General features: G+C 70.8%; 45 protein-coding genes (2 of these 45 only partly in view). 21 read left to right on the forward strand and 24 right to left on the reverse strand.

Annotated features, from left to right (window positions below):
• On the reverse strand, nt 1-148 hold the 5' portion of the coding sequence (locus ACGF3J_RS22185; protein WP_161332288.1) for an SRPBCC family protein. 323 nt of this gene lie to the left of the window's left edge; the window shows 148 of its 471 coding nt (coding positions 1-148); its start codon is at nt 146-148; its stop codon lies beyond the left edge, outside the window.
• Nucleotides 149-289: 141 nt separating this feature from the next.
• Here ACGF3J_RS22185 and ACGF3J_RS22190 point away from each other — a divergent pair, with 141 nt between their 5' ends.
• Together ACGF3J_RS22190 and ACGF3J_RS22195 are read left to right on the forward strand one after the other, a co-directional pair.
• A complete protein-coding gene (locus ACGF3J_RS22190; protein WP_161332289.1) occupies nt 290-1,735 on the forward strand; it encodes a glyceraldehyde-3-phosphate dehydrogenase in 1,446 nt (481 codons plus the stop codon).
• A gap of 146 nt (nt 1,736-1,881) precedes the next feature.
• Nucleotides 1,882-4,143 carry a hypothetical protein gene (locus ACGF3J_RS22195; RefSeq protein WP_393854514.1) on the forward strand — a complete coding sequence of 754 codons (2,262 nt, stop codon included), beginning with the start codon at nt 1,882-1,884 and terminating at the stop codon, nt 4,141-4,143.
• A gap of 64 nt (nt 4,144-4,207) precedes the next feature.
• Here the strand turns inward: ACGF3J_RS22195 and ACGF3J_RS22200 are convergent, their stop codons facing one another.
• The 4 genes from ACGF3J_RS22200 to ACGF3J_RS22215 all read right to left on the reverse strand — a co-directional run bounded on the left by ACGF3J_RS22200 (nt 4,208) and on the right by ACGF3J_RS22215 (nt 12,562).
• Nucleotides 4,208-7,597 (reverse strand): CARDB domain-containing protein, encoded by a 3,390-nt coding sequence (locus ACGF3J_RS22200; RefSeq protein WP_393854515.1) that lies wholly within the window; start codon nt 7,595-7,597, stop codon nt 4,208-4,210.
• A gap of 371 nt (nt 7,598-7,968) precedes the next feature.
• Entirely contained in the window at nt 7,969-9,414 is a 1,446-nt protein-coding gene (gene argG, locus ACGF3J_RS22205) for an argininosuccinate synthase (RefSeq protein ID WP_125490728.1), read from the reverse strand.
• Between the two features lie 57 nt (nt 9,415-9,471).
• Nucleotides 9,472-10,911, reverse strand: a complete 1,440-nt coding sequence (locus ACGF3J_RS22210; protein ID WP_161332680.1) for an NAD-dependent succinate-semialdehyde dehydrogenase — start codon at nt 10,909-10,911, stop codon at nt 9,472-9,474.
• A gap of 382 nt (nt 10,912-11,293) precedes the next feature.
• Nucleotides 11,294-12,562 (reverse strand): aspartate aminotransferase family protein, encoded by a 1,269-nt coding sequence (locus tag ACGF3J_RS22215; RefSeq protein ID WP_393854516.1) that lies wholly within the window; start codon nt 12,560-12,562, stop codon nt 11,294-11,296.
• Nucleotides 12,563-12,785: 223 nt separating this feature from the next.
• On the opposite strand from ACGF3J_RS22215, the gene ACGF3J_RS22220 reads away from it, so the two are divergent.
• A complete protein-coding gene (locus ACGF3J_RS22220; RefSeq protein WP_161325964.1) occupies nt 12,786-14,402 on the forward strand; it encodes a PucR family transcriptional regulator in 1,617 nt (538 codons plus the stop codon).
• A 10-nt stretch (nt 14,403-14,412) separates the two neighbouring features.
• Here the strand turns inward: ACGF3J_RS22220 and ACGF3J_RS22225 are convergent, their stop codons facing one another.
• The 4 genes from ACGF3J_RS22225 to ACGF3J_RS22240 are packed head-to-tail and all read right to left on the reverse strand — an operon-like array spanning nt 14,413 to nt 19,808.
• Complete coding sequence (locus ACGF3J_RS22225) at nt 14,413-16,794, reverse strand: glycoside hydrolase family 3 N-terminal domain-containing protein (RefSeq protein ID WP_393854517.1); 2,382 nt, start codon at nt 16,792-16,794, stop codon at nt 14,413-14,415.
• Entirely contained in the window at nt 16,791-17,609 is an 819-nt protein-coding gene (locus ACGF3J_RS22230; RefSeq protein ID WP_161330184.1) for a carbohydrate ABC transporter permease, read from the reverse strand. Before ACGF3J_RS22230 ends, ACGF3J_RS22225 begins: the two co-directional genes overlap by 4 nt.
• Complete coding sequence (locus ACGF3J_RS22235) at nt 17,606-18,493, reverse strand: carbohydrate ABC transporter permease (protein ID WP_161330183.1); 888 nt, start codon at nt 18,491-18,493, stop codon at nt 17,606-17,608. The genes ACGF3J_RS22230 and ACGF3J_RS22235 overlap by 4 nt, the downstream gene beginning before the upstream one ends.
• Before the next feature lie 10 nt (nt 18,494-18,503).
• Nucleotides 18,504-19,808, reverse strand: a complete 1,305-nt coding sequence (locus tag ACGF3J_RS22240; RefSeq protein ID WP_161330182.1) for an ABC transporter substrate-binding protein — start codon at nt 19,806-19,808, stop codon at nt 18,504-18,506.
• Nucleotides 19,809-20,000: 192 nt separating this feature from the next.
• Here ACGF3J_RS22240 and ACGF3J_RS22245 point away from each other — a divergent pair, with 192 nt between their 5' ends.
• Complete coding sequence (locus ACGF3J_RS22245; protein WP_161330181.1) at nt 20,001-20,705, forward strand: response regulator transcription factor; 705 nt, start codon at nt 20,001-20,003, stop codon at nt 20,703-20,705.
• A gap of 3 nt (nt 20,706-20,708) precedes the next feature.
• Nucleotides 20,709-22,109 carry a cell wall metabolism sensor histidine kinase WalK gene (locus ACGF3J_RS22250; RefSeq protein ID WP_161330180.1) on the forward strand — a complete coding sequence of 467 codons (1,401 nt, stop codon included), beginning with the start codon at nt 20,709-20,711 and terminating at the stop codon, nt 22,107-22,109.
• Nucleotides 22,110-22,124: 15 nt separating this feature from the next.
• Here the strand turns inward: ACGF3J_RS22250 and ACGF3J_RS22255 are convergent, their stop codons facing one another.
• Both ACGF3J_RS22255 and ACGF3J_RS22260 read right to left on the reverse strand, forming a co-directional pair.
• Nucleotides 22,125-23,378 (reverse strand): DUF1501 domain-containing protein, encoded by a 1,254-nt coding sequence (locus tag ACGF3J_RS22255; RefSeq protein WP_161330179.1) that lies wholly within the window; start codon nt 23,376-23,378, stop codon nt 22,125-22,127.
• Between the two features lie 51 nt (nt 23,379-23,429).
• On the reverse strand, nt 23,430-24,755 hold the full coding sequence (locus tag ACGF3J_RS22260) for a DUF1800 family protein (protein ID WP_161330178.1): 1,326 nt from the start codon (nt 24,753-24,755) through the stop codon (nt 23,430-23,432).
• A gap of 205 nt (nt 24,756-24,960) precedes the next feature.
• Here ACGF3J_RS22260 and ACGF3J_RS22265 point away from each other — a divergent pair, with 205 nt between their 5' ends.
• From ACGF3J_RS22265 to ACGF3J_RS22285, 5 genes are all read left to right on the forward strand, one after another.
• Nucleotides 24,961-26,541, forward strand: a complete 1,581-nt coding sequence (locus ACGF3J_RS22265; protein WP_237552644.1) for a PHB depolymerase family esterase — start codon at nt 24,961-24,963, stop codon at nt 26,539-26,541.
• Nucleotides 26,542-26,637: 96 nt separating this feature from the next.
• Nucleotides 26,638-27,495, forward strand: coding sequence for a TetR/AcrR family transcriptional regulator (locus ACGF3J_RS22270; protein WP_161330177.1), 858 nt, complete (start codon nt 26,638-26,640; stop codon nt 27,493-27,495).
• Nucleotides 27,496-27,534: 39 nt separating this feature from the next.
• Entirely contained in the window at nt 27,535-28,428 is an 894-nt protein-coding gene (locus ACGF3J_RS22275; RefSeq protein WP_161330176.1) for a 3-keto-5-aminohexanoate cleavage protein, read from the forward strand.
• Between the two features lie 28 nt (nt 28,429-28,456).
• Nucleotides 28,457-29,431: a 3-hydroxyacyl-CoA dehydrogenase NAD-binding domain-containing protein gene (locus ACGF3J_RS22280; RefSeq protein ID WP_161330175.1), complete on the forward strand. Its 975-nt coding sequence runs from the start codon at nt 28,457-28,459 to the stop codon at nt 29,429-29,431.
• Nucleotides 29,428-29,907, forward strand: coding sequence for a thioesterase family protein (locus ACGF3J_RS22285; protein WP_161330174.1), 480 nt, complete (start codon nt 29,428-29,430; stop codon nt 29,905-29,907). Before ACGF3J_RS22280 ends, ACGF3J_RS22285 begins: the two co-directional genes overlap by 4 nt.
• A 37-nt stretch (nt 29,908-29,944) precedes the next feature.
• On the opposite strand, the gene abc-f is transcribed toward ACGF3J_RS22285, so the two are convergent.
• The 7 genes from abc-f to ACGF3J_RS22320 form a co-directional block, all read right to left on the reverse strand.
• Nucleotides 29,945-31,597, reverse strand: coding sequence for a ribosomal protection-like ABC-F family protein (gene abc-f, locus ACGF3J_RS22290; protein WP_161330173.1), 1,653 nt, complete (start codon nt 31,595-31,597; stop codon nt 29,945-29,947).
• Nucleotides 31,598-31,747: 150 nt separating this feature from the next.
• Nucleotides 31,748-32,461, reverse strand: a complete 714-nt coding sequence (locus ACGF3J_RS22295) for a S1 family peptidase (RefSeq protein ID WP_161330172.1) — start codon at nt 32,459-32,461, stop codon at nt 31,748-31,750.
• Between the two features lie 208 nt (nt 32,462-32,669).
• Complete coding sequence (locus ACGF3J_RS22300; RefSeq protein WP_346346179.1) at nt 32,670-33,143, reverse strand: lamin tail domain-containing protein; 474 nt, start codon at nt 33,141-33,143, stop codon at nt 32,670-32,672.
• Nucleotides 33,144-33,678: 535 nt separating this feature from the next.
• Nucleotides 33,679-34,671 carry a nitronate monooxygenase family protein gene (locus ACGF3J_RS22305; RefSeq protein ID WP_161330170.1) on the reverse strand — a complete coding sequence of 331 codons (993 nt, stop codon included), beginning with the start codon at nt 34,669-34,671 and terminating at the stop codon, nt 33,679-33,681.
• 8 nt (nt 34,672-34,679) lie between these two features.
• Entirely contained in the window at nt 34,680-35,822 is a 1,143-nt protein-coding gene (locus tag ACGF3J_RS22310; RefSeq protein ID WP_161330169.1) for an acyl-CoA dehydrogenase family protein, read from the reverse strand.
• 36 nt (nt 35,823-35,858) lie between these two features.
• On the reverse strand, nt 35,859-36,479 hold the full coding sequence (locus ACGF3J_RS22315) for a TetR/AcrR family transcriptional regulator (protein WP_237552643.1): 621 nt from the start codon (nt 36,477-36,479) through the stop codon (nt 35,859-35,861).
• A gap of 35 nt (nt 36,480-36,514) precedes the next feature.
• On the reverse strand, nt 36,515-38,335 hold the full coding sequence (locus ACGF3J_RS22320; protein WP_161330168.1) for a long-chain fatty acid--CoA ligase: 1,821 nt from the start codon (nt 38,333-38,335) through the stop codon (nt 36,515-36,517).
• A gap of 284 nt (nt 38,336-38,619) precedes the next feature.
• Here ACGF3J_RS22320 and ACGF3J_RS22325 point away from each other — a divergent pair, with 284 nt between their 5' ends.
• Together ACGF3J_RS22325 and ACGF3J_RS22330 are read left to right on the forward strand one after the other, a co-directional pair.
• Nucleotides 38,620-39,828 (forward strand): acetyl-CoA C-acetyltransferase, encoded by a 1,209-nt coding sequence (locus ACGF3J_RS22325; RefSeq protein WP_161330167.1) that lies wholly within the window; start codon nt 38,620-38,622, stop codon nt 39,826-39,828.
• A 71-nt stretch (nt 39,829-39,899) separates the two neighbouring features.
• Nucleotides 39,900-42,065, forward strand: coding sequence for a 3-hydroxyacyl-CoA dehydrogenase NAD-binding domain-containing protein (locus ACGF3J_RS22330; RefSeq protein WP_161330166.1), 2,166 nt, complete (start codon nt 39,900-39,902; stop codon nt 42,063-42,065).
• Here ACGF3J_RS22330 and ACGF3J_RS22335 read toward each other — a convergent pair.
• Entirely contained in the window at nt 42,056-42,742 is a 687-nt protein-coding gene (locus tag ACGF3J_RS22335; protein WP_346346177.1) for a TetR/AcrR family transcriptional regulator, read from the reverse strand. The two genes, ACGF3J_RS22330 and ACGF3J_RS22335, sit on opposite strands and share 10 nt — an antisense overlap.
• Before the next feature lie 138 nt (nt 42,743-42,880).
• Between ACGF3J_RS22335 and ACGF3J_RS22340 the strand changes: the two genes are divergently transcribed.
• The 7 genes from ACGF3J_RS22340 (at nt 42,881) to ACGF3J_RS22370 (ending at nt 51,603) form a co-directional block, all read left to right on the forward strand.
• The gene (locus ACGF3J_RS22340) at nt 42,881-44,110 is read left to right on the forward strand and encodes an oxygenase MpaB family protein (protein ID WP_161330165.1); all 1,230 of its coding nucleotides are present in this window, start codon (nt 42,881-42,883) and stop codon (nt 44,108-44,110) included.
• A 65-nt stretch (nt 44,111-44,175) separates the two neighbouring features.
• Nucleotides 44,176-45,399 (forward strand): oxygenase MpaB family protein, encoded by a 1,224-nt coding sequence (locus tag ACGF3J_RS22345; protein ID WP_393854518.1) that lies wholly within the window; start codon nt 44,176-44,178, stop codon nt 45,397-45,399.
• Nucleotides 45,400-45,697: 298 nt separating this feature from the next.
• Nucleotides 45,698-47,908, forward strand: a complete 2,211-nt coding sequence (locus tag ACGF3J_RS22350) for a molybdopterin cofactor-binding domain-containing protein (protein ID WP_161330187.1) — start codon at nt 45,698-45,700, stop codon at nt 47,906-47,908.
• Nucleotides 47,909-47,935: 27 nt separating this feature from the next.
• The gene (locus ACGF3J_RS22355; protein WP_161330163.1) at nt 47,936-48,412 is read left to right on the forward strand and encodes a (2Fe-2S)-binding protein; all 477 of its coding nucleotides are present in this window, start codon (nt 47,936-47,938) and stop codon (nt 48,410-48,412) included.
• Between the two features lie 24 nt (nt 48,413-48,436).
• Nucleotides 48,437-49,456, forward strand: a complete 1,020-nt coding sequence (locus ACGF3J_RS22360; RefSeq protein WP_161330162.1) for a porin PorA family protein — start codon at nt 48,437-48,439, stop codon at nt 49,454-49,456.
• Between the two features lie 720 nt (nt 49,457-50,176).
• Nucleotides 50,177-51,358 (forward strand): low temperature requirement protein A, encoded by a 1,182-nt coding sequence (locus ACGF3J_RS22365; RefSeq protein ID WP_161330161.1) that lies wholly within the window; start codon nt 50,177-50,179, stop codon nt 51,356-51,358.
• Nucleotides 51,359-51,393: 35 nt separating this feature from the next.
• Nucleotides 51,394-51,603 (forward strand): hypothetical protein, encoded by a 210-nt coding sequence (locus ACGF3J_RS22370; RefSeq protein WP_202558474.1) that lies wholly within the window; start codon nt 51,394-51,396, stop codon nt 51,601-51,603.
• Between the two features lie 108 nt (nt 51,604-51,711).
• On the opposite strand, the gene ACGF3J_RS22375 is transcribed toward ACGF3J_RS22370, so the two are convergent.
• Nucleotides 51,712-51,981, reverse strand: a complete 270-nt coding sequence (locus tag ACGF3J_RS22375) for a hypothetical protein (RefSeq protein WP_346346176.1) — start codon at nt 51,979-51,981, stop codon at nt 51,712-51,714.
• Nucleotides 51,982-52,125: 144 nt separating this feature from the next.
• The gene (locus tag ACGF3J_RS22380) at nt 52,126-52,338 is read right to left on the reverse strand and encodes a hypothetical protein (RefSeq protein WP_237552642.1); all 213 of its coding nucleotides are present in this window, start codon (nt 52,336-52,338) and stop codon (nt 52,126-52,128) included.
• Here ACGF3J_RS22380 and ACGF3J_RS22385 point away from each other — a divergent pair.
• Nucleotides 52,337-52,588: a hypothetical protein gene (locus ACGF3J_RS22385; RefSeq protein WP_237552641.1), complete on the forward strand. Its 252-nt coding sequence runs from the start codon at nt 52,337-52,339 to the stop codon at nt 52,586-52,588. The two genes, ACGF3J_RS22380 and ACGF3J_RS22385, sit on opposite strands and share 2 nt — an antisense overlap.
• 336 nt (nt 52,589-52,924) lie before the next feature.
• Here the strand turns inward: ACGF3J_RS22385 and ACGF3J_RS22390 are convergent, their stop codons facing one another.
• The 3 genes from ACGF3J_RS22390 to ACGF3J_RS22400 form a co-directional block, all read right to left on the reverse strand.
• A complete protein-coding gene (locus ACGF3J_RS22390) occupies nt 52,925-54,475 on the reverse strand; it encodes a PTS ascorbate transporter subunit IIC (RefSeq protein WP_161330159.1) in 1,551 nt (516 codons plus the stop codon).
• Between the two features lie 16 nt (nt 54,476-54,491).
• The gene (locus ACGF3J_RS22395; protein ID WP_161330158.1) at nt 54,492-55,292 is read right to left on the reverse strand and encodes a PTS sugar transporter subunit IIA; all 801 of its coding nucleotides are present in this window, start codon (nt 55,290-55,292) and stop codon (nt 54,492-54,494) included.
• Between the two features lie 712 nt (nt 55,293-56,004).
• Nucleotides 56,005-56,544 carry a sigma factor-like helix-turn-helix DNA-binding protein gene (locus tag ACGF3J_RS22400; protein WP_237552640.1) on the reverse strand — a complete coding sequence of 180 codons (540 nt, stop codon included), beginning with the start codon at nt 56,542-56,544 and terminating at the stop codon, nt 56,005-56,007.
• Between the two features lie 435 nt (nt 56,545-56,979).
• Here ACGF3J_RS22400 and ACGF3J_RS22405 point away from each other — a divergent pair, with 435 nt between their 5' ends.
• Nucleotides 56,980-57,671: the 5' portion of an SDR family oxidoreductase gene (locus ACGF3J_RS22405; RefSeq protein ID WP_161330156.1), read on the forward strand. Its footprint extends 55 nt past the window's final position; 692 of the gene's 747 nt are visible here — the first part of the coding sequence; its start codon is at nt 56,980-56,982; the stop codon falls past the right edge of the window.

Below are 57,671 nucleotides of genomic sequence, written 5' to 3' on the forward strand. Positions count from 1 at the left end.
CGCCGCCCGTGCGGGCCTCGAACGTGTGCACCCGGGCGGTCATGCCGTCCGGGACCCGCCAGGCGGCGACGGCCGCCGGGTCGAGCAGCGCGCGGTACACGGCGGAGCGCGGGGCGTTCACATGACGGGAGACGCGGGTCGAGTGCATGGGCACCACCCTTCCCCCGCCCGTCCCCCCGGGCAAGCACCACGGAAAGCGCACTCATCTGATCGCAAGGGGGCCCACTTGATCGATCAACGGAGTGGTCGGGTTAGCATATGAGCGCCGCCTAGCTCGAAAGATAGAGACGTGACTGTCAACGACGACTCGTTCACCAACTGGAAGAACCGCGAAGAGATCGCGGAATCGATGATCCCGATGATCGGGAAGCTGCACCGGGAGCAGGACGTCACGATCCTGCTGCACAGCCGTTCCCTGGTGAACAAGTCGGTGGTCAGCATCCTCAAGACCCACCGCTTCGCCCGCCAGATCGCCGGCGCGGAACTGTCGGTCACCGAGACGATGCCCTTCCTCCGGGCACTCACCACCCTCGACCTCGGTCCCTCGCAGATCGACATCGGCATGCTCGCCGCCACCTACAAGGGCGACGACCGCGGACTCACCATCGAGGAGTTCACCGCCGACGCCGTCGCCGGGGCCACCGGCGCCAACAAGATCGACCGCCGCGAGCCGCGCGACGTCGTCCTGTACGGCTTCGGCCGCATCGGCCGGCTCGTCGCCCGCCTGCTGATCGAGAAGGCCGGCTCGGGCAACGGCCTGCGGCTGCGCGCCATCGTCGTCCGCGGGGGTGGCGACCAGGACCTCGTGAAGCGGGCCTCGCTGCTGCGCCGTGACTCCGTGCACGGGCAGTTCCAGGGCACCATCACCGTCGACGAGGAGAGCAGCACGATCCTCGCCAACGGCAACGCGATCAAGGTGATCCACGCCGACGACCCCTCGCAGGTCGACTACACGGCGTACGGCATCAAGAACGCCATCCTCATCGACAACACGGGCAAGTGGCGTGACCGCGAGGGCCTGTCGAAGCACCTGCGCCCCGGCATCGACAAGGTCGTCCTGACCGCCCCGGGCAAGGGCGACGTCCCCAACATCGTGCACGGCGTCAACCACGACACCATCAAGCCGGACGAGCGGATCCTGTCCTGCGCGTCCTGCACCACCAACGCGATCGTGCCGCCGCTCAAGGCGATGGCCGACGAGTACGGTGTGCAGCGGGGCCACGTGGAGACCGTCCACTCGTTCACCAACGACCAGAACCTGCTGGACAACTACCACAAGTCGGACCGCCGCGGCCGCAGCGCGCCGCTGAACATGGTCATCACGGAGACCGGTGCCGCCTCCGCCGTCGCCAAGGCGCTCCCCGACCTCAAGGCGCGGATCACCGGCAGCTCGGTCCGCGTGCCCGTGCCGGACGTGTCCATCGCGATCCTGAACCTCCAGCTCGCCCGCGAGACCACCCGCGAGGAGGTGCTCGACCACCTCCGCGAGGTGTCGCTGACCTCGCCGCTCAAGCGCCAGATCGACTTCATCAGCGCGCCCGACGCGGTCTCCAGCGACTTCATCGGCTCGCGCCACGCCTCGATCGTCGACGCCGGAGCGCTCAAGGTCGAGGGCGACAACGCGATCCTCTACCTCTGGTACGACAACGAGTTCGGCTACTCCTGCCAGGTCGTCCGCGTCGTGCAGCACGTCTCCGGGGTGGAGTACCCGACGTACCCGGCCCCGGCGGTCTGATCCGGAGTACGCGCGAGGGGGCGGCGGGACACGGTTCCCGCCGCCCCCTCGGGCATCAGCCGGCCGCGGCCCGGGCATGCGTGTGATGGCGTTCCCGCCCGGACGCCCCGCGTGGCACGACGGCCGGCTGAAACGAGAATGGCTCCATGGACGCACTGGTACGGCGCTCCCCCTGGGTCGGGGTGCTGACCTGGTGCGTGGCGGTGCTGAGCCTGACCGTCCTGGCCGCGGCGGCCGTCATCCGCAGCACGGTGCTCGACCCGGGCTTCTACGGCCAGGTGCTGGAGGACGAGCGGGCCTACCAGCGGTTCTACGACGAGGTACTGGTGGACCCGGGCAGTACGCCGTTCACCAGCGAGCTGCTGGACCGGCTCCCGGTGCCGCAGTCGACCGTCACCTCGAACCTCAAGGTCGTGATCCCGCCGGAGACCCTGCGGACCATGGGGGACCGTCAGATCGCCGAGGTGGTCCACTACCTGGAGGGCGACCGCGACCGACTGCGGATCACGGTCGACCTGGAGCCCGTGGTCGCGAACGTCGAACGGCTCAGCCAGGCCTACTTCGGTGATGCGGTCGCCGCGCTCCAGGAGCGGTCGGAACCCGACTTCCAGGCCTTCGTACAGCGCATGTCCGAACTGGCGGCGCGGGTGGTGGCCGGTGAGGCACCGCTGGAGGGACTGCCGTCACTGCCGCTCTCGCACAGCCAGGCGGTCGCGGCCACGGACGCGCTGATGCCCCTGCTGCCCAGCACCGAGCGCGCGGGCCTGCGGCCCAGCGTACAGACGGCCCTGGACCGCGGGGACCTCGCCTCGGCACTGGCCGCGATCGCGCCGGTCGTCCTGACGGACCAGGTCCGGGACGCCGCCACCGAACTGCTGAGGGAGGCGAGGCAGGGCACCTGGGTCGTCTCGGTCGACGTCGACCCCGCCGCCGAGGCGCTGGCTCCGGTGGACCGCGCCCGGTCGGTGACCCGGCTCTTCCAGGAGGTGGTGGAACCGGCGGCGGCCGTGCTCGGCGCCGCCGCGCTCACCCTGTTGTGGCTCTCCACGCCCGGGCCCGCCAGGCGCCGGCTGATGCCGCTGGGCTGGGCACCGGCGGCCGCCGCGGCGCTGCTGGCGCTGACCGTGCTGGGACTGCGGCTCACCCTGCGCGACACGCTGTTCGGCCGGCCGCCGTCGTGGCCACCGGCGGCCTCGGGCCTGCTCGCCGACGTCCAGGCCACCGCGCTCGACCGGCTCCTGACCACCGCCGTGGTCGTCGCCGTGATCCTGCTCGCCGCCGGCGCCCTGCTGATCCTCGTGGGCTGGGTCTGGGAGACCCGGCCCAGCGTGCCGGTCCTCACCGACCCGCGGCACGGTCCGACGCTGACCTTCGCCGTGACCGCCTGCGCGCTCGTCGGGACGATGGTGGCGCCGGTGGCGATCACCGGCTCCTCGCCGCGCATCTGCCAGGGCAGCGCCGAGCTGTGCGACGCCCGCTACGACGAGATCGCCCAGCTCGCCTCGCACAACGCGATGGCCACGACCGCGGACCGGTTCATCGGCCCGCTGCAGGACCCGGACATCGTCGGCCAGCTGGGCGCCGGGGTGCGCGTCCTGCTGCTGGACACCCACGAGTGGGAGCGGCCCGAGGAGGTCGCGGACCGGCTGAGCACCTCGGACTTCTCCCCCGACCTGCGCCGGCGGCTGACCGGGATCCTGGGGCGGGTGAACCCGCCGCACCCGGGTCTGTGGCTGTGCCACTCGGTGTGCGGTGCCGGGGCGCTGGAACTGGTCCCCACGCTGGGCCAGATCGGTGACTGGCTGCGGGACAACCCGACCGAGGTGGTCACCCTGATCCTCCAGGACGGCCTGGATCCGGTGACGACCCAGGACGCCCTGCTCCAGGCCGGGCTCGCCGATCTGCTGTACCGGCCGGACCCGGACCCGGACCGCCCCTGGCCGAAGCTCAAGGACATGATCGACAGCGGCAGGCGGCTGGTCGTGTTCGCGGAGCAGGCGGACGGCCCCGCGCCCTGGTACCGGAACCTCTACCGGTACGGCATGGAGACGCCCTTCGCCTTCCGCAGCCCGGACGAGATGTCCTGCGTGCCGAACCGGGGCGGCTCGGACAAGCGGCTCTTCCTGCTCAACCACTTCGTCACGGCCGGCGGCGGGCTGCGGCTGGACGCCGGGACCGTCAACTCCCGGGAGCGGGTGCTGGAGCGGGCGCACAACTGCGAGCGGCAGCGCGGCAGACCCGTCAACTTCATCGCCGTGGACTACGCGACGATCGGCGACGCGCTGGGCGCGGTCGAGGAGCTGAACGCAGAGCGGCTGGAGGACGACGCCCGCGACCCGGTCGAACGGTCGCCGGACCGGCTGCGCGCGGGGGTCCCGCCGGTGCGGGACGGCGCGCCGGTTCGGTGACGGCACGGAGCCCGGCGACGCGGTGGTGCTCCGCGTCGCCGGGCGGGTGCCGCCGGACCGGGGTCTACCTGTTGATCTTGAACTGGGAGCCCGGCTCTATCTGTACGTCCTCCTCCGCCGAGTTGGTGATCGTGACGTCCGTGAGGGTCGCGCTGCCGCGGGCGCCGCCCATCGCGAGGATGCCGGAGCCGTTGTTGGACTTGTCGATGCGGACGTTGGTGATCTTCACGTCCGGCATCGCACCGCCTCCCGTCTTGAACTGGATGCCGTCGTAGGTCGAATCGAGGATCTCGGTGTCCCGGATGGTCACGCCCGGGATGTCCTGGCCCTGCGCGAACAGGGTGATGGCGCCGAACTCCTGGTCCTCGTTCCAGAACGCGCCGCCCGTGCGGTGCAGGGCGTTGCCCGCGATGAGGGTCTGTCCGGAGAAGGGCAGCGGGTCATGGTCGGTGGCGAGCATGATGCCGGGGTAGTTCATGGTGTCGGAGATGACGTTGTTCTCGATGGTGTTGCCGTAACCGCCGTACACCGCGATGCCGTTGGCCCGCCAGGGCAGCTGGATGGTGTTGTTGCGGAAGTGGTTGTCGTGGCCGACGTCCACGGAGGTGTCCTTCACGTACTTGCTGGCCCACACGGCGAGCGCGTCGTCGCCGGTGTTGCGGAAGGACGAGTTGTAGACGGTGGAGTTGCGGGTGCCGTTGGCGAAGTTGATGCCGTCGGCGTAGGTGTTGCGGATGCGTACGCCGGTGAACTCCAGGCCGTCGCCGGGGCCCCACAGCTCGGGGATGTTCGAGTAGTCGCGGCCGGCCCAGACACCGACGTTGGCGTGCTCGATCCAGACGTTGGTGATCTTGGTGTCCTTGCCGAAGCGGCCGTTGAGTCCGACGCCGCCCTCGTGGTTGCCGTCGCCGCCGCGGATGGTGCCCGAGCCGAAGATGGCGATGTCCGAGATCTTGGTGTTGTCGTCGATGTCGAAGCCGAAGTTGCCCTCGTGCGGGTGGTTGATGCCGCCCGCCTCGTGCGGCGGGGTCAGCGTGTAGAGCTGGGAGTGCCACATGCCGGCGCCCAGGATGGTGACGTCGCGGATGCCGACCTGGTTGAACTGGCCGCGGTTCTGCGGGTCGTCGGTGAGGATCTTCTGTTCCTGGCGCCACTGTCCGGCCGGGATCCAGACGCACTCGATCTGGCCGTTCTGGTCGGCGGTGACGGCGCGCTGGATGGCGTCGGTGTCGTCGAGGCCGTCGCCGGGGACGGCTCCGTACTGGGTGATGGAGGTGCAGTTCGCCGGCTTGGCCGCGGGGGCCGCGACCTGCTCCAGATCGATCAGGTCGATGACGTAGAAGGCGGCGGTGTCGCCCGCGTCGCGCTGCAGGCGGAACTCGGTGCCCTGCGGGAAGGTCCTGTTCAGCAGGGCGTGGGACTCGTCGAACAGGCGCCGCGCGTCGCCGCCGGGCCGGTTGGTGAGCCCCTCGGGGTCGTCGGTGCTGCCGTACAGCCAGCTGTGCTTGGACGAGAGGTTCAGCTTCTGCACGAACTGGCCGTTCGCGTAGAGGCTGATGGTGGCGTCCGCTCCCCCGCCGCCCGGGGCGTCGGGGATGGAGTTGCGCACCACGATGGAGTTGGTGGGCGTGGTGGAGGTGAACTCGACGTGGTCGCCGGTGGAGTCGAGCCGGACGGACTCGCGGCCCGAGGACTCGGTGCCGAAGTTGGTGTGCCCGAAGGTCCGCTTGGCGTCGGAGGTGAGCAGTGTGCCGTCGTACCGGCCGTCCTCCGCCTCGTACTCGGTGTACGGCACGGCGGCGCCGCGTCCGACGACGAGGGACTTGGCGAGCACGTTGTTGTTCTCGTTGGTCTCGTCGACGACGCCGGTGGCGTCGGCGGAGGCGGTGAGCGTGACGCCGCCGCCGGTCGCCTTCCAGGTGCCGCTGACGGGCACGTTCACCGTGGCTCCGGCGGCCACCTGGCCGGTGGTGCCGTTCAGGGTGGTGGAGCCGGCCTGGATCCGGGTCACCGAACCGGCCGCGGCGGCGCTGGTGCCGCGGTTGTGCACGGCGACGGTGAAGGAGACGTCGGCGCCCACGGCCGGGTTGGCCGGGTTCGTGGTGATGGACCGCACCTCGAGGTCCGGGCCGGGTGCCTGGCCGACGACCAGCCGGTCGGTGGCGGTGCGGCTGTTGTTGGTGTCGTCGAGTTCGGCGACGGTGTCGCGGGGGTCGGCGACCGCGGCGACCGCGTAGCTGCCCGCCGCATGGGTGCCGGTGGAGACGGCGACGTCGGCGGACTGGCCGGGGTCGAGCGCGGGGACGGAGGCGCTGCCGGCGGCCGTGCCCTCCACGGTGACCTCGGTGGTCGTCGCGGCCGAGCGCGCGGTGCCGGCGTTGCGGACCGTGGCGTTCACGGTGACCTCGTCGCGCTCGGAGGGCGCGGCGGGCGACCAGTCGAGGCCGGTGACCGTGAGGTCGGGCGCGGGCGCGGCGGTGCCGAGGACCTGGAACTCGGCGACCTGGCCGCCGGGCGCCCCGGTGTTGGAGAAGAACCTGAGCCGCACGTCGGCCATCCGGCCGCTGACCGGGATGCTCACGGTGTTGGCCTGGCCGGGGCTGAAGGCGTAGTCGGCGCGGTCGCGCAGCGAGGTGAACCCGCTCGCGCCCGCGGCCCGGCCGAGGACCTGGATGCTCTGGGTCCGCGCGGCCCACACCGGGTCGGGGTTGAGTTTGACCACCACGCCGCTGACGTCCGCGTCGGCGCCGAGCTTGACGGTGAGGTCGGCCGGGTGTCCCGCGGCTTCCCAGTACGTCGAGGTGGAGTCGTCGGTGGCGTTGGCCGCGACGTAGGACTGCGTCGACGAGGTGGCCTCGACCGGCTTGTTGCGGGCGAGGTTGGTGCCGGTGGGCGGCGGGCCCGGGTCGGTCTCGTCGCCGTAGACCTCCAGTTCGGACAGTTGCGCGGCGTTCCAGCCGGTGTTGCCGGTGATGTCGACGCGGATGTAGCGGGCGTCGGCGGAGGTGCCGAGGTCGACGGCGACGGTGTTGGCGCGTTCGGGGCTGAACGCCCGTGCGTCCGCGGCGGCGAGGGTGCGGAAGGTGGAGCCGTCGGTGCTGCCCCGTACGGAGAGGCTCTGGCTGCGGCTCTCCCAGCCGGCGGGCAGTTTGAGCACCACCCGGTCGACGTCGCGGGCGGTGCCGAGGTCGACCTGGAGCCATTGGGGGAAGGAACCGGCCGGGCCCTCCCAGTAGGTCGCCTGGGTGCCGTCGGTGGCGTTCCCCGCGGGGTAGGCGCCGTGCGAGCCGCCCGCCTTGGCCGGGCGGCCGAGGGCCAGGTTGACGTCGGCGGCGGCCTTCGCCGGGGCTGCCTGCGCGGTGGCGGCCAGGGGCAGCGGCAGCAGCCCGACCGTCATCAGCCCGGCTACGGCGGCGCCGGGCAGCGACCGTCGGCCGAGAGATCTCCATCTCATGGGGGTCCTCTGTTCCGTGGGGAGGCGGTGAGCGCGACAGTCCGGCAGGGAGGGAGAGCACCGATCCTGCGCGCCAATTGAGCAGGACAGTCGATTCTTTGCGGAAAGTGCGTCATCAGGTTTCTAGCGCGTCACCAGTTTGTCAACGGTCGTGTTCAAGGCGGGAGTTGGCACGCAATTGACTTGCCCAGCTTGCGTCGTGCTTGCGTACGGGTTGAGCTGCGCGGGGATGAATCAGCTGGCATGGATGGGCGGTTCGAAGCTTGTCGGCCACGCAAGTCGCGCACGGAGGCGAGAAACAGAAAGGCCGGCTCGACGCCGTGAGGCGTCGAGCCGGCCCTTGCCGTTGCGAGGTCCCCGGAGGGGACGGATCAGTCCGTGCCGGACTCCATGGCGGCGCGGTCGAGCAGTTCGTCCTCGGCGGAGACCTGGCCGCGCGAGGCGATGGCCTCGGCGCCGCCCTCGGGCATGGCGCCGATCAGCCCGGTCGCGGCGGCCTGGGCCGCGCCGATGGTCGGGGTGGCGGTACCGATCAGCCCGAGGCCGGCGTACTGCTCCAGCTTGGCGCGCGAGTCGGCGATGTCGAGGTTGCGCATGGTGAGCTGACCGATCCGGTCGACCGGGCCGAACGCGGAGTCCTCGGTGCGCTCCATCGAGAGCTTGTCGGGGTGGTAGCTGAAGGCCGGGCCCGTGGTGTCGAGGATGGAGTAGTCCTCACCCCGGCGCAGCCGCAGCGTGACCTCGCCGGTGACCGCCGAGCCGACCCAGCGCTGCAGGGACTCCCGGATCATCAGCGACTGCGGGTCGAGCCAGCGGCCCTCGTACATCAGCCGGCCCAGGCGCCGCCCCTCGGCGTGGTACTGGGCGAGGGTGTCCTCGTTGTGGATGGCGTTGACCAGACGCTCGTACGCGGCGTGCAGCAGGGCCATGCCGGGGGCCTCGTAGATGCCCCGGCTCTTGGCCTCGATGATCCGGTTCTCGATCTGGTCGGACATGCCCATGCCGTGCCGGCCGCCGATGGCGTTGGCCTCCATCACCAGGTCGACCGGGGAGGCGAACTCCTTGCCGTTGACCGTGACCGGGCGGCCCTGGTCGAAGCCGATCGTCACGTCCTCGGCCGCGATCTCGACGGACGGGTCCCAGAACCGCACGCCCATGATGGGCTCCACGGTCTCCACGCCGGTGTCGAGGTGCTCCAGCGTCTTGGCCTCGTGGGTGGCGCCCCAGATGTTGGCGTCGGTGGAGTACGCCTTCTCGGTGGAGTCCCGGTACGGGAGGTCGTGGGCGACGAGCCACTCCGACATCTCCTTGCGGCCGCCCAGCTCGGTCACGAAGTCCGCGTCCAGCCACGGCTTGTAGATCCGCAGCTGGGGGTTGGCGAGCAGGCCGTACCGGTAGAACCGCTCGATGTCGTTGCCCTTGAACGTGGAGCCGTCGCCCCAGATCTGGACGTCGTCCTCGAGCATCGCCCGCACCAGGAGCGTGCCGGTGACGGCGCGGCCGAGCGGCGTGGTGTTGAAGTAGGCGCGCCCGCCGGAGCGGATGTGGAACGCCCCGCAGGTGAGCGCGGCCAGGCCCTCCTCCACCAGCGCCGCGCGGCAGTCGACCAGGCGCGCGATCTCGGCGCCGTAGGTCTTCGCACGGTCGGGCACCGAGGCGATGTCGGGCTCGTCGTACTGGCCGATGTCGGCGGTGTACGTGCAGGGCACGGCGCCCTTGTCACGCATCCACGCGACCGCGACCGAGGTGTCGAGGCCGCCCGAGAAGGCGATACCGACGCGCTCGCCGGTGGGAAGGGAGGTGAGGACCTTGGACATAGGAAGAGTATGCATGATGACGCATGACCATGCAAAGTCTCTCGCTCGATCTCCCCCTCAGCGGGTCGGCAGCGCCACGTACTGGTACTCCAGGAACTCGTCGATGCCGACCCTGCCGCCCTCCCGGCCGAGGCCCGACTGCTTGACGCCGCCGAAGGGGGCGGCCGGGTTGGAGACCAGGCCGGTGTTGAGGCCGACCATGCCGGTCTCCAGGCGTTCGCTGACCCGCAGCCCGCGGTCCAGGCCCTCGGTGTAGAGGTAGCCGACCAGGCCCCAGGGGGTGTCGTTGGCGCGGCGCACCACCTCGTCCTCGTCGTCGAAGGTGAGGATCGCCGCGACGGGGCCGAAGATCTCCGTGTCCATGAGCGCGCTGTCCGGGGAGACGTCCGTGAGCACGGTGGGCGGGTAGAAGCAGCCGGGGCCCTCGGGTGTCCGGCCGCCGACCAGCACCCGGGCGCCGCGCTCCACCGCGTCGGCGACCAGTTCCTCGACCTTGGCGCGTCCGGCGGCGTCGATGAGGGGGCCCACGTCGACGCCGTCCCGGGTGCCCGGGCCCACCACCAGCGCCTCCATCCGCCGGGCCAGCCGCCGCGAGAACTCCTCGGCCACCGGGCGGTGCACGAAGAAGCGGTTCGCGGCGGTGCACGCCTCGCCCATGTTGCGCATCTTGGCGATCATCGCGCCGTCCACGGCGGCGTCCAGGTCCGCGTCGTCGAAGACGATGAACGGCGCGTTGCCGCCCAGCTCCATCGAGGTCCTGACGACCGTGTCCGCGCACTGGGCGAGGAGCAGCCGTCCGACGGCGGTCGAGCCGGTGAAGGACAGCTTGCGGATCCGGCCGCCGCGCAGCAGCGGTTCGCAGACCTCTCCCGCCCTGGAGGTGGGGACGACGTTCAGCACCCCGTCCGGCACTCCGGCCTCCTTGAGAATGGCGGCCAGGGCCAGACTGGAGAGCGGGGTCTGCGGGGCCGGCTTGTGCACCATCGTGCAGCCGGCCGCGATCGCCGGGGCGATCTTGCGGGCGCCCATGGCGAGCGGGAAGTTCCACGGGGTGATCAGCAGACAGGGCCCGACCGGGCGCCGGGAGAGCAGCATGCGGTTGCGCCCGTCGGGAAGGAGGCCGTGGCCGCCGTCGATCCGGACCGCCTCCTCGGAGAACCAGCGGAAGAACTCGGCGGCGTAGGCGACCTCGCCCCGGGCCTCGGCCAGCGGCTTGCCCATCTCGGAGGTCATCAGCCGGGCGAGTTCGTCCGTGCGCTCCAGGACGATCTCGTGGGCCCGGCGCAGGATCTCGCTGCGCGCCCGCGGTGCCGTCCGGGCCCACGCCTCCTGCGCCCGGACGGCGGCGTCCTCGGCGAGCCGGGCATCCTTGGGTCCGGCGTCGGCCACGTGGCGGACGGTCTCGCCGGTCGCGGGGTCGTCCACGGGCAGGACTGCGCCGTCCGCCGCGTCCGTCCACGCGCCGCCGATGAAGAGCTGGGTCGGTGTGTCGGTCATGGGGTCCCTCCTGGTCGCCCGGCCCGGAGGCCGGGCTCGGTCTGCGTGTGCTCGGTCCGCCCGCCCGCCTCGCGCGGGCGGCGGCCGTCGGGTCACTGATCGGCCGCTCCCGGTGGGTCGGCCTCGGCAGGCGGACCCGGTCCGCCGCGCCCCACGTGCCGGCCTCGACGGCCGGACCCGGCCGGCGCGGGCACCGGAGCGGGTCCGCCCGCCCTCCCCGCGCGGGCGACGGCCGTCGGGTCACCGGTCGGCCGCTCCCGGTGCCCCGGCCTCGGCAGGCGGACCCGGTCCGCCGCGCCCCACGTGCCAGCCCCGACGGCCGGACCCGGTCGGCCCGGGCACCGGAGCGCCTGCCCGCCTCACGACGACGGCGGCCGTCCGGTCACCGGTCCGCCGCCCCCGACGTGCCCGCCTCGACGGCGGCGGACCAGGCCCGCAGGCCCTCGTCGACCGCCGTCTCGTCGATCACCAGCGCGGGGATCATCCGGACCACCTGGTTCCAGGCTCCGCAGAGCAGCAACAGCAGGCCCTCGTCGACCGCGGCCCGCTGGACCCGGGCGGCCGTCCCGGGGTCCGGGTCCCCGCTCTCGGTGACGAACTCGCTGGCCAGCATCAGCCCCATGCCCCGCACGTCCCCGATGGCGGGTGTCCGCGCCGCCACCTCCTCCAGACCGCGGCGCAGGCGCGCGCCCATCGCCTCCGTGTTCTCCACCAGTTTCTCGTCGCGGACGACGTCGAGGGTGGCGCAGGCCGCCGCGCAGGCCACCGCGTTGGCGCCGTACGTGCCGCCCTGCGAGCCCGCCCACGCCTTGGCCATCAGTTCCTCGGAGGCCGCGATCGCGGACAGGGGGAAGCCGCTGGCCAGGCCCTTGGCAGTGATCAGGATGTCGGGGGTGACGCCGAAGTGCTCGTGGCCCCAGAAGCGGCCGGTGCGGCCCACGCCGGTCTGCACCTCGTCCAGGATCAGGAGGAAGCCGTGGCGGTCGGCGCGCTCGCGCAGGCCCTCCATGAAGGCGCGGGTCGCGGGGACGTAGCCGCCCTCGCCCAGGACCGGCTCGACGATGACGGCGGCGGTGTCGGCGGGCGAGGTGATCGTCTGGAGGGTGTAGTCCAGCTCCTGGAGGGCGAAGCGGGTGGCGGTCTCCTCGTCCCAGCCGTAGCGGAAGGCGGTCGGGAAGGGGGTGACGACCACGCCGCTCATCAGCGGCGAGAAGCCGGACCGGAAGCGGGTGCCCGAGGTGGTCATGGACGCGGCGGCGACGGTGCGGCCGTGGAATCCGCCGTGGCAGACCAGCACGTTGGGGCGGCCGGTGGCCTGGCGGGCCAGGCGCAGCGCCGCCTCCACCGCCTCGCTGCCGGAGTTGGTGAAGAACAGGCTGTCCAGACCGGTCGGCAGGACCTCGCCGAGCTTGTCGACGAGGCGCCGCAGCGGCTGGTGCATGACGGTCGTGTACTGGCCGTGGACCAGGGTGCCCACCTGCTCCTGGGCGGCGGCCACCACCCTGGGGTGGCAGTGTCCGGTGCTGGTGACGCCGATGCCGGCGGTGAAGTCCAGATAGCGGCGGCCGTCCTCGCCATGGATGTGGACGCCCTCGCCCCGGACGGCCACCACGGGCGTTGCCTGGCGAAGGTGCGGCGACAGTGCGGTCATGCTCGTCTCCCGGCGTGATCGTCGGTCTGCTGCGGTGCCCCGAGCCTTCCCGCCGGGGCGGGCCCGCCAACGCGTGATCTGTCCGGCTCGGGCCCGGTATCCGGACGATGTGTCAACCGTGCGGCGCCGCGCGCGCCGCCGGACCGCGCCCGCGCGACCCTCTGAGCGCTCTTGCGCAGGTCAAGGAGGCTTGTCAGAGTGACCAGGGGCACAGGGAGGCACCGTGAGCGAGAACCGGCACCCGGGTCCGGAGGGCCGCCCGCCCACGGTGGCGGACGTGCTGGCCCTGCCGGTGCTGGCCGGGGGCGAGCCGCGGGTGGTCACCGGCGCCGACCGCGTGGACCGCCCGGTCCGGTGGGTCCACGTCACCGAGCTGACGGACCCGGCGTCGTTCCTCAAGGGCGGCGAACTGGTCCTCACCACGGGCATGCCCCTGCCCGAGGACCCGGCGGGGGTACGCCGCTACGTCGACGAACTCGCCGACGTCGGTGCAGCCGCCCTGGTCATCGAGCTGGTACGCCGCTACCACCGGCCGCCCGACGCACTGGTCCAGGCGTGCCGGGCGCGCGGGCTGCCCCTCGTCACGCTCGCGCGGGACGTCAACTTCCTGGAGGTCACGCAGGTCGTCCACGCGCTGATCCTCGGCGGCCAGGCGGACGCGATGCGCAGGACGCAGCGGGTCCACGAGGCGTTCACCGCGCTCACCCTGCGCGGCGCCGGTCCGCAGGACGTGGTGCGCGCGGCGGCGGAGATGAGCGGACGCACGGTCGTGCTGGAGAACCTGGTCCACCGGGCCCTGGTCTGCGAGCCCTCGGGCAGTACGGCGCAGGCCGCGCTCAGCGGATGGGAGCGGCGCTCCCGGACCACACCGGCGACCGACCGCACGGGCCTGGCGGGTCCCGAGGGGTGGCTCGTGGCCCCGGTGGAGTACCGGGGCGAGGGCTGGGGGCGGGTCGTCATGCTGCCGGGCGGGGGCCGGGCCTTTGGACCCGAGGACGTCACCGTGCTGGAGCGGACCGCGATGGCCCTCACCATCGCCCGTCTCACCCACGCCACGCCCTGGGAGCGCAGCGCCCACCGCACCGCCCTGCGGGACCTGGCCGAGCGGCGCCACCGCTCCCCGGCGGACGCGCGCGCCCGGGTCGCGGCCCTCGGGCTGCCCGCGGCGGACACCCGCTTCGTCGCCGTACTCGCGGACCTCCCGGGAGAGGAGGACGCCTCGACGGCCGAGGCCCGGCTGTCCGAGGAGCTGAGCACGTCCGGGTCGCGGGCGCTCGTCGGCCTGCTCTCCCCCACCCGCCTGGGTGTCATGCTGGCGCTGCGCCCGTCGCCGCCCTGGCGGGAGGCCGTCGAGCGGCTGAGCCGGGGCGTGCTGGACGCCGCTCCGGACGCTGTCGTGAGCGTCGGCTCCCCCGCCCCGGATCTCGACGGCGTCGCGCGTTCCTTCGGCGAGGCGGCCCGGGTGGCCGAGGCCACCGAGCCGGGCCGGCCCCCACCGCCGGACCGCTCCTTCCACGAACGGGCGGACGTCGGCCTGGGCCGGCTGCTGTTCGCGCTGCGCGACGACACCCGGGTCCAGGACTACGCGGAACGGCAGTTGGGCCGGCTGCTCGACCACGACGCCCGGCACGGCACCGACCTCGTGACGACCCTGCGCGGCTATCTGGACGCCGCGGGCAACAAGACCGTCGCCGCCCGGTCGGCCGGGCTGTCCCGGGAGACCGTCTACCAACGGCTGCGGACGATCGAGCGGTTGCTCGGGCGCGACCTGGAGTCCGGCGAGCAGCGCACCGAACTCCACGTCGCGCTCCAGGCGCTCGATGTGCTGCGGGGCGGCTGACCCGGGCGCCTCAGCCGCCCGCCGACGGTTCCTGACCGAAGACCGCGTGCAGCCGCCGTGTGTGGTCGACCCGCCGTGGCGGACCGGTGAGGGTGACCGTCGCCGTCAGGGGCGGCGCGGTGCTGGACGCGGCGAACCGCAGTTCCAGCGCGCCGGGTTCGACGACCCGGTGGCCGTCGCGTCCCGTGAAGGAGGCGAGGTCGGCCGGGACGACGGCGCGGACTCTGCGGGCCTCGCCGGGCGCCAGCGGCACCCGGGTGTAGCCGACGAGGCGCTGAACCGGCTGGACGACGGAGGCCACCGGGTCGTGCAGGTAGAGCTGGACGACCTCGGTGCCGTGCCGTTCGCCGGTGTTGCGGACGGTCAGCGCCAGCGAGAACTCGCCGTCGGTGGGCGCCTGTTCCACGTCCACCGCGAGGTCGCTCCAGGCGAACGTGGTGTACGTGAGGCCGTGCCCGAAGCCGAAGGCAGGCGTCGGGTCGATGCTGGACACCTCGCTCGCGTGGGCGAGCCGCGCCCCCAGATAGGTCGTCGGCTGCGCACCGGCTCCGCGGGGCACGCTGACCGGCAGCCGGCCGGAGGGAGCGGTACGCCCGCTGAGCACGCCCGCGAGGGCGGCGGTCCCCTCCTCTCCGGGGAAGAAGGACTGCACGATCGCGGCGGCCTCCGTCACGGCCCGGCCCAGCGCGTAGGGCCGGCCCGCGAGCAGCACCGTGACCACCGGCGTGCCGGTGTCCAGCAGGGCGTCGAGGAGCCGTTGCTGGGCGCCGGGCAGGGCGAGCGACTCGACGTCGCAGCCCTCGCCGCTGGTGCCGCGTCCGAAGAGTCCGGCGCGGTCGCCCAGGACGGCGACGACGACGTCCGCCTCCCGGGCCGCGCGGACGGCCTCGGGGATGCCGGAGACGTCGCCGTCGTCGACGCCCGTGCCGTGGGCGAGCGTGAACTCGGTGTCGGGGAACTCCGCGGCCAGGGTGGCGCGCAGGGTGGGCAGGTCGATGCCGACCGGGGTGGCGGGGTGGTGGACGCCGATGTGCTGGGGGAAGGAGTAGCAGCCGAGTACGGCGGTGGGCTCGTCGGCGTTGGGTCCGACCAGGGCGATGCGGCGCGGCCGGGCGAGGGGCAGCGTGCCGTCGTTGCTCAGCAGCACGACCGCTTCCTCGGCGACGGTGCGGGCCAGTTCGCGATTGCGGGGCCCGTCCAGGTCGATCCGGCCGCGCAGGGCCTCCGGGTCGTCCAGGTCCGCGCCGTCCAGTGCGGCGGGCACCGGGTTCCAGTCCGGGTCGAGGAGCCCGAGGAGCGCCTTCTGGGTGAGCACCCGGCGCAGGGCGCGGTCGATCACCTTCTCGGGGACCCGGCCGGCGGCGACCGCCTCCACCAGGGGCGCGCCGAACGTCTTGACGGTGGGCAGCTCGACGTCGACGCCCGCCCGCAGCGCGGCGCCCGCGGCCTCCGCCCAGTCGGCGGCGATGCCGTGCAGGGTCTTGAGGAAGGCGATGCCGAAGTAGTCGGCGACGACGGTGCCGTCGAAGCCCCAGGTGTCGCGCAGCAGCCCGGTGAGCAGGTCCTCGTCGGCGGCCGCGGGAACGCCGTCGGTGTCGGTGTAGGCGTGCATCACCGACCGGGCGCCGCCCTCGCGGACCGCCATCTCGAAGGGCGGCAGCAGGACGTCGGCGCGCTCGCGCGGGCCCATCGGGGAGGGCGCGAGGTTGCGTCCGGCGCGGGAGGCGGAGTAGCCGGCGAAGTGTTTGAGGGTGGCGACGACACCGGCGCCCTCCAGGCCGCGCACGTAGGCGGTGCCGATGGTGCCGACGAGGTACGGGTCCTCGCCGATGGTCTCCTCGACCCGGCCCCAGCGGGCGTCGCGCACCACGTCCAGGACGGGTGCGAGGCCCTGGTGGACGCCGACGGACCGCATGTCGCGGCCGATGGCGGACGCCATGCGGTGGACCAGGTCCGGGTCGAAGGTGGCGCCCCAGGACAGCGGGACGGGGTAGGCGGTCGCGCCCCAGGCGGCGAAGCCCGCCAGGCACTCCTCGTGCGCGACGGCGGGGATGCCGAAGCGGTTCGCCGAGGCGATGCGGGCCTGGGTGCGCAGCAGCGAGAGCGCGCCGAGCGCCGGGTCGACGGGGGCGGTGCCGAAGGGCCGGGTCAACTGGCCGAGGCCGGTGGGCAGGAGCGCGTCGAGGTCGACCGCCTCCTCCATGTCGTGCTGATGGGGGGCTACGTCTCCGCCCTCGTCGGACGCGCCGACCCAGACGCCGTAGAGCTGGGCGATCTTCTCCTCGGGGGTCATCGCCTCGATGAGCGCGGACACCCTGGTGGTGACGGAGAGGGCGGGGTCGTTCCAGAGGGGGATTTCGGGGTGGGTCTCAACCGCCACGTTGTGGATCACTTTCCTCCGACGCCCATCAGGCCCTGGACCAGGGCGCGACGGGCGAACAGGTAGACGAGCAGGACGGGCACCATGGACAGCACCACGGCTCCCAGCAGGCCGGGGATGTCGATGCCGTGTTCGGTCTGGAAGTTGTAGAGGCCCAGGGTGACGACCTTGGTGGCGTCGGACTGGGTCAGGACGAGCGGGAACAGGAAGCCGTTCCACGCCTGGAGGGCGGAGAACACGACGATCGTGGAGAGTCCGCCGCGCGACAGCGGCACCACGAGCTGGAAGAACATGCGCCGCGGGGTGGCGCCGTCCATGGTCATGGCCTCGAACAGCTCCGGGGAGATGTCCCGCATGGCGCCGCTGAGGATCAGCGCCGACATCGGGAGGCAGAACGCGGTCGTGGGCAGGATGACGCCGAGCAGATTGTCGTACAGCCCGGCCTCGCTGATCAGGTAGAACATCGGCACGATCACCGCCTGGGCGGGGATGGCGAGGCCGAGCAGGAAGAGCCGGAAGACCGCCGACGTGGCCCGGCCGCGGCTGCGCACGATGGCGTAGGCGAGGGGCGGGACCAGCAGCAGGACGAGGCCGACCACGCAGGCCGTGACGACGAGGGTGTTGAGGAAGTACCGGCCGAAGCCGGAGTCGAAGGCGCCGGTGTAGTTGTCCAGGGTGAAGCTGTCCGGTATCGACACCGGACCGTGCTCGGCGTAGTCCTGCCGGGTGCGCAGGGTCGCGGCGAGCAGCACGTACAGCGGCAGGCCGACCAGGAGGAGCCAGACGAGCGAGCCGGCGCCGGCCAGGTAGTTCGGTCGGCGCCTCATGACACACCCTCCATGGAACTGCGCATCTTGTCGTAGCCGGAGACCCGGACGACGATCAGCGAGATGACCGTGGCCGCGACGACCAGGGCCAGGGCGATCGCGGAGCCGGTGCCGTAGTCGAAGCTCTTGAACGCCTTGTCGTACATGTAGTAGGCGCTGATCGTGGTGTCGGTGCCGGGGCCGCCCTGCGTCAGGATGAGGACCGTCTCGAACGTGGTCAGGCCGCCGACGATCATCAGGATCATCGAGGTGATCATGGCGGTGCGCAGCTGCGGCAGTGTGATGTGGAAGAACTGCCGGTAGCGGCCCGCCCCGTCGACCTCCGCCGCCTGGTACAGCACCTGCGGGACGGCGCGGGCGGCACCCTGGTAGATCAGCGTGTGGAACGGGGTGAACTGCCAGGTGCTGACGAACGCGAGGACCCCGATGGCGGTGGCCTGCTCACCGAACAGGTTTCCGTCGCCGAACAGCCAGGTCGCGTCGGCCGGGATGCCGAAGTTCGGGTCGAGCAGCGCCCGCCACAGCACGGACACGGCCGTGGCGGACAGCAGCAGCGGGATGAAGTAGATGACCGACAGGACGGCGCGGTTGCGCTGGTGCCCGGCGGCCCAGACGCCGAGCAGGATGCTCAGCGGGGTCTGGAGGGCCACGCCGAGCGCGGTCAGCAGCAGGGTCAGCCAGACGCTGTCGAGCATGACCGGGTCGTCGGCGAGGCGCGACCAGTTGTCCGTGCCGACGAACTCGGGCGGGCTGATGCCGTCCCAGCTCATGAAGGACAGCACCGCCACCATGATCAGCGGCACGATCGCGAAGAGGGCGAAGAACACTGCGGCGGGCAGCGCCCAGACGAAGCCGGGCCGGGCGCTCGTGGTCTGTGTGGTCATGGGCCGTTCGTCAGTCGGTCGGGAGGGCCTGCATGGCCTTGATGAAGCCGTCCGTGTCGAGCTGTCCGTTGAAGAACTGCTGGATGGCCTTGTGCATGTCGGAGCTCGCCTTCTGCGGGTACGCCTGGTCCCAGGAGAGCTGGAACGACGGGGCGTCGGCGACGAGGTCGTACTGGAAGCGCGAGTACTCGGGGGTGCCCGAGCCGTCGATGAACTTGTCGGTGTTGGTCGTGGTCGGCAGGTTGCCGATGTCCAGTTGCGCCTTCACGAACTCGTCGGAGTACATGAGCTTCAGGAACTCGGCGACGGCCTCGGGATGCTTGGTCTTCTTCATCACCGAGTAGTAGTTGTTGGTGTTGCCCGCGACGGCGGCCGGGTCGCCCTTGCCGCCCTCGACGGTCGGGAAGGCGCTGTATCCGAGGTCCTTGCGGGCGAACTCCTCGTGGTCCGTGAGCTGCTGGGAGTAGTACCAGGAACCCATCAGCTCGAAGCCGGCCTTGCCCGAGGCCACGAGCTGGACCGAGCCGCCGTTGGTGTACTTGACCGAGTCGTAGTTCTTGCCGAAGGCGCCGGTGTCGACCAGCTCCTTGATCATGCCCAGGGCCTTCCTGCTCTCCGCGCTCTCCCAGGCGCTCTTGTCGCCCCCGACGGCCTTCGCGAACAACTCCGGTCCGGCGGTGCGGTCGTAGAGGTACTGGAACCACATCTGGGTCGGCCAGACGTCGCCGCCGCCGAGCGCGATCGGTGTGACCCCCTCGTCCTTGAGCTTCTCCACCGCGTCGAGCAGCTCGTCCCACGTCTTGGGCGGCGCGACGCCCGCGTCGTCGAGGACCTTCTTGTTGTGGAAGAGCAGGACCGGCTGGGTGCCGCGCATCGGGACGCCATACGGCTTGCCGTCGACGACGGCGCTCTCGAAGACGGACGGCAGGAACTTCTTCTCGAGGTCCGGGTCCTTCTCGATGAGGCCGTCGAGCGGCAGCAGCAGGTCGGCCTCGACGAACGGCTTGATGCTGCCGCCGCCCCAGTTGAAGAACACGTCCGGTGCCTGCGGCGTGCTGATGATCGTCTGGAGCTTCTTCTGGTAGTCGGCACCGGGGATGGTGTCGAGGACGGCCTTGACGTCGGACGTCTTGTTGAAGGTGTCGACGATCTGCTGCTCGACCTTGTTGCTCGCGTCCCCGTAGACCAGAACATGGATCTTGCCGTCGTCGGACGACGCCCCGCCGTTCCCGTCGCCGCAGGCCGACAGGCTCAGCGTCAGGGCGAGCGTCGCGGCGGTGGCGACGAGTCCGGGCAAGCGCGCACGTTTCTTCATCGTCTGCCTTTCGAAAGTTTCGGTGCCGTCACCGAAAGCTCATGGTGTCGGACAGTAAAGTCAGACGGGAATCTTGGTCAATGGCCGTGCAGACGCGGACTCAATTCGTTATCGATCGCTTCCGACAGTTTCGAAGGGCCTGCCGGTACCCCGGGCGCGCCGGAACGCGGCGAGGGCTGGCAGGATGGGCGGATGCGGGAAGGTGACGGCAGGCATCTGCTGGTGGTGGACGACGAACCGGCGATCGTCGACGTGCTCGCGACCTCGCTCCGTTTCCTCGGCTACGACGTGGCCGAGGCGACCAGTGGCCGGGAAGCACTCGCCAGAGTGCGCGAACGCAGGCCCGATCTGGTGCTGCTCGACGTGATGCTGCCGGATTTCGACGGCTTCGAAGTGGTCCGGCGGCTCGCGGCCGACGGCGGCGAACGGGTACCGGTGGTGTTCCTGACGGCGCGTGAGAGCGGGGAGGACGTCGTCGGCGGCCTCGACCTGGGCGCGGACGACTACATCACCAAGCCGTTCCGGCTCGCGGAGGTCGCCGCCCGGGTGCGCGCGGTGCTGCGCCGCGTCGAGGGTCCGGGCGGCACGGCGGAACGCACCGTACTGCGGTGCGCGGACCTGGAGCTGGACACGGTGGCCTACGAGGTGCGCCGGGCCGGGCACCTGGTGGAGCTGTCGCCGACCGAGTACCGGCTGCTGCACCATCTGCTCGCCAACGCGGGCCGCGTGCTGACCCACGAGCAACTGATGGACCGCGTATGGGAGTACGGCACCGGGGACACGGCCGTGCTGAAGTCGTACATCTCCTACCTGCGCAGGAAGATCGACTCGCGGGGCCGGCCGCTGATCCACACCCGCCGCGGCATCGGCTACGTGCTGCGCGCGCCGGAGGCGTGACCGATGGCCGTGGCGGGGTCCCGGCCACCGCGGTCCCTGCGGGGGAGGCTGCTGCTCGCGGTCCTCGCGCTGACCGCGGTGGTCCTGGCCGCCCTGGACGCGGTCGTGTACGTGTCCCTGCGGGACCATCTCCTGGACCGCACGGACACGTCGTTGCGCGGGGTGCAGGCGCAGGTCGTCAAGCAGATACGCAACGGAAGACCTCCCGCGCAGGGGCTCGCGGCGGATGCACGGATGCTCGGCGTCTCCGAGTACTTCATCGAGATCCGCCGGCCGAACGGCGACGTGGCACCGCTGGCACCGGGCCTGCGTGATCCCGGGGACGCGCCGCCGCGGGTGCCGGAGAAGCCGGAGGACGCGGCCGGCGCCCCGGTCACGGTGGCCTCCGAAAACGGTGGCGGCCCCGACTACCGGCTGCTGACCCGTCCGCTGCCCGAGCGCCGCGGCACACTGGTGACCGCCGTGCCGCTGTCCTCGGTCGACGGCACGCTGCACCGGCTCCTGCTGGTGGAAGGCGCCGCGACCGCCGGAGCGCTCGTACTGCTCGCCGTGTCCGGTCTGTGGCTGCTGCGGCGCGGGCTGTGGCCCCTGGAGTCGATGGCGCGGGACGCCGACGCCATCGCGGGCGGGGACGGCGGGCTCCGCGTCGCGCCGGCGGACGAGGACACCGAGGTGGGCCGGCTCGGCCTCGCGCTCAACACCATGCTGGACGAGCAGGAGGCGACCCAGGGCCGGCTGCGCCAGTTCGTCGCCGACGCCTCGCACGAGCTGCGCACACCGGTGACGGCGATCCTCGGCTACGCGGATCTGCACGCTCAGGGGGCGCTCGGCGATCCCGCCGACCTCGGCCGGGCCATGGACGGCATCACGGACGAGGCGCTGCGGATGCGCCGACTCGTGGACGATCTCCTCCTGCTCGCCCGCCTCGACACGGTACGGGCGCCCGAGCGGCTCCCCGTCGACGTGACGAAGGTGGCGCGGGCGGCGGTCGCCGCGGCTCGGGCGGCGGCTCCCCGGTACCCCGTCGCGCTGGACGCCGAGCGGCCGGCCGTGGTCGAGGGGGACGGGGAGCAACTGCGCCGTGTCGTGGACAACCTGCTCGGCAACGTCCGCGCCCACACGGCCGAGGGAACCGGGGCCCGGGTGACCGTGCGGACGGCGGAGGACGGCTCGACGGAGCTGACCGTGGCGGACGACGGTGCGGGTATCCCGGCCGAGTCGCTGCCCAAGGTGTTCGATCGCTTCTACCGTGCCGATCGGGCTCGCGGCGGCCACGGCAGCGGTCTCGGCCTCGCCATCGTGGCGGCGGTCGTGGATGCCCACGGAGGGCGGGTCGACGTCGCGAGCACGGTCGGGAGCGGGACCCGGGTGACCGTGCGCCTGCCCGCCCCCGCGCGGGCGTGACCGCCCCGGCGGTCGCTACAGGAAGGCCAGCGTCCGGTCGTGTCCGTCCAGGATCCGCCCGGGGTCGGCGTCGAGCACCCGCGCCAGCAGCGTCGCGTACACGTCCCGGAAGTCCGTGGTCGTGGCCAGGTCGTCGTCCTGGAGCCCGGTGAGGCTCGGCTGATCGCCGTAGAAGCCGCCGCGGACCGGTTCGCCGAGGATCAGCACGGGGCCCGAAGTGCCGTGGTCCGTGCCCTGGTTCGCGTTGGCGCGGGCGCGGCGCCCGAACTCCGAGTAGACGGCGACCACCACGTTCTCGCCGCGCACCTGCCGCAGGAAGCCGGTGACGGCGTCGTCCAGCTGGCCGAGCAGCCGCGACTGGGTGTTCTTCTCGGCCGCGTGGGTGTCGAAGCCGCCGAGGCTCACGCTGTACGCCCGGGTCGGCGCGCCCGTGCGGATCGCCTCGGCCACCACCGCCAGCTGGGCCGCGAGTTGCCCCTGCGATCCGGCCGAGCCGCCACCGTCGTCCTCACCGTCCGTGTCGTCGCGCGGCTCGTCGGGGTCCTGCGGAGCACCGGTGTCGTCGTCGCGCGACCGGCCTCCGAACCGGCTCACCACCGTGTTCAGGTCCCCCAGGGAAGCCGCCGCACGGGCCTGCAACGGGTGCACACCTTCCTGAGCCACCGCCAGTTCCTTGCACACCCGCTGCCAGGGCGCGGCGAGCCGGGCACCTCCGAGCTGTACGGCGGCGCCCGCCGTCTTCTCCCCGGCGAGCAGCGGAGGCAGGGTGGCGCCGATGGACACGGCACGCAGCGGGTCGCGGTCCTCGGCCGTGTCCAGCCAGCGGCCGAGCCAGCCGGTGGGCAGCGGGCCGGAGGGCGAGGCGGTCTGCCAGATCGACATCGAGCGGAAGTGGCTGTGGTCGGGGCGGGGGTACGAAACGCCCCGGACGACGGCCAGTTGCTCGTCGTCCCACAGCCCCTTGAAGCCCTTCATGCCGGGATTCAGCCCCAACTCCTCCCCGAGCGGCAGCACTTCGTCCTCACCGTAGGCGAGGTCGGGACGCAGGTCGTGGTATGCCTTGTCCCAGGCCGGGACGACGGTGTTCAGGCCGTCGTTGCCGCCGTACAGGGTCACGAGGACGAGGACCTTGGCATCGGTGGCCCGGGGTTCGGCAGCACCGGAGGCCAGCAGTTGGTCGACGGTGTACGCCGTGGCGCCCGCCGCCAGTGCGGCTCCCGCGGTCACGCCGCTCGTGGTCAGGAACTTGCGTCGGGTCCAGGTGTCCACCGGGTACTCCTTCACGGCGTGCGGATCGGTGCGTCGGGCAGTGAGCGGGAGTCACGGGTGCACGAGGTACTCGGGCGCGGTCAGGGCGATCGCCGCGACGCGGTCCGGCTCGCCCGCCGCGCCGGCGAGAACAGCGGCGGTGCGTTCGCTCCAGCGGTGCACGCCGAGCAGTCGGGCCAGTACCTCGGGGCGTTCCTTCGCAGGCGCTTTCTCCACCGCGCTCAGGTCCCCCTGGCGTACGGCCTGTTGCGCGAAGCCGATGCGCACGCGGGCCGCCGCCGTGGTGAGCCATGCGGTGCCGTGCGGCCAACCACCGACGCTGGGCGGTGCGAAGGGCACCTGACCGAGACCGCTCAGCGTCCGCAGGAGTTGTCCGCGGGCCTTCCGCTCCAGGCGGGCCGGCCGGACGCCGAGCGCGCGCAGCGTGCCCACCACGTACTCCACGGGCTGCTTGACGACGACGTTCGCTGAATCGGCGAACGCCGGGTCGTCGAAGATTGCCCGCACCACGGCGGTCAGGTCACCGGCGGCGGCGATCCGGTCGAGGCTGCCGTCCGAGGGGCCGCTGTCGGCCGAGACCAGTCGCGCCCACAGCCGGGAGGCCACGTGGCGCGGGCATTCGGGCCGGGCAACCAGATGATCCACCAGCGCCGTCGCGGTGAAGTCGGTCCGCCTGCCGAGTACGGTCTGTGCGCCGTCGGCGTGCCGCTGGGGACGGAAGCGCGCGCTCCAGTCGCCGTCCCCACGGCGGTCCACGCTCCAGCCGGTGAGCGCGGCGGCTGCCTGCCGCACGTCCTCCTCCTCGTAGTGGCCCACGCCGAGTACGAAGAGCTCCATCAGCTCGCGGGCGAGGTTCTCGTTGGGTGCTTCGGCGGTGTTGCCCGAGGCGTCGAGCCACAGCATCAGGGCCGGGTCCTGGACCATGGCCCGCGCCATCGTCCGGAACTCTCCCGCGCCTAGCCTGCGGAGTGTCTGGTTCTGCGCGAGCATCGCCCTGCCGGACTTGACCTTCTGGATCGACGTCGCCCAGTGGTCGTGCCACAGCAGGGTCCGCTTCTCGATCCACGGCCGCCCGGTGGCGGTCATCCGGTCGAGCCACCAGATCGTCAGCTCCTCGCGCTGCTCGCGGACGGCACTCCGATAGGCCTGCCGCCGGCCGTCGGCGGTCTTGTCGCCGGCCTTGCCGCGCTCGGGCAGCGGGCCGAGATCGGGCGGTGACGGGGCATCGGGGTCGTCGGCGGGATCGAGGACCCGCTCCAGTGTCTGATCCCACCCTTCCCCGGCGCCGCCTTGCGCCGGGACGGCCTCCCCGCCACCCCCGAAGCCGGTGCGCTGCAGCAAGCGGAGTACCCGGGCCTGCTCGTCCAGTGTCGCCATGGCCCCCACGGTGCCCGCGCGCCGTCACCATCACGTGCGATGCGCGTGGGAAATCGGTGGGAGTCCGGAGCCATGTGCCTTCGGCACAGCAAGCGAGGGCTCCGTGTGTGGTCCGAACCGGTCGTCGCGTCGAAGGGACGGTCCTACTGTCCAGCCAACCGGTGAGATCCACGTCACAATTCCCCAGGTCCGTAGGAGTGTTGCGATGTCCCACACCCATCCGTCTCCGTCAGCCATGCCGCCGCCGGCGCGAGGCGGCGTCCGTGTCTGGGCGGCCCTGCTGACCGTCTTGATCGCCGCGGCGGCGTTCCTGTCCGTGCCCGCGGGAACCGCCCGCGCGGCCGGACTCCAGGAGGTGACCGGGTTCGGCTCCAACCCCGGCAACCTGCAGATGTTCCGGTACGTCCCGGACGGCCTGCCGGCAGGCCGTCCACTCGTCGTCGCGATGCACGGATGCACGCAGAACGCGGCCGCCTACGACGACGAGACGGGCTGGACGGAGATGGCCGACCGTCTGCGGTTCGCCCTGCTGCTCCCCCAGCAGCGCAGCGCGAACAACGCCAACTCGTGCTTCAACTGGTTCGAGAACGGCGACACATCGCGCGGCTCCGGAGAGGCTCTCTCCATCGTCCAGATGATGGACCGGATGCGCGCCGACAGCGGAGTGGCGGCGGACCGTTCGTTCGTCACGGGGCTGTCGGCCGGCGGGGCCATGACGTCCGCGATGATGGCCGCGTATCCCGACCGGTTCGACGGCGGCGCGGTCGTCGCCGGGATCCCGTCGCGGTGCGCCACGAGCCTGACCCAGGCCTTCGGCTGCATGAGTCCCGGCTCGGACCGGACGCCCGCGCAGTGGGGCGACCTGGTGCGCGGCGCCTCGTCCCACGGCGGCCCGTGGCCGACCCTGTCCGTCTGGCACGGCACCACCGACACCACGGTGGCACCCGTGAACCGGCGCGAACTCGTCGAGCAGTGGACCGACGTCCACGGCACCGACACCACCCCGGAGACCTCGGACACCGTCGGCGGCTACCCGCACCTGGTCTACGAGGACGCCACGGGCCGCCCGGTCGTCGAGTCGTTCGAGATCACCGGCATGGGTCACGGCCAGCCCGTCGACCCGGGCAGCGGAAGCGGCCAGTGCGGACGGGCCGCCGCCTACGTCCTCGACGTGAACGTCTGCGCCGCGCACCACATCACGCGGTTCTGGGGCCTCGACGCGGGAACCGATCCCGGCCCGGACCCCGGTACCCGGACGGTGACCCTGGCGAACGACGACAGCCGCGACGGTTACGTCAAGGCGGGCGCGGACGGCGCCGGCCCGGCGGTCGGCACGCTGGAGTCCCTCTACGGGCTGGGCGTGGGCCGGGGCGCGGACGGCAGGCACAACCGGGCGGTGCTCTCCTTCGACACCTCCTCGCTCCCGGACGACGCGGTCGTCGACAGTGCCAGGCTGTCCGTCACGCACGCGAGCGGCAGCGGCGATCCGTGGGGGAACCCCGCCGCCAACTCCCTGACGGTGGACGCGCAGACCGGCTGCCTCGGCGCGTGCACGATCGAACCCGCGGACTGGTCCGCGTCCTCGACCGCGACCGGGATCGCCACCGTCCCGCGGTTCACGTCGGGCACCGCGTCCTCCACGGAGTTCTCCGGCGCCGGGCTGCGGGCCCTCGACCCGGCCGGCACCACCCAGCTGAAGCTCCGGTTCACCCGCGCCCCCGGCGCCACGGCGTATGTCTTCCTCGTGCCCGGTGCCGAGGCGAAACTCACCGTCACCTACCACTGACTGATCCATCAATCAGAAGCTCAACAACGACGTCAGCGCGCTGTGAGTCGTTTCCGCTGTTGAGTTTTCCGCAACACGCCTCTAAGGTCGTGGCCCGTGGAAACCGACGACGTCATCGAAGGCGCGCCTGCCGCCGACACCGCCGCCCGCGTCCGTGAGGTCATCTCGGACGCGGGCGTCAGCCAGCGCGAGTTCGCGCGCCGTGTCGTCATGGATCCCTCCAAGCTCTCGCGTTCCCTGAGCGGCACCCGCCGCTTCACGGCCGCGGAGCTGGCACGGATCGCCGACGAGGGCCGCGTCGACGCGGGCTGGCTGCTCGGCGCCCGGCCACTCGCGAAGGAGACCGCGCCGGTCGCCGACGTCCAGGGCGGGCGACCACTGCAGATCGTCCGCGAGACGGTCCGGCTGATCGCCGAGCACGGATTCCACGCGGTGCGGGTCGCGGACATCGCCCGCGCCTGTGCCACCAGCAGCGCCGCGATCCACTACCACTTCCCGGGCCGCGCCGAACTCCTCGAAGCGGCCGTGCGCTGGTGCATGGACGAGGACACCGCGCGCCGTGCCGCCCGTCTCGCCGAGGCGGACGACGCGGCGGCGGAGCTGCGCCAGCTCATCGCGCTGCAGACGCCGCGCACCGCGCAGCAGCGCCGCCAGTGGGCGGTCTGGCTCGACCTGTGGGCCGAGGCCGCGCGCTCCACGGGAGTGGGCCGACTGCACTCCGAGTACTACCGGCAGTGGCGGGAGACCGTCGCCGACGTCGTACGCCGAGGTGTCGGACAGGGCGTGTTCCGCGCCGACGTCGATCCGCAGGCCGCGGCACTGACGCTGACCGCGCTGATCGACGGCCTGGCGACGCACGTCCTCTCGGTGAGCGGCCCGTCGTCCGACAGCGCCGCGGACGCGATGCACGCGGCACTGACCACACACGTCACGCACACGATCCTGGCCGACTAGTTCCAGCAGCCACGGAGCCAGAATTCGGGAGGCCCCCGCATGCCCATGACCGAGAACGTCATCATCACCTGCGCGCTCACCGGCGCCGGCGACACCGTTCGCAAAAGCCCCCACGTCCCCGTCACCCCGGAGCAGATAGCCAGGAGCGCCGTCGAGGCGGCCGCCGCCGGAGCGGCCGTCGTCCACATCCACGTACGCGACCCGGAGACCGGCGACCCGTCCCGCGACCCGAAGCTGTACCGGGAGGTCGTCGAACGCGTCAAGGAGACCGGCACCGACGTCGTCATCAACCTCACCGCCGGCATGGGCGGCGACCTGGTCATCGACCCGGACGACCCGCTCACCCACCTCCCCGGCACGGACCTCGTCAGCGGTCTGGAGCGCCTCCCGCACGTCGAGGACCTGCTGCCCGACATCTGCACACTGGACTGCGGCTCGCTGAACTTCGGCGACGGTTCGAACCTCTACGTCTCGACGCCCGACATGCTGCGTGCGGGCGCGCGACGCATCCAGGAGCTGGGCGTGCGGCCCGAACTGGAGATCTTCGACACCGGACAGCTCTGGTTCGCCAAGCAGTTGCTCGCGGAGGGGCTGCTCGACGACCCGACCGTGTTCCAGCTGTGCATGGGCATCCCGTGGGGCGCGCCCGCGGACCCCGGAGTGCTCCAGTCGATGGTCCACATGCTGCCGGACGGCGCGCGATGGGCGAGCTTCGCGCTCGGCCGGATGCAGATGCCGTGGGTCGCGCAGTCGATCCTGCTCGGCGGCCACGTCCGCGTGGGCCTGGAGGACAACCTGTACCTCGGCAAGGGCAACAAGGCGACCAACGCGCAGCTCGTCGAGCGCGCCGTGACCATCACCGAGTCGATCGGCGCGCGCGTCGCGACTCCGGACGAGGCCCGCGCCACTCTCGGCCTCAAGCCGCGCAAGTAGCCCGCCGCCACGACGAAGGATCCCTCTCATGACCTCATCACCGGAGTTCACCGCGCCGGAGCACGTCCGCCGGGTCGCCTGCGTCGGCGCCGGAGTCATCGGCGGCGGCTGGGTCGCCCACTTCCTGGCCCGCGGCTACGACGTGACCGCCTGGGACCCGGCGCCCGACGCCGGCCGGAGGCTGCGCCGCCTGGTCGACGCGGCGTGGCCCACGCTCGCCTCGCTCGGCCTCGCCGAGGGCGCGTCGACCGACCGCCTCACCGTGACCGACACCCTCGAACAGGCCGTGGCCGAGGCGGAGTTCGTCCAGGAGAGCGCGCCCGAGAAGCTCGACCTCAAGCGCGATCTGCTGGCCCGCCTGGACGCGGCGACACCGCCCGGCGTCGTCATCGCCTCCTCCACCTCCGGCTATCCGATGACCGACATGCAGACGACGGCCGCGGACCCGTCGCGCCTGGTTGTCGGGCACCCCTTCAACCCGCCCTACCTCATCCCGCTGGTCGAGGTCGTCGGCGGCGAGCACACCGACGCGACGGCGGTCGCCTGGGCCTCCCGCTTCTACGAGGCCGCGGGGAAGTCCGTGATCACGATGGACAACGAGATACCGGGCTTCATCGCGAACCGCCTCCAGGAGGCCCTGTGGCGCGAGGCGCTGCACATGGTCGCGAACGGCGAGGCGACGGTCCGGGACATCGACCTGTCGATCACCGAGGGCCCCGGGCTGCGCTGGGCCGTGATGGGACCGATGCTGACGTTCGCGCTCGCGGGCGGCGAGGGCGGCATGGCGCACATGCTGGACCATTTCGGCCCGTCCCTGAAGTCGCCGTGGACGCGCCTCGAAGCGCCGGAGCTGGACAAGGAGTTGTACGACGCCGTGGTGGCGGGCTGCGACGAGGCGGCGGACGGCCGCTCCATCGCGGACCTGGTGGCCGAACGCGACCGGGGGGTCGTCGAAGTGCTGCGCGCCACCGGCCGCCTGGACCGCGAGGAGAACCCCCGGTGACGAAGCTCCCGTTGTTCCACAGCACGGTCCGCCCGGAGTGGGTCGACTACAACGGCCACATGAGCGAGGCGTTCTACGTCCTCGTCTTCGGGCACGCCACGGACGCGCTGATGATCGAGACGGGCCTGGACTCCGGCTACCGCGAGGCCACGGGCTGTTCCCTGTACACGGTCGAGTCCCACGTCCGCTACCTCCAGGAGGTGCCCGAGGGCACCCACCTGGCCGTCCGCACCCGCGTACTGGGAGCGGCGGAACGCAAGGCGCGCTTCGTGCACGAGATGTACGTGGTCTCCGAACCGGGGTCGGAGCCGATGCCCGACGCGGCCCCGGTGGCGACGACCGAACTGCTCGCGGTCCACGTCGACCAGCGGGCGGGCCGGGCCGCCGGGTTCCCGGACGCGGTCCGGCACCGCTTCTCGGAGCTGACCGAACCGGCCCCGTCCTGGGCGGGCCGCTCGATCCGTGCCGTGACCTGACCGTGCGGCCCGGCCCGCGCCGGTGTGCGACGACCGGTCAGCGTCTGCGGCCGGCGTGCAGTTCCAGCTGCTCGGCTTCGAAGCGCGCCCGGAAGCCGCGATCGTGCGAGACCGCGACCACTGCCCCCGGGTACGCCGCGAGCGCCGCCTGCAGGTCCTCGGCCAGGTCGAGTGCGATGTGGTTGGTCGGCTCGTCGAGGACGAGCAGGTCCGCGGGCCGGGTCACCAGGGTCGCGATCTGCAGGCGCCGCTGCTGCCCCACGGACAGGGCGGCCACGGGCACGAGCAGGTCCTGTTCGCGGAACAGCCCCAGGGACAGGAGCTGTTCGGCGTACTCCTCCGGCAGTCCGGGCCGCCCGGCGGCGAACGCGGCGAGCAGCGGCAGCCGCGTGGCCCGCGCGGGCAGTTCCTGGGCGAGGTAGCCGATGCGGGCGGGCCGGCGCACCGTACCGGAGTCCTGCCGCAGTTCGCCCGCCAGGACGCGGAGCAGCGTCGTCTTGCCCGCGCCGTTCTCACCCGTGACGAGGAGGCGTCCCCCGGGCTCGATCGTCAGCAGCCCGTCCAGGCGCAGCCGTTTCCCGACCCGTACGTCGTCGAGTTCGGCGAGGGTGCCCTGGACGGGGCCGCCGACCGCCGACGGCAGCGCCGTCGTGAACCGGAGCGGTACGGGCGGCTTCGCCACCGGGTTGCGCCGCAGCCGCTCCAAACGCTCCCGCACCGAGCGCACCTGCCCGCCGAGCTTCGCCTCGCTGGAGCGGCGGTGCTTGCCGAAGCCCTGCTTCGGGTCGCGGCCGGTGACGGCCAGCCGTCTGCCCGCGGCCTGCAGCAGCTCCTGCGCGTGGGCCACCTCCTCGACCCAGTCCGCGTACCGCTGCTCGGCTCCGCGGCGGGCGGCGGCCTTCGCGGCGCGATACCCGTCCCAGCCGTCACCGTACCGGCGCACGGTGCGCTCGTCCCGGTCGACCTCGAGGATCGTGGTGGCGATGCGCTCCAGGAAGCCGCGGTCGTGGGTGACCGCGACGACGGTGCCGCGGTGTGCGCGCAGGTGTTCCTCGAGCCAGCGCACGGCCGTCGCGTCGAGGTGGTTCGTCGGTTCGTCCAGGAGCAGCAGTTCGGGAGCCGCGGCCAGGACGCAGGCGAGGGCGAGGCGCGACTGCTCGCCGCCGGACAGTGAGCCGAGCGGGCGCTGCCGGGTGATCCCCGCCAGCCCGAGCCCGTGCATGGCGGCGTCCACACGGGCGTCCGCCCCGTATCCGCCGCGTTCCTCGTAAGCGGTCAGCAGCTCGCCGTATGCGGCCAGCTGCTCGTCCGTCGCGTCGGCGAGGCACTGCTCCGCGGTACGGAGCCTTCGCTCCATGTCGCGCAGTTCGGTCAGCGCGAGGTCGACGGCGTCCTGCACGGTGCGGTCGGCGTCGAGGTCGAGGGTCTGGGCGAGATGGCCCGTCCCGCCGGGGAAACGGACGGTGACCTCCCCGGCGTCCGGCGTCTCGGCCGTGGCGAGCAGCCGCAGCAAGGTGGACTTGCCGGAGCCGTTCTCACCGACGACGGCGGCCTTCTCGCCCGGCCGGACGGTGAAGGAGACCTGGTCGAAGACGGTCCGGGTGCCGTAGGACTTGGTGACGGACTTGACGGACAGCTGCGCCACGGCGGGGACGGTGGTGGGCAGCACGGTACGAGCGCGGTCGGGCATGGCTCTTTCCCTGGTGGTTCGAGGGGTCTACGGGCAGCAGAGACGGCGGCGGGGGCCGTGCCCGGACTCAGACGAAGAAGAGGAAAGCCATGACCCCACCATACGAGACGGGGCGTCTCGTCGCAAGGGGATGCTCTGGGCTTGCGGCGGTCAGTAGATGCTCAGTCCGTACGCCGACAGCCACTCGACCACCGGCTGGTAGTAGGTGACCCCTCCCGAGCTGCAGTTGCCGCTGCTGCCGACGATGATGCCCAGCGCGGTGGTGCCGGAGAAGGCGGGGCCGCCCGCGTCCCCGGGTTCGGAGCAGATGTTGGACCGGAAGAGACCGCTCACGCTCCCTCCGCCGTAGTTGACCGTGACGTTGACCGCCTGGACGATCCCGCAGCGATGTCCGGTAGTGCGTCCGACGTGGCAGACCGACTGGCCGACGACGGGATGGGCCGCGGCGGTGATGTCGCGGGTGCCCGCCCCCGCACCCAGGGAGACCTCGCCCGGCCGGGCGACCGTCGTGCCGGTGTACCGGACGGTCGCGTAGTCGTTGCCGGGAAAGCTGATCCCCGCGGTGACCCCGACGGGGACGGTGAGGGCGGCGTCGGCGTACCAGGAGGTGCCGCCCGCCTGCGCACACCGGCCCGACAGCAGCGCGTACTCGGCGGCCCCGGAACGCGCGTTGAACCCGACGGTGCAGCGGGTGCCCGCGCTGTAGAGGACGTCTCCGCCGCGCACCGCGGAGGCGGCCGGCCTCTCAAGCGGCGCGGCGCCGGCCACCGGACCGAGGGCGGCGGTCCAGCCGAGCAGCAGGGCCAGTAGAACGGCGGCGGTTGCGGTGACGGGCGAGGAACGGTCGGAACGCGTGCGAGCCACGGCGGCCTCCAATGTCATGTACTGGCCATTGTGGCGCCCGCGGAGCCGTGCGGTCAGACCCAAAGCCGCCAACCAGCCGGCGCCCGAGGCGCGGCCGACGCCCCGAACGCCGGCCGATGACGCGCGGGTGGAACGAGCGGAAGCCCGCCACCCCTTTCAGGGTGGCGGGCTCCTTACCGGCAGTGACGGTCACCGGTGGGTTCGGGCGTCAGCGGCGGCCACCGTGGCGGTGGTGGCCCCAGGACTTGTCATCGACGAAGCGGCCGTGGTCGTTGCGGAGCGTGGCAGTGTCGGAGCGGTTGCCCCACACGTGGTTGCGCCGGTCCTGGAACACGTCCTTGCGGGTGTCGCGGCCCTCTCCGGTGTGGACGCGGACGGTGGCGCGGCCTTCGAGGCGGAAGTGGCGGAAGGTGTAGCGGGCACCGTCCTTGCCCCTGAGGGTCCAGCCGTTCAGGTTGACCGCGCGGCGGGTGTTGTTGGTGATCTCCACCCATTCCTTGTTCAGCGAACGGTTGGAGCGGTTGTCACGGCCCGGGGCGTCGTACTGGACGTCCGTGATCTCGACGCGGGGCCGCTGACGCTCGTGGTCGGCGGCTGACGCCGGCACCGCGAGTGCGGCGGTCAGGGCTCCGACGGCGAGGGCGCCGGCGGTCAGGCGGCGGGCGGTGATGGACTTCGACACAGGTTCCCCCTGCTTTGTGCGGGCACCGCCGGCCCCGGGATCCAGGTCCCGGGGTGGTGGTGCGTGGTGCGTTGCGCGGCCGGTCGGCCGTGCCCTCACAGATTGCGGGCCGGTCGACCGGTTCGTGGAGACGACGTGAACGGTGTTACCAACCACCGACATCCCGGTGACCCTCGCCTGTATTGAGCATTTATGTGCTGAATGCACTGTGTTGACGCCGCTGAAGCACGTGTCCCCTTGTGTCCGTTGGGCCGAGGCCCGGGATCGCCAGGGCACGCCACCCCGGCACCTCGAGAGCGTTCACCCGAAAGTGAGTAACAGCGCCGGCCACTCTCCTGAGTCCGACGTGTGAAGAAACGCACCGCGCCAGGCGCGCTACGGCGCCGTGATCGCTCACGACCCGCGCCACCGCCGCCGCCTCCCCCCGTGCGGAGGCAGCGAGCGCGGCGGCCACCACCGGGGCCACAGCGAAGGTGCGTCCCTGCTCGACCCACCGGTTCAGCTCGTCGGCGATGTCCGGCATCTTCCCGGTCGCCTAGTCGGTTCCGGTCGGTGACCCCCGGCGGGTGGCGGCCAGCCGTCCGGAGATGAGCGCCTCGGCCTCCGCCACGATCCGCCGCACGACGTCCCGGACGGTCGGGATGTCGCCGATGAGGCCCTGGGCCAGGCCGGCACTCCAGATGCCGGCGTCCAGGTCCCCGTCCTCGAACACCTTGCGCCCCCTGGCCCCGGCAACCAGCTCCCGTACGTCCGGGAACTGGCCTCCGCCGTGGAGTATGTCGACGACCTTCCTGCTGACCGAATTGCTCGCCACCCGGGCGGTGTTGCGCAGGGGACGGAAGATCAGCTCGGTGTCGAGTTCGCTGTTGGCGACGATCTGTTCCTTGACACGCCGGTGTACGGGGGATTCCGTAGTGCACAGGAAGCGGGTGCCCATGTTGATGCCCTCGGCGCCCAGGGCGAGAGCGGCCACCAGACCGCGCCCGTCCGTGAAGCCGCCGGACGCTATCACCGGAATGGACACCCGTTGCGTGGTCGCGGGAATGAGGACGAGGCCCGGGACGTCGTCCTCACCGGGGTGGCCGGCGCATTCGAAGCCGTCGATGCTCACGCCGTCGACGCCGATCTTCTCGGCCTTCACCGCGTGCCGGACGCTGGTGCACTTGTGCAGCACCTTGACACCGTGGGCGCGGAACTCCGGAAGGTGCTCCGCGGGGTTGAAGCCGGCGGTTTCGACGACCTTCACGCCGGATTCGATGATCGCACGGCGGTATTCGTCGTACGGGGGCGGGTTGATCGACGGCAGGATGGTCAGGTTGACGCCGAACGGCTTGTCGGTCATCTCCCGGCAGCGTGCGATCTCCTCGACGAGCGCCTCCGGTGTCGGTTGGGTCAGAGCCGTCAGGAAGCCGAGCGCGCCCGACTCGGCCACTGCGGCGACGAGTTGCGCCCGGCCCACCCACTGCATGCCGCCCTGGACGATCGGGTGTTCCACGCCGAACGTCTCGCAGAAGCGTGTGGTCAGCATCGCGGCCCCTACAGTCCGTAGGTCTTGCCGATGATGTCCCGCTGGATCTCGCTGGTGCCGCCGTACACCGTGGACACGACGGTCGAACGGAGCAGGGCTTCCATGCCGTATTCCGTGGCGTATCCGTAGCCGCCCATCATCTGCATGCCTTCGAGTGTCACGTGCTTGGCCAACTCGGTGCACTTGAGCTTCGCCATGGACGCTTCGCGCGCGAACACCCGACCGGGTTCGGCGTCGATCGCACGGGCGACGTCGTCGAGGAGCAACTGGGCGCATTCGAGTTCGGTGGCCATGTCGGCGATCCGGTGCTTGAGCGCTTGGAAGGAGCCGATGGGACGGCCGAATTGTTCGCGCTGGCGGACATAGGTGAGGGTGTCGTCGAAGGCCCGTCGTGCGACGCCCAGCATCAGGGCGGCGAGGATCATCCGTTCCAGGTTCAGCCCGGCCATGAGCTGCGTCCAGCCCTGTCCGGGCTCGCCGACCACCGCGGAGTCGGGCAGGAAGCAGTCGGTGAAGTAGAGGTCGTTGACGTCCTTGCCGCCCATGGTGTCGATGCCTCTGATCTGGAGGCCGTCGGCGTCGGCCGGCACCATGAACTGGGTGATTCCGTGGTGTTTCGACTCACCTTGCTCCGTGCGGGCGATCAGCAGGATGTGGTCGGCGAAGTGAGCGTTGGAGCACCAGGTCTTCTGGCCGTTGACCAGGTACCCGCCGGTGGTGCGTTCCGCACGGCAGGCCAGGGCGCCCACGTCGGAGCCGGCACCGGGTTCCGACATCGAGATGGCCTCGACCCGGCCGGCCGCCACGCCTTCGAGTACGGTGCGCTTCTGCTCCTCGGTGCCGAACTTCTCGTAGGCGGAGGCCGCGATGACGGTGGTGCCGAAACCGCTGATGGGGGCCAGCCCGTACGAGGTCTCCTGGAGGAACAGGCAGAGATCGGTCATTCCCTGGCCCCCGCCTCCGTACTCCTCCGGAATCGCGATGCCGAGCCAGCCCAGGTGTGCCATCTTCTCGTACAGGGCCTGGTTGTGCTGCTCCTGACCGTTCGCGGTCAGCTTGTCGCGCTGTTCCTTCGTTCCGCACTCGCGGCGGCAGAAGTCGGCGATCGCCTTGACCAGGTCTCGGCGTTCATCTGACAGGACTCGGGGCATGGAGTTCTCTCCTCGGCAGGGGTGCTGAAGGTGGAGTCACTTGTCGCGCAGGGCGGGATAGACCGTGTCGACCAGGTGGAGAACGGTGCGGGTGAGCATCACGTGCAGGTCGCTGCGGCTGAGGGTGCCGCGCACGAGCCATTCGCGGGAGGCGGCTTTGAGCATGCTGCTGTGGGCGCGGATCATCGCCCGGAGCTTCTCCCGGCCCTCGGTGACGTCGGCCATCATGGCGGCCTCGAGGACACGGTCGGTCGCGATCTCGTCGGCTTCGAGCATGATCTGGTCGATCTCCGGGTCGTTGCCGAGCGCTTCCAGGCCGATCGCGGACAGCCACATCTCCCGGTTGCGTTCGACGACCTCGAGCCACCGGTCGACGCAGATCGATACGCGCTCTTCCGCGGTGGTCGGGGGCAGCCGCTGCGAGACGGACTCCGGCACGACCATCATCTGCCGGACCACCTCCAAGTACAGCTGCCGCTTCCCGCCGAAGTAGTGGCTGACCAGGGCACGGGCCACCCCCGCCTCGGAGGCGATGTCCGCGATGGACACCGTGCTGTAGCTCTTGGCCCCGAACAGCCTGCGGGCGACGCCGAGGATCTCGGCTCGCCGGGCGTCCGGCTCCATCCTGCGGCGCGGGGCCTGGCGTTGAACGCCCATGTGGTGCTTCCTTCCGTGGTCGCGGTGTGCCGGACCTAGGTGTACATCGACTCGATCGTGGCGGCGTGCGCTTCGTCTATGGCGCGGCGGCGAAGGCTCAGCTTGGGTGTCAGCTCGCCGGTCTCCGCGGTCCAGGGGCCGGCGAGGACACGGTGCTTCTTCACCTGCTCCGTGCGCGACAGCACCGCGTTCGCCTCGGCCACGGCCTGGTCGAGCGCCGCGTGGACCTTCGGGTGACGGGCCAGCGCGTCGACACCTGACGCGTCGTCGATACCGTTCGCCCGTGCCCACAGCGGGGCCGCCTCCTCGTCCAGTACCAGCAGCGCGGTGACGTAGCGCCGCCGGTCCCCGATGACGACGGCGTGGGCGATCAGAGGGTGCGCCCGCAGGAGGGACTCGATCTTGGTGGGGGCGATGTTCTTCCCGCCGTCGGTGATGATGATCTCTTTCTTGCGGTCGGTGATGGTGACGAAGCCACGTGAATCGACCCCTCCCACGTCTCCGGTGGGCAGCCAGCCCTCCATATCGGTCGCGGGCTCGATGCCACCGTCGCTCTGCAGGTAGCCGGCGAACACGACCGGTCCCCTGACGAGGAGTTCGCCGTCATCGGCTGCCTTGACCTCGATGCCCGGTCCCGGCCTCCCGACCGAGCCGAGTGCGAAGGCCCCGGGGGTGCTGACCGTTGCCGCGCCGGTGGTCTCGCTCAGTCCCCACACCTCGTAGACCGGCAGGGACACGCTCGCCAGGAACTCCAGTACGCGGGTCGGAACGGGTGCCGCGCCGCTGAAGGCCCGGTGGCATGCGTCGAGTCCGATCGCGGCCCGGACGGGCCGCATCACCCGGGTGTCGAGTTGCTCCAACACCTCGGCGAGCTCCGTCGGGACGTCCTTGCCGTCGGAGCGGAGCAGGTACGCCTCCAGCGCGGTCTTCCGGGCCTGTTCCATGGCCGCCGACTGTTCCTCGGGCAGTGCCGCGAGCTTCGCCTGCAGGCCGGCGGCGAGCTTCTCCCACACGCGGGGCACGCCGAAGAAGCCGTGCGGCCGCACCGTGAGGAGCGTGGGCAGGAGTTGATCGGGTTCCGGGCAGATCGTGACGTGGCCCGCGTTGCAGATGGGCATGTAGACGCCCAGGACCCGCTCGGCGATGTGGGCCAGGGGAAGGTACGCGACCGAGCGCGGGTGGTCCGGCACCTTGACGAGCTGGTCCTGCATCAGGCACTCGTGGATCACGTTGCGATGGGAGAGCACCACACCCTTGGGGTCACCGGTGGTACCCGAGGTGTAGGCAAGGGTCAGCGGATGGTCGGTGGTGACGGCGTCCGTGAGTTCCTCGAACCCGGCGTCGTCAGGAGGCACCGCGCCGCGTACGGCCGTGTAGCTGACGAAACGCGGGTCGTCGGCAGGGGCGGCGTCCCAGTCGAGCACGACGACGGCGCGCAGGTTCGGCAGGTCGTCCAGGACCGGACGCCACCGCCGCATCTGTTCCTCGCCCTCCAGGACGACGACGGCGGCCGCGCTGTGCCGGGCCAGGGCGCCGATCTGCTCGGTGCTCAGCGTGTCGTACGTGCTGCAGGGCAGGGCACCGGCATGGACGGCGGCCAAGTCGGCGATCCAGTGCTCTGCCCGCTTGGACATGGCGATGAGCATGCGGTCGCCCCGGTTCAGTCCCAGGGTCACCAGGCCACGGGTGACCGCGGCGACCTCGGCGCGCAGCTGCGACCAGGTCAGGGTCCCGGCGTCCGGGCCGATTCCGGTGGTCAGCGCCGGACGCTCAGCGTACTGCTGGGCGTTGCGTCGCAGTAGTGCGGTGATCGTCAGCCCTTCGACGGACTCGTGCAACTGCTCTGCTGTGGCCATGCCGGGCCCCTCCCTCGCGAGACGTGAGCGGATTGCTGAGCGGACCCCACAGTGAACCGCTCTTGGCAAGGAGTCAATAGAAGCGGTCCAATGGGCGTTCAGCATGTCCGCCGAGCTCGGATTTCCTCTCGCACTTCAGCCAGCACTAGGCGATGCGACGGCACCCAACTCTATTGACGGATAGCCAATAAAGGCCCTTACTTGTCCCACCGGATCCACCACCTGCACCCGGAGTGCCCGGATCGGCAGCACGTCGCCTGCCGACGAGAGGAAGTGCCAGGACAGTGACCGAAGCATTCATCTACGACGCGATCCGCACCCCGCGCGGTCGGGGCAAACGGGGTTCGCTGCACCACGTCAAGCCGGTCTCACTGGTGACGGGCCTGATCGACGAGATCCGCCGCCGTCATCCCGGTCTGGACCCGGACCGTCTGGACGACGTCGTGCTCGGCGTGGTCTCCCCGGTCGGTGACCAGGGCATGAACATCGCCAAGACGGCGGCACTGGCGGCGGGACTGCCGGACCACGTGGCCGGCGTCCAGCTCAACCGGTTCTGCGCATCAGGGCTGGAGGCGGTGAACACGGCCGCGCAGAAGGTCCGTTCCGGGTGGGAGCGCCTGGTGATCGCCGGCGGCGTGGAATCCATGTCGCGTGTGCCGATGGGCAGCGACGGCGGACCGATGGCCGCGGATCCCGAGACCGCCTACGACACGTACTTCGTGCCGCAAGGCATCGGCGCCGACCTGATCGCGACCATCGAGGGCTTCTCACGCGACGACGTCGACGCGTACGCGGTCCGGTCGCAGCAGCGTGCCGCTCACGCCTGGTCCGGCGGCTACTTCGCCAAGTCCGTGGTACCGGTCAGGGACCGCAACGGCGTCGTCGTGCTCGCCCAGGACGAGCACATGCGTCCGGAGACGACGGCGGCGGCGCTCGGCGAACTGAAGCCCTCGTTCGCGGACCTCGGCACCATGGCGGGCTTCGACGCGGTGGCTCTGCAGAGATACCACTGGGTGGAGCGTGTCGAGCACGTACACACCCCGGGCAACGCCTCGGGGATCGTGGACGGTTCGGCGCTCGTCCTGGTCGGTACGGAGCAGGCGGGAACGGAGTGCGGCCTGGTACCACGGGCGCGCGTCGTGGCGACCGCCGTCAGCGGAGCCGACCCGACGATCATGCTCACCGGACCGGCGCCGGCCACCCGCAAGGCGCTGGACCTCGCCGGCCTGACAGTGGACGACATCGACCTGTTCGAGATCAACGAAGCCTTCGCCTCGGTGGTCCTGCGCTACGTCAAGGACCTCGGTCTGCCGTGGGAGAAGGTCAATGTCAACGGCGGCGCCATCGCCATGGGCCATCCGCTCGGCGCCACGGGGGCCATGCTGGTGGGCACCGCCCTGGACGAACTCGAACGCCGCTCCGCGCGACGGGCCGTGGTCAGCCTCTGCGTGGGCGGCGGCATGGGCATCGCCACCGTGATCGAACGACTGTGACCCCCTCCCGCACACCCTGCGTGCCAACTGTGCCGACCACGTACACCCCCTCGACAAGGAGCGCCGCACCGATGCTGGCGAAGAACATGATCCACTGGGAACAGGGACCCGACGGGGTCGTCCTGCTGACCATGGACGATGCCGATCAGCCGGTCAACACGATGAACCGGACCTACGTGGATTCGATGGAGGCCACCGTCACCCGCCTCGAGGCGGAGCGGGACGACATCACCGGGGTCGTCCTCACATCAGCCAAGAAGAGCTTCTTCGCCGGCGGAGACATCGACTTCATGAGCACGGCACAGCCGGACAACGCCGCGGAACTCAGTGAGCTGTGCACGGTCCTGAAGTCACAGCTGCGCCGGCTGGAGACCCTCGGCAGGCCGGTGGCCGCGGCCATGAACGGCACGGCTCTCGGCGGCGGGCTCGAGATCGCGCTCGCCTGCCACCGGCGCATCGCCCTGTCCGCGCCGAGCAGCCGCTTCGGCCTGCCGGAGGTGACTCTGGGCCTGCTGCCCGGCGCCGGCGGAGTCAGCCGGACCGTCCGTCTCCTGGGGCTCCAGGACGCGCTGACCGACATCCTCCTCACGGGGCGGCAGTACAAGCCCCAGGATGCGCTCGCCAAGGGGCTGGTCCATGAACTCGCCCAGACGCCGGAGGAACTGCTCGCCAGGGCCAGGCAATGGGTCCTGACCCATCCTGAGGCCACCCAGCCGTGGGATGCCCCGGGTTTCCGCATGCCGGGCGGATCCCCTTCCCATCCGAAGATGGCGGCGATGCTGCCGACCCTCCCGGCGCACCTGCGCAAGCAGCTCAAGGGGGCGAACGTGCCGGCGCCGCGCAACATCCTCGCCGCGGCCGTCGAGAGCGCACAGGTCGACCTGGAGACCGGGCAGAAGATCGAGACCGGCTACCTCGTGGAACTGATGACGGGCCAGATCTCGACCAACATGATGCAGGCGTTCTTCTACGACATGCAGCACATCGGCTCCGGTGGCAGCCGGCCCGACGGCTACCCGCCCCACACCGTCCACAGGGTGGGCGTACTGGGCGCCGGCATGATGGGGGCCGGCATCGCGTACTCCTGCGCGCGCAGCGGCGTGCCGGTGGTGCTCAAGGACGTCACCTACGACGCGGCGACGAAGGGCAAGGACTACTCCCGACAGGTCCTGGCCAAGGCCGTGGCACGCGGACGGCTCTCCCGAACCGAGGCCGACGAGGTGCTCGCACGGATCATGCCGACCGCCGACCCGGCGGATCTCAGCGGCTGCGATCTGGTGATCGAGGCGGTCTTCGAGGATCCGGACCTCAAGCGGCAGGTCTTCCGCGACATCGAGGACGTCGTCGCACCGGACGCCGTGCTGGGGTCCAACACCTCCACGCTCCCGATCACCGGGCTGGCGGAGGCGGTCGAGCGCCCCGAGGACTTCATCGGTCTGCACTTCTTCTCCCCCGTGGACAAGATGCCCCTGCTGGAGATCATCACCGGGGAGAAGACCAGCGAGCACACCGTGGCGAAGGCGGTCGACATGGCGCGGCAGATCGGCAAGACGCCGATCGTGGTCAACGACAGCCGGGGCTTCTTCACGAGTCGCGTGATATCCAAGTTCATCGACGAGGCGGTGGCCATGATCGGCGAGGGACTGCCTCCCGCCTCGGTGGAGCAGGCCGGCTCGCAGGCCGGGTACCCCGCGCCCCCGCTGCAGCTGCTGGACGAACTGACGCTGACTCTGCCCCGGAAGATCCGTGAGGAGACCAGGGCCGCGGTCCTGGCCGAGGGCGGCGACTGGCGTCCGCACGGCTCGGAGCCCGTCATGGACCGCATGATCGACGAGTTCGGGCGGGGCGGACGTTCCTCGGGCGCCGGGTTCTACGAGTACGTCGACGGCCGGCGTACACGGCTGTGGCGGGGCCTGCACGAGCACTTCACCGTGCCGGGCCGTGAGATCCCGTTCGAGGACATGAAGGAACGGATGCTTTTCGCCGAGGCACTGGACACGGTCCGGTGTCTCGACGAAGGCGTACTGCGGTCGGTGCCCGACGCCAACGTGGGCTCCATCCTGGGCATCGGTTTCCCGGCCTGGACCGGCGGTGTACTGCAGTACATCAACGGCTACGCCGGCGGGCTCCACGGTTTCGCCGTCCGCGCCGGGGAGCTGGCCGAGCGGTACGGCGAGCGGTTCGAGCCGCCGCGATCCCTCGTGGCCAAGGCCGGGCGAGGCGAACGCTACGAGTGAGGTGAGTGCGGTGGTCCGAGCATCGGCACGAGGAACTGCCGGGCCACCGCACGCAGCTGCTCGTCGTCGTCGAGATCGATCACATGGCTGGGAATGACGAGGAACGACGCGGACATGCGCACCATCATCTCGGCCACCAGGTCCACCTGCACATGACCGGCAATGCTTCCCGCGCGCTGTTCCCGAAGCAGTCGTGATGCCACGAACTGCTGCACCACGGCCAGGGTGCGTCCTCCGTCACTGGTCATGGACGGGACCACGGCGTCCGGCTCGGCGGTCATGAGACCGCCGATGAGACGGTTGCGGCGGATGGCCCTGAGCGAACTCACGAACCCCACCACGACCCGGTCGGCGACGGTGTCGGCGTCCTGGATGTCCAGGATGAAGCGGTCGAAGTACCGCCGGAACTCCCGCCGTACCACCTGTTCGACCAGCTGGTCCTTGGTGGCGAACCGGCGGTAGACCGTGATCCGGGAGACGCCGGCCAGCCGCGCCACGTCCGTCATGGTCGAGCGCTTGATGCCCATGCGGCAGAACTGCTCGTAGGCGGCGTCGAGCAGACGCTCCGAGACCTCGTCATCTCCGCCGCCACCCTCGACGGCCTCGGCGAACACGCTCTCCAGCACGGACGGAGCACCGGAGGACGACCTCATGAGTGCCAACAGGACAGGTTCCACGGCTGCCTCCCTGATTCTGTGAAGCCTCTGGCGTTCACGTCACGCATGTGCTCCCCTGTTGAAACAACGAAGCACGATGTGTTTCATCGTACCAACCCCTGCAACGGTGCCACAGAACTCGAGGAGGAGTTCGCAGCGATGGATGGACTCAGCAGGCGCAACATGTTGTTCGCGGGCGGCGCACTGGGGGCCTTCGGGGCGCTGAGCCTGGCCTCGCCCACCCACGCACGGTCCCTGTGGACGTGGGCGCCGAGCGGCTCGGTGGCGGGCAAGGGAGCCGGTCTCGACCCCGAATGGGTCTGGGACGAGGAGGTCGACCGGCTGGTCGCCGCCGTGATCGAGCGCGGCGACGTGGCCAGGACCAACGCAGCCCTGCGCACGTGGACCCGCAACGACCAGGCGCTGCCAGCCGGACTCCCCGCGGACCTGCGCGACTTCATGGAGAAGGCCCGCCAACTGCCCGCCTGGGCGGACCGGGACCAGCTGGAGCGGGCGGCCGAGTTCAACAAGTCGAGGGGCCTGTACCTCAATCTGCTGAACGGGGTCGGCGGCGGCATGCTGAGCACCGCCATCCCTCGTGAGGCGCGCTCCGTCTACTACTCCAAGGGCGGCGCCGACATGGAGGACAGGGTCGCCAAGACGAGCCTGCTGGGCTTCGCCGTCGGGGACCTCAACGCGTTCCGGCCCGACGGCGACGTCATAGTGCAGGCCGTCAAGACCCGCCTGGTGCACGCGGCCGTGCGGCACCTGCTGCCCCAGTCACCGGCCTGGACCCGGACCAGCGGCGGCCAGACGATTCCCATCAGCCAGCAGGACATGCTGGTCACCTGGCACAGTCTGCCCACCTACGCCATGCAGAAGATGCGCGAGTGGAAGGTGCCCATCCCGGCCGCCGATTCCGCCGCCTACCTGCACGTGTGGCAGGTCACCGCCCACATGCTCGGCATCCGGGACGAGTACATCCCCGCCACCTGGGACGCGGCCAACGCACAGTCCAAGCAGGTCCTCGACCCCATCCTCGCCCCCACGCGCGAGGGCGTCGAACTGACCGACATCCTGCTGCGCCAGCTCGCCGAGCAGACCAGCCCCGGCGGGATCGACCGCCCGCTCGTCAACGCCCTCGCCCGGTACCTGGTCGGCGACCAGGTCGCCGACTGGGACGGCATCCCGCGTGAGCCGTTCTGGGAGAAGGCCATCGCGACCGCCTGGCCGAAGCTGGTCGCCTTCCGGGAGAAGCTGATCCCGCTGCCCCTCGTACCACCTCTGGCCTGGACGATCGACGAGGCGGCCCGGAAGTACATCCTCTTCTACCTCACCAAGGGACGCGGAACCCACATCGACATTCCCGAAACCAACCGTCCCGCCTGACCGAAGCCGGCACCCGCGCGGACGGCCACGGCGGCCTCGGCGGAACTCAAGGAAGGGTTCTCAGCATGGACGACCTGAGCAGGCGCAAGATGCTGATCATGGGAGGAGCGCTCGGCGCGCTCGGAGCACTGGGGGCCGCGTCACCGGCCCAGGCACGATCCCTGTGGACGTGGGCGCCGAGCGGCTCGGTGGCGGGCAAGGGAGCGGGCGTCGACCCCGACTGGGTCTGGGACGAGGAGGCGGATCCCGTCCTCGCCGCCGTGATCGAGCGCGGCGACGTGGCCAAGGCCAACGAAGCGCTCCGCAAGTGGACCCGCAACGACCAGCCCCTGCCGGCCGGACTCCCCACCGACCTGCGCGACTTCATGGAGGAGGCCCGCCAACTGCCCGCCTGGGCGGACCAGGACAAGCTCGCGGCCGCCGCCAGGTTTACCACCAAAAAGGGCATCTACACCGGAGCCCTGTACGGCCTGGGCAGCGGCCTGTTGAGCACCGCCATCCCGAGGGAGGCGCGCGCCGTCTACTACTCCAAGGGCGGCGCGGACATGAAGGACCGCATCGCCAAGACGGCCCAGCTCGGCTACGACGTCGGGGACCTGGACGCCTACCAGCCGCGCGGCGGGATGATCGTGACCGCCGTGAAGACCCGGCTGGTGCACGCCGCCGTACGGCACCTGCTGCCCCAGTCCCCGGGCTGGACCCGCACCAGCGGCGGCCAGACGATACCCATCAGCCAGGCCGACATCATGGTCACCTGGCACAGCCTGGCCACGTTTGTCATGCGCAAGCTAAAGGAGTGGAAGGTCCCGATCACCACCACCGAGTCGGACGGTTACCTGCACGTGTGGCAGGTCACCGCCCACATGCTCGGCGTCCGGGACGAGTACATCCCCGCCACCTGGGACGCGGCCCACGCACAGTCCCAGCAGGTCCTCGACCCGATCCTGGCGTCCACCCCCGAGGGCACCGAGCTGACCGACGTCCTCCTCGACATCGTCGCGGAACTCGACGCCGGCCTCACCAGGCCCCTCATCAACGGCTTCGCCAGGTACACGCTGGGCGACCGGACCGGTGACCTGATCGGGCTGGACCGGGAGCCGTTCTGGAAACCGCTGATCAGCACCGCCTGGCCGCTCCTGGTGGCCTTCCGCGAAGGGCTCATCCCACTGCCGCTGATCCCCCAGGCCGCCTGGACCGTGGAAGAGGCCCTCCGCAAGTTCGTCCTGCTCTTCCTCAGCGAAGGACGGGGCATCCACCTCGAGATCCCGGACGCCAACCGTCCCTCCTGAGCCGCGTACGCCATCACGACGTGGGGGTACAACGTCATCGGCGTACCCCCATCCGTGCGCCCCACGTCCCGCTACCACACCGACGCCGAGAACGAGTTGAGACCATGACGACACCTCACGACAGCGAGACGAGCCGTTCGTGGCCGGCTCGGGCGGCCCACGCGCAGCCGCCGGCACCGGCCGCAGGGGCAGGAGACCGCCGGTGACGGACACCGATCACTCGTCCCGGCAGAACTCGAGCGCGCAGCCCTTCGCCAGACGCCGCTTCCTCGGATACGTCCTGGCCGCTCCCACCTTGATGACGGCGGCCCAGCTCGTCCCCGCGTCCGAGGCCCGTGCGGACATACCCTCGCCGGAGATCACGGAACTGATCGACCTCAACGACGTGATGACAGCGGCGGCCCTGCCGACGTCCGGCCTGATCACGGTCGAGGTGAACACGGACGGCACCGTGTCGTTCGCGTTGCCGCGGACCGAGGTGGGGCAGGGCATCACCACGTCGACGGCCATGCTGATCGCCGAGGAGCTCGGCATCCCCCTCTCCCGGGTGCACATCACTCTCGCCGAGGCGCGCCCGGAGTTGCTCTTCAACCAGCTCACCGGCGGATCCAACACGACGTTCTCCACCTACACCCCGATCCGGGTGGCCGCCGCCGTCGCCCGCAACCGGCTGCTTCAGGCCGCGGCCACCGAATGGGGCACCGCCGTCACCGAACTGAGCTGGGAGGCGGGAGTCGTCACCGGCCCCGGAGGCCGGAGCGCCGACATGGGGGACCTGTCCCCGAAGGCGGCACGCGCGCGGCCCGAGGAGGTGTCGGTCCGCCTCAAGCCCCGCGACATGTTCACCGTCATCGGCAAGCCGCACAACCGCGTGGACGCCCACGCGGCGGTCACCGGACGCAAGAAGTTCACGCTGGATCTGAAGGTTCCGGACGCCCTGCCGACCATGGTGTGCCGCCCGCCGACCATCAACGGCAAGGTCGGATCGGTGTCCAACCTGTCCGAGGTCCGTTCCATGCCCGGTGTCACCGACGTCGTCGTGATATCGACCGGGGTGGCGGTGCGTGCCACCACCTTCGGCCGGTGCATCGACGCGGTGCGTGCCCTGCGGGTCTCGTGGCAACCCGGCAGCGCCGAGGGAAAGTCCGACGAGTCCGTGCTCGCGGAGTTGCGCGCCGCCGAACTGCCCATGGGACTGCCGTCGGTGACGCCGACCGTGGAGGAACGCTTCACGTTCCACTTCCGCAGCAACAGCGCGCTGGAGCCCAACTGCGCGATAGCCGACGTGCGCCCCGACCGTGCCGAGATCTGGTCGAGCCTCAAGGCTCCGATCGTCGCGAAACAGGCGATCGCCACCAAGCTCGGCCTGCCGCTCGGGGCGGTGACCGTGCATGTCACGGAGGGAGGGGGCTCCTTCGGCCGCAAGCTCTTCTTCGACGCGGCGCTGGAGGCCGTCGAAGTCTCCCGGCGGATCCGCAAGCCGGTGAAGCTCATGTGGCACCGCGCCGACGACTCCCGCCAGGGTCGCACCCACCCCATGGGCACCTCGCGCGTGCGCATCTCGTACCTGGGCAACACCGTCCTCGGGTACAGACAGCGGCACACCAGTGTGTCCACCGACCTCAGCCACGGCCTCGGAGAGATCTTCACCGCCTTGGCCGCGAGACTGCCGGTGGGCGACATCGGATTCTCGGAGACCTTCTTCCAGCTCTCCCAGTCGATGCCCTACGACTTCGGGGCCAACAGCCGGCTCCTGAGCGAGACCGACAAGGGCTTCAACACCGGCAGCATGCGCAACGTGTACTCCCCCGACGTCACGTGCGCCCGGGAACTCCTGGTCGATCGGCTCGCCGGGAAAATGGGCAAGGACCCCTACCGGTTCCGGCACGACTTCCTTCGGGACGAGCGCGGCCGAGCCGTGCTGGACAAGGCCGCCGAAGCCGGGAACTGGGGCCGGAGCATGCCGGCGGGTATGGCACAGGGCATCGCCTTCCACTCCGAATACCACTCCTGCAGCGCAGTCCTGGTGGAACTCGACTGCCGACCGGAGACCGTCGGCCGCACCGTCCGGGACGGTGTCGCCGGCCCACGCGTGACCAAGGCCGTCATCGCCGTGGACGTCGGCCTCGCCGTCAATCCGCGTGGCCTGGAAGCTCAGATGATGGGCTGCCTGATGGACGGCATCGCCCTGACCCTGACCTCCAGCCTGCACCTGCGCGACGGGCACTTCCTCGAAGCGAGCTGGGACAACTACTTCTACACCCGGCAGTGGAACACACCGCCCGAACTGCGGGTCATCGTCCTGCCGCCCAGCACCGGCGAGCCCGGGGGCGCGGGTGAACTCGGCGTCGCAGCGTCGATGGCCGCGGTCGCGTGCGCGTACGGCCGTGCCACCGGCACGATGCCCACGGTCTTCCCGATCAACCACGGCACCCTCTCCTTCGCACCAAAACCGACCGTCCCGCCCATCCCCGCGTCCCCCACCGACGGCCTGGACCACGTCCGCTGAAGCCCTGCGAGACACCTGGGAGTTCTCATGCCCACGCACACATTCCGCCTCAACGGTGAGCAGGTGACCGTCGACGCCCCGGACGACGAGCGGCTGCTGTGGGTCCTTCGCGACCTCCTCGGCGTCACCGGACCGAAATACGGCTGCGGCATCAACGTCTGCAAGGCGTGCACGAGCCACCTCAACGGCAGGGCGGCGAACCCCTGCGCCATCCCGGTGCGGGACCTGAGGCCGTCCGACGAGGTCACCACCATCGAAGGGCTGCCGGCCACCGTGGGAGCGGACCTGCACCCGATGCAGGAGGCGTGGCTCGACCGGGACGTGGCCCAGTGCGGCTACTGCCAGCCCGGCCAGATCATGGCCGCCGTAGCCCTGGTCCGCCGGGTCAAGGAAGAAGGCCGCACCATCACCGAGGCCGACCTCGACGGTATCCGCAACATCTGCCGGTGCGGCACCTACCCCCGCATCCGTGAAGCGATCAGAGCCGGCGCCGAGAACATGTGACCAGACAACTGGAGGGAGGACGCCGTGTCCGCACGTCGTCCGTCGATCGTGCTCATCACCTTGGCCGTGGTCCTGGTCGCCGCCGCGGCAGTCGTACGTCTCGTGGTGGCCCCGAACGCGACGAAACTGCCCGACGACACCGACCAGACGGTGCACTACGCGGGCGAGACCACCATGCTGGACGCCAAGGCCCTTCGGTCCGGAGACACGGCGCACGCGCTCCGGACCGGCATCGCCGTCACCGCCGACCGGCGGGTGCGGGTCACCTCCACGCATGGTGACACGGCCGTGATCGAGGACACGATGACAGTCCATGCCGGTGAGCAGTCCCTGCCCAGCTCGAAGACGTACGCCATCGACCGGACAAGCAGGGAGGGCGCGTCGCCACCGGCCTCGACATCGGCGGAGAACTCACGGGGCGCACTGAGTTCGGCCTTTCCGCCGGATGCCGAACAGGACGACTCCTACACGTACTACGACGCGACGACCCGTTCGATCGTGCCGGTTCGCTACACCGGAACCGCCCGACGGGAGGGCCGTGCCGTCAATGTCTACGAGATCAGGGTCTCGGCGCCCGTCAAGGACCCGGCGGTGCTCAAGCCGCTACCGACCGCTCTGCCGAAGAAGCTCGTCGCGAGCCTGGTGCCAGCTCTCGACTCCAGGACAAGGGCCCGTCTCACACCCACGGTGCTGGCCGCGCTGCCGGACCCCGTTCCGCTCACCTACCTGGGCCAGTCGACGCTGGTCGCCTACGTCGACCGGCAGACCGGCATCGCCGTGGACCAGACGGTGAGCCGGACAACGGTGGCGACCACCTCCGTCGCCGGCGCTCCGACGCCTCTGCTGCCGGTGTCGGCCCTGACCCTCGAGGTCACTCCCGAGAGCGTGCGGGACCTGGGCGACAAGGCGACATCGGCCGGTCGGATCCTGACCGCCCTGACCGTCCTCGCACCGCTCGCGATGGCAGTCCTCGCCGCCGCGCTCCTCTTGGCCACGTTCATGCTCGCGCGGAAGCGCCGACACGGCTCCCGAGTCCAGGGATGAGGCCCGCAGCACTTGTCAGGGGGGTGAAGCCGGTGGGGCGGGCATTCCCAGCATGGGGACGGCGCGCATAGCTCGCCCCCGAACTATGGCGTCCCACCACATACGCCCCTGACCTGCCCCTTCCCACGGTAGGGCGACACGCAACGGTCCCCGCAGATCCCCAGGAGTCGGCACCACCATCGAGTGGTACGACAACTCATTCGATCGGGGCTAGGACCTGCGGGTTTGACTGATTTCCGGCGTTCGGGTCAGCACCGAATCAGCACAGGGATCTCCCCGTGCTGGTACAGACCCACCAGACGATCCAGGACGCACCTGCGAGACGACCCAGCCCACCTCTGCCAGCGGTGACAGACCGTATTCATTGCATCTCAGCTCGGTGTCCCAGGTGGCGATGGCCGCGTCCGACTGCGTGAGCAGAGATAGGGATCGCCCCCGGGGCATACGGCTCGCTGTGATGCAGGACGAGGCCCCTTCACCGGTAACCAAGCCACGCGGGACCCGTGGTATTCCCCGCCGCGGCGGCTCCATGCCGACGGAGAAGCGGTCCGTCCAGCCGACACCGGTGCTGTCACCGATCGGCACCCAACCCGGTCGTAGTGAGTGGCGAAGCGGGCGGGGCGGCCGTGAACTCCGCGAACAGCTCACCCACGGCGGCGGCCCGGCTGCCCGTACCGCCCGGTCGCCCCTGTCCCCGCCGCCACTTCAGACCAGGACGTCATGAGTCAGTCACCCCACCCGTCCAGCGCCCGGTACCGGCCGATGCACGCCCGGCACGCCGGGGAGGATCACCGCACCGCCACTTCCTTGGAGTTGTTCTTCGACCTCTGCTTCGTCGCGGCCGTGGCGCAGACGTCCTCGGCGTTCGAGCACGAGATCAGCGCGGGGCGTCCCCTTCACGGACTGCTCGGTTACGCACTCGTGTTCTTCGCGATCTGGTGGGCCTGGATGAACTTCACGTGGTTCGCCTCCGCGTACGACACGGACGACGTGCCCCATCGAGTCCTGACCCTGGTCCAGATCACCGGAGCCCTGGTCATGGCGGCGGGGGCCGCGGAGGCGCTGGAGCACGGCGACTTCACGGTCATCACCTGGGGTTACGTGATCATGCGGTCGGCCATGGTCACCCAATGGCTGCGCGCCGCCTACACGGACCGGCAGCGCCGGAGGTCCGCCCTTCGGTACTCCCTGGGGATCCTCGTCCTGCAGATCGGCTGGCTGGTCAGGCTGCTGATGCCGAACGAAGCGGGCATCGCCTCGTTCGCCGTCCTCGCTCTCGGTGAACTCGCGGTGCCGGTCTGGGCCGAGCGGGCCGAAGGCACCACCTGGCACGCGCAACACATAGCCGAGCGCTACGGGTTGTTCACCCTGATCGTGCTCGGCGAGTCCGTCGTGGCCGCCGGCCTGGCCGTGCGTACCGCCCTGAACGACCACGGAGATCCCGGTTTCGTCCTGACCATCGCGCTGGGCGGCATCCTGACCGTCTTCGCGCTCTGGTGGCTGTACTTCGCACAGGACGCTCCGCGCCGCCTGCGGACCCAGGCGACGGCCATGCTGTGGGGATACGGGCACTACGTGGTGTTCGCCTCCGCGGCCGCTGTGGGTGCGGCGCTGGCGGTCAACGTCGCCCACGCCACCGGTCACACCGCCCTCACCGACGTCCAGGCCGCGGCCACCTACACGGTGCCCGTCGCCCTGTTCCTCATCTGTGTGCGGCTCCTGCACCGGCGGCCCGCCCCGGTGTCCGTCAGGACCGGCTCCGTGATCCCTGTCGCGGCCCTCGCCGTGCTCGGCACCACCTTCACGCCGTACACCGTCCTGTGCACCGGGGTCATCGCCTCGCTGGCGATCTGTGCGCACTTGTCCGCGGCCAGGCGCGACAGGCATGGCGTCAGGAACTGATTCCAGGCCGCCCGGTCCCTTCGGCCTGGCGCAGGATGCTCGGACTCTCGGGCCGCGGCAGGTACTTGTCGCCCCATTGCAGCCGCGTCCCGGGCGACGACCACGCTCCGGTGGCCGTCGCCGGCGCCATCCTGCAACTGCGCCTGGCCGACCTCGACGCCCTCAACGCGAGCGACCTCATCAAGCGCTGGCAGAGCCGCCATCCGTACAAGGCGATCTGGGTCAACCACGAGCCGCTGGAATGAAACGGATTGCAGAGGCCCACCAGACCGTGGGGGGGGCGGCTCCGCCGGCTGCGGTCCGCGACGCATCCACGAAGCCTACGCTCCGAGCCGTCCCCTCCCGCCCCGGGCTCAACCGAGACCGGGCGAGAGCAGCAGCACGAACAGGGCAACGGGCGAGAGCAACATGGTCGTCAGGTGCGTGATCAGCGCCATCGGCATACGCAGCACGGCGAACGACGCCGCGCCCACCACCAGCCAGCCGAAATACAGCTTCCCGGCAGACTGCCAAGCAGCAGTCTCCTCTGCCCGGGTGGTCGGCTCCGGGCCGATGACCCCTATGGATGCCAGGAGCAGCACAGCGCACACAAGCAGGTCACCGAGGACGACGATCGCAGCCACGGGCCCGCCCGCGCGTTTGACCTGGACCCGGGGTCGTGGGGAACTCATAGGGTCCGGATCCTACCCGTGCCCGCAGTGGGCCCGTCAGTCGAGTACGGCGAGCCCGCTGAGCGCGGCGTCCGCTCGGCGCCCCATGCACGCGCCTCACGTGACCTTCGCGGTCGCAAGGTCGATACTTGCCCTGTAAGCCTCATCACACTGTCCGGCAAGTTTCCCGGCAGCACACTCGCAGACGTGCTCCACCCGGTGCCCGTCACGTTGCTCGGCGGAAGCCGGTCCACGGACCTTCACATCGAACAGAGCGAGTTGCATCAGCAGTTCGCTGCTCACGTCCCCGGCGGAGACCACCACGGTCATGGCAGCCATCCAGCGGCGGCCCGTGACCGATACTGCGCAGGGCGAGGGCGTTTATGCCGCGGCGCGGAAAGGGCTCCCCTCGCGGGTTGCCGTGGCCCATCGCAGCATCGCGGCGCAGACCCAGACCTTCCTGGCCGAACGGGCGAACGCCACGGTCAGGAGCCTCACCTCCTCGCACGCGGTCGGCGGCTCGCGTCCTCCCGGCGATGTCGCGCGCCTCATCAACGAGTCGGCACAGGCCACCGCCTGAGCGTTCGACGCTCACACGGGGCACCGTCGGGCGGTCGCTGCCACGCTGCCCGCCGTTCCGCGTTCCCGGAGTCGACAGGGTCGGCTGTCCGCCGAGTTTCGCCCGCAACTTCTGCATCCCAATGCCGCCGTCGGCACATCCCAAGCCCGGATCACCGACACGATCTGCCACCCGCGCGTCACGTGAACCGGGGCAGACGTCACAGCGTCTGCCCCGGCCACCCCTGTACAGCGCGACGTGCCCGGGGCCTGGCTGATACGCCCGCCGCCTCGCCGACACCGGCGTCACGCCGGCCGAACACGGCACTCCGCCCACGGGCCGTACGCCAACGACCGCTCAGGAAGGGGGCGGTGGAGTGGGAGCGCCGCGCGGTGGGGTGATCTTCGCGTACGTCGCCATCCCCACCCCCCGTGCCGGAACAACGGCGTCCGCTTCCGTGGGCGCGGTGGTGATGCCACCGCCCGGGATCCAGCCACGGTCGACGACCTTCGTCTGCATGATCCAGGCACCGGCCAAGATGAGCAGACCGAAGATCAGCATGCCGATCAGACCCACGGTCCCGTCGAGCTTGCCGATGCTGCCGAGCACGGCACCGAACCAGCCGAAGTCGGCATCGCCGAAGGTGGTGTTGGCTTCTCCGAACGAGCCGAGCGCCTTGAGCAGGATCGCCGGCAGGAACGTGATCAGAAGACCGTTGAGGAAGGACCCCACCGCCGCGCCGCGGCGTCCGCCGGTGGCGTTGCCGTAGACACCGGCCGCGCCGCCGGTGAAGAAGTGCGGCACCAGGCCGGGCAGCACCAGGGCCAGTCCGAAGGCCGGGTTGAACACCCAGACGAGGGCCGCCAGACCCGTCAGGCCGCCCAGGAAGCTGAAGATGAACCCGATCAGTACGGCGTTCTGCGCGTACGGGAAGACGATCGGGGCGTCCAGGGCCGGCTTGGCACCGGGCACCACACGTCTGGCGATGCCCTGGAAGGCGGGCACCAATTCACCGAGGATGGTGCGGACACCGAAGAGGATGACCGCGACTCCGATACCGAACTGCAGGCCCTGCATCACCGACTGCATGATGTAGTTGCCCACGTCGGCCGCCGGGTCACCGCCACTGCCGGCGAATGCCTTGAACGCCACGTCCTGGCCGACCTTGGCCAGGAACAGCAGGGACATCACCAGGTAGATGAGGACCATCGACAGGGCGGTGGCGACCATGGAGTCACGTAGGAAGCGCAGCCCCTCGGGCAGCTTCATCTCCTCCGTGCTGCGGCTGTTCTTGCCCACCAGCTGCCCCGTGGCGCCGGACACGATGTAGCCGGCGGTGCCGAAGTGGCCGATGGCCAGTGTGTCGTTGCCGGTGACCTTCTTCGTCCAGGGATGCGCGAAGGCCGGCAGGGCGACCAGCAGGATGCCCAGCAGCACGCCGCCGCCGAGCACCACCGCCACCGAGCCCTGTCCGGCGGTGGCCATGACGATGGTCAGCAGCGTCGCCATGAACAGCATGTGGTGGCCGGTGAGGAACACGTAGCGCAGCGGCGTGAAGCGGGCCAGGGCCAGGCTGACCAGGAACCCGAGGATCATCAGCCAGGCGACCCGGGCACCGAACTCGCTCTGCGCGATGCCGACGATCGCCTCGTTGGTCGGGATCACGCCGTGGGTGCCGGTGGTGCCCTGGATCATCCGGCCCAGTGGATCCAGGGATGAGCTGACCAGCCCCGCGCCTGCTCCTACCAGCAGCAGGCCCAAGGTCGCCTTGATGGCGCCGCCGACCGTCTGCCCGACGGACTTCTTCAGAGCTGCCAGGCCCACCGCGGTGATGATGCCGATCAGGTAGGCGGGCTGGCTCAGTATCTCGTTGACGAGAAACTTCGCTATGTCTATGACCCAGTCCATGACAGGTCCCTTCTCGTCACACGTCGTAGGTGTCGCGCAGGACCGCGTCGACCTCGGTGGTGCTGCTGAAGTCGCGGACGACCTTCACAGGTATGCCGACGTCACCCAGCGTCCTGGCAATCTCCTGAGAGGTGAGGATGGCCACGGCTTCCGACGCCTTCCCCTTGGCGGAGATGGTGTCGGTGGCCTCCACCGACACCTGACGGGACCAGCCCCAGCGGTCGAGGACCTGCTCCAGGGTGTTCTTCAGGAACAGACTGGTTCCCACGCCGTTGCCGCAGACGGTGAGGATCTTCTGCTCCGACGAGGCCGGAGCGGCGTCCTTGGGCGAGGCGGCCCGCGAGCCGTCTTGGCCGTCGGCGCCGGTCGGCCCACCCTCGAGCACCCGCAGCACTTCCTCGGGGCTCGTCGCCTGCTGAAGGGCGCGGACGTTGTCTCCGTCGGCGAGTACCTTCGCAAGCGCCGCCAGCGCCGCCGTGTGCGCTTTCGAGTCGACGGCGGCCAGCGCCACGACGAGTTGCACCGGATCATTGGTCTCGTGACCGAAGGCCACGGGGGAGGCCAGCCTCACCCAGGACATGCCGGTCTTCAGCACCGCCTCGAAGGGGCGGGTGTGGGCCAGAGCGAACCCCGGGGCGATGACGATGTACGGACCGTTCTCCTCTACGTTCCGTACCATCGCCTCGGTGTACGCGGCCGTACTGATGCCCTCTTCGACCAGCACCTGCCCGGACGCGCGAACGGCGGACCTCCAGTCCTCCGCTTCTACGTCGAGCCGGATGCGGTCGGCCGACAGAAGGTCGGTGAGTGCGCTCATGACAGGGGAACCTCCTTCGTGGCGTAAGTCGGTCGGTTCCAGCTGGTGACTGTTCCGCCGTTACACCCCTACTTGACCATCCGTGACCTGATATGTGACGCCGGTAAGGTGTGAGGTGCGTCTCGCCATCCGGAACAAGGTAATGGTCGAGACAAGGACCTGCGGAGGCACCAAGACCCCCTGCCGTCGTCCACCCCATCACAGAGATCGAGCGCGCCCAGTCCGCCGCCATGATCCAGAAGAGCGACAGTGACTCCACCAGCGCCCTGCGGACCCGGATAGGCAGCGCCCCGGGCCTCGACGCGGCCGACGAACGGCTCGTCCTGCTCCCGCGTCGTGCCGACTCGACCGGGGCCAGTCGCAACCCCCGCTCAGGGCAATGGGGTTCGCAGGCGGAGTGTCGTCACCTCGATCGGCGTGAACGATTCGGGTCAGTCGTGACCGACGGCACTCTCCGGCAGCGACCGGCCCGGGCGCGTCACGGGCAGCCGCAGTCGGTGGCGTAGAGCAGCAGGAAGAGAGCCGTCGCGACGGTCGCACCGAAGGCGGCGGTCAGGGCGGCAAGGCCCCTTCGTCTCCCGTTCGACGGGGCGCCAGTCAATTGCGGTGCGCACGATTCCCCGACGGTGCCCGGGCCGGCGCGTCCGCATCCGGCCAGTCGGCACGGAACCGACGCCGCGACGTGGCGGAGGGTCGGCGAGCGCCGGGCCGGTCATGCGGCCTCGCAGTCCTCGGCCCCGTCGCCCCCACGCGCCTGACCGGCGGTGTCCTCGCGGCCTTGCCGGTCCGCGACACGGGCAGTGGCGAGGTGCCGTCGCGCTCGGTGCACCAGGAGCCGGGCCTGGGCCTCCTCGACGCCGAAGACGGCAGCGATCTCGGAGTAGGGGGAGGTCAGCGTCTCCCGCAGCACGAAGGCCGCCCGTTCCGCGACGTCCAGCTGCTCAAGCATGAGCAACACGTCGAACTCGACCGGCTTCGTGCCCGTGGCGCCGGTCGCGCCCTCGTTGTCGGTGTCGAGGGGCTCGGGCAGCCAGGGGCCGATGTATGCAGCGCGCCGCATCCTGGCGGAGTGCGCGGCATGGATCGACAATCGGGTCGTGGCCGTGGTCAGGTACGCCTGTGGATCAGCCACCGCCGCAGGGTCGGTGGCCTGCCAGCGCAGCCGGACGTGCCGCACGACGTCCTCGGCCTGCGTGGCGCTGCCGAGCATGCCGTACGCGATCCTGAACAGTCGTGGCCCTTGCCGGGCCAAGACGTCCTCCGTCCGACCGGGTGGTCCGGTGGGTGGCTCCCCCTCTGGCACCGAGGCCTCCGCACGTCCCCGCCCGTCCCCACTGTCGTGTTGCCCAACCCTCTTGGCGTCCATCACTCCACGTTTCCTTCCCGAGACGAGTGGCCTGACAGGGGCCTCGTTCAGACGTCGTGGTACTTCATGGACCGAACCTAAACCGCCACCGGAGGCGACCGGGACCATCGGCCCGGTCAGCAGTCATTCCGCAGTCATTCTCCGGTGAAGGGACCCGCATGTGGATCACACGGGGAGGAATGAAGGAGAGGCTGCGGGAAGCAGATCCCTCGCTCCGTCGCCTGTCACAGGCGGCGCTCCCGCCCGGTCAGTGGTTACGTGAAGACAGCCCGGTCGCGGCGTCGGGTGCCGTTCCGGGAGAACCCTTTGAAAGGCGTTCCGATGAAGGTTGTAGTAATCGGCGGCACCGGGCTCATCGGCTCGCAGGTCGTCGCCAGGCTCGGCGAGCACGGGCACGAGGCGGTGCCGGCCGCCCCCAACACCGGCGTCAACACGCTGACGGGTGAGGGCCTGGCCGAGGCGCTGCGAGGCGCCTCGGTCGTCGTCGACGTGTCGAACTCTCCGTCCTTCGCGGACGACGCGGTAAAGGAGTTCTTCCGCGTCTCGACGTCCAACCTCCTCAAGGCCGAGGCGGAGGCCGGCGTCGCCCACCACGTGGCGCTCTCCGTCGTGGGCACCGACCGTCTCCAGGCGAGCGGCTACTTCCAGGCCAAGCAGGCCCAGGAAAACATGATCAAGGACTCAGGGATTCCGTACTCGATCGTGCACGCCACGCAGTTCTTCGAGTTCGCGAAGTCCCTGGCGGACTCGGCGACGGAGGGCGACACCGTGAGCGTCGCCCCCATCAAGATCCAGCCCATCTTCTCGGGCGACGTGGCCGCCGCCGTGGGGCGCACGGCCGTCGGCACGCCCGTCAACGGCACGGTCGAGGTCTCGGGCCCCGACGTGTTCAGCCTGGAGGACTTCATCCGCAAGGGTCTCGCCGTGCGGGACGACCCCCGAACCGTGGTGACCGACCCGAACGGTCTCTACTGGGGTGCCGCACTCCAGGAGGCCGACCTGCTCCCCGGCAC

The organism is Streptomyces sp. NPDC048171 (assembly GCF_043202655.1).
Classification (GTDB): Bacteria; Actinomycetota; Actinomycetes; order Streptomycetales; family Streptomycetaceae; genus Streptomyces.

What these genes read in the sequence shown, in the direction of transcription:
- ACGF3J_RS22195 (WP_393854514.1), top strand. Translation starts at nt 1,882, where the DNA reads ATGGACGCACTGGTACGGCGCTCCCCCTGGGTCGGGGTGCTGACCTGG.
- ACGF3J_RS22200 (WP_393854515.1), bottom strand. Translation starts at nt 7,597, where the DNA reads ATGAGATGGAGATCTCTCGGCCGACGGTCGCTGCCCGGCGCCGCCGTA.
- argG (WP_125490728.1), bottom strand. Translation starts at nt 9,414, where the DNA reads ATGTCCAAGGTCCTCACCTCCCTTCCCACCGGCGAGCGCGTCGGTATC.
- ACGF3J_RS22210 (WP_161332680.1), bottom strand. Translation starts at nt 10,911, where the DNA reads ATGACCGACACACCGACCCAGCTCTTCATCGGCGGCGCGTGGACGGAC.
- ACGF3J_RS22215 (WP_393854516.1), bottom strand. Translation starts at nt 12,562, where the DNA reads ATGACCGCACTGTCGCCGCACCTTCGCCAGGCAACGCCCGTGGTGGCC.
- ACGF3J_RS22230 (WP_161330184.1), bottom strand. Translation starts at nt 17,609, where the DNA reads ATGAGGCGCCGACCGAACTACCTGGCCGGCGCCGGCTCGCTCGTCTGG.
- ACGF3J_RS22235 (WP_161330183.1), bottom strand. Translation starts at nt 18,493, where the DNA reads ATGACCACACAGACCACGAGCGCCCGGCCCGGCTTCGTCTGGGCGCTG.
- ACGF3J_RS22240 (WP_161330182.1), bottom strand. Translation starts at nt 19,808, where the DNA reads ATGAAGAAACGTGCGCGCTTGCCCGGACTCGTCGCCACCGCCGCGACG.
- ACGF3J_RS22245 (WP_161330181.1), top strand. Translation starts at nt 20,001, where the DNA reads ATGCGGGAAGGTGACGGCAGGCATCTGCTGGTGGTGGACGACGAACCG.
- ACGF3J_RS22250 (WP_161330180.1), top strand. Translation starts at nt 20,709, where the DNA reads ATGGCCGTGGCGGGGTCCCGGCCACCGCGGTCCCTGCGGGGGAGGCTG.
- ACGF3J_RS22260 (WP_161330178.1), bottom strand. Translation starts at nt 24,755, where the DNA reads ATGGCGACACTGGACGAGCAGGCCCGGGTACTCCGCTTGCTGCAGCGC.
- ACGF3J_RS22265 (WP_237552644.1), top strand. Translation starts at nt 24,961, where the DNA reads ATGTCCCACACCCATCCGTCTCCGTCAGCCATGCCGCCGCCGGCGCGA.
- ACGF3J_RS22275 (WP_161330176.1), top strand. Translation starts at nt 27,535, where the DNA reads ATGCCCATGACCGAGAACGTCATCATCACCTGCGCGCTCACCGGCGCC.
- ACGF3J_RS22280 (WP_161330175.1), top strand. Translation starts at nt 28,457, where the DNA reads ATGACCTCATCACCGGAGTTCACCGCGCCGGAGCACGTCCGCCGGGTC.
- abc-f (WP_161330173.1), bottom strand. Translation starts at nt 31,597, where the DNA reads ATGCCCGACCGCGCTCGTACCGTGCTGCCCACCACCGTCCCCGCCGTG.
- ACGF3J_RS22305 (WP_161330170.1), bottom strand. Translation starts at nt 34,671, where the DNA reads ATGCTGACCACACGCTTCTGCGAGACGTTCGGCGTGGAACACCCGATC.
- ACGF3J_RS22310 (WP_161330169.1), bottom strand. Translation starts at nt 35,822, where the DNA reads ATGCCCCGAGTCCTGTCAGATGAACGCCGAGACCTGGTCAAGGCGATC.
- ACGF3J_RS22315 (WP_237552643.1), bottom strand. Translation starts at nt 36,479, where the DNA reads ATGGGCGTTCAACGCCAGGCCCCGCGCCGCAGGATGGAGCCGGACGCC.
- ACGF3J_RS22320 (WP_161330168.1), bottom strand. Translation starts at nt 38,335, where the DNA reads ATGGCCACAGCAGAGCAGTTGCACGAGTCCGTCGAAGGGCTGACGATC.
- ACGF3J_RS22330 (WP_161330166.1), top strand. Translation starts at nt 39,900, where the DNA reads ATGCTGGCGAAGAACATGATCCACTGGGAACAGGGACCCGACGGGGTC.
- ACGF3J_RS22340 (WP_161330165.1), top strand. Translation starts at nt 42,881, where the DNA reads ATGGATGGACTCAGCAGGCGCAACATGTTGTTCGCGGGCGGCGCACTG.
- ACGF3J_RS22345 (WP_393854518.1), top strand. Translation starts at nt 44,176, where the DNA reads ATGGACGACCTGAGCAGGCGCAAGATGCTGATCATGGGAGGAGCGCTC.
- ACGF3J_RS22350 (WP_161330187.1), top strand. Translation starts at nt 45,698, where the DNA reads ATGACGGCGGCCCAGCTCGTCCCCGCGTCCGAGGCCCGTGCGGACATA.
- ACGF3J_RS22355 (WP_161330163.1), top strand. Translation starts at nt 47,936, where the DNA reads ATGCCCACGCACACATTCCGCCTCAACGGTGAGCAGGTGACCGTCGAC.
- ACGF3J_RS22365 (WP_161330161.1), top strand. Translation starts at nt 50,177, where the DNA reads ATGAGTCAGTCACCCCACCCGTCCAGCGCCCGGTACCGGCCGATGCAC.
- ACGF3J_RS22370 (WP_202558474.1), top strand. Translation starts at nt 51,394, where the DNA reads ATGCTCGGACTCTCGGGCCGCGGCAGGTACTTGTCGCCCCATTGCAGC.
- ACGF3J_RS22385 (WP_237552641.1), top strand. Translation starts at nt 52,337, where the DNA reads ATGGCAGCCATCCAGCGGCGGCCCGTGACCGATACTGCGCAGGGCGAG.
- ACGF3J_RS22380 (WP_237552642.1), bottom strand. Translation starts at nt 52,338, where the DNA reads ATGACCGTGGTGGTCTCCGCCGGGGACGTGAGCAGCGAACTGCTGATG.
- ACGF3J_RS22390 (WP_161330159.1), bottom strand. Translation starts at nt 54,475, where the DNA reads ATGGACTGGGTCATAGACATAGCGAAGTTTCTCGTCAACGAGATACTG.
- ACGF3J_RS22395 (WP_161330158.1), bottom strand. Translation starts at nt 55,292, where the DNA reads ATGAGCGCACTCACCGACCTTCTGTCGGCCGACCGCATCCGGCTCGAC.